Genomic DNA, 57,671 nt, shown 5'->3' on the forward strand with positions numbered 1-57,671 from the left:
TGCTCTGGGACCTCCTCTTTGATCGACACCCAAAGGGCCAGTATTACCGTGGCCAATTTGAGAGTATGACCCAGCCGTTCCCGCCTCGGACGTTGCTGGAAAAGATGTTCGAGGACCAGCCAACCTGTCTTATCTTGGACGAATTTCAGACCTGGTATACAGGGCTGCCGGACAAAGATCCCAAGACAGGGCTTCTTCTCAAGCAGTACGCTTTCAATTTCGTACAGATTCTTTCCGAGATCGCAAAGGATCGGCCAGAGATCCTCATCTTCGTCATCTCGGTGTTGAACAACCAAAACGACGCCTTTCAGCAGGTCCATCGGCAAGGGCCGGTTATCATCGATTTCCGAGGTCCATCGGCAAAGCAGGACCGCCAGAAACTTCTCCTGCATCGTCTCTTTGAAAATCGTCGAAATATTCCGGAATCGGACATCATCACCACAAGCGGTGCCTATGCGACCGAAAGATTTCGGTTGTTGCACACGAACAAATCGGAAGCGGAAAAAGAGCGGGTTCAACAAGAGGCATTCGCCTGCTGGCCTTTTAGCCCGGAACTTCTGGACCTCCTTGAAGACCACATCCTTTTGTCTTCCGCAGCGCAGGAGACTCGCGACCTTATCCGTATTCTTGCTCAGGTTTTCAGAAGTCGCGGCGATTTGGTTCCGGTCATCACGCCTGCAGATTTCTTTGTCGATGGGGATTCCGATGAGGTTCAGACCCTTGTTGACTCGATAGCTGTCCAAGCCGGGCAAGAAAAGCTGCGGCAAATCGCCCAGCGCAACCTTGAGGCTGTTCGTGACTCCGGCGTCAACGTACCTAATGCCCGAGAGTTGGTAAGCACCATCTGGATGCGCTCGATGTCCCCAGGGAAAAATGCCGGAGGCACACCGGCAATCCTGCATCTGGATATCACCAGGGGAGCGGCCATTGACGATAATTCTTTTCAAGCCGAACTGGCGCTGCTCATTGAAAACAGCGTCAATATCCATGGCGACGAAGTCCCGGGGGGGCCGCTTTGGTTCGGCGTGAATGAAAACCCTCGCTCCAAGGTTCGCGCCTGTGCGAAGAACAACAAACTCTGGGATATCGGGGCCGTGCCAACAGCGGGCCAGACCGTTTACCCGGGTAAAGATGTGCAACATGTCCGGAATACCCTGCGGCACATTTTGGTTCCTGAGACCACCTCGCCGCCTTCTCGGGTCATAATTCTTGGCCCTAATTGGAAAACCGATCCCTGGAGCGATGTGGATGAGGCCGATAGACCGGCAAAATGGGATAGACCTGTGCTGCTGGTTGTTCCCGACCAGATCGAAGGCGGCCCAATAGGTATCAACACCACCTTGGGAGCCTGGTTGGCCAAGCATGTTCAGAAAAGGCGCAACACCGTTCGCTTCCTGCTTCCAGCCGCTGACACACAGAGCCTCTTTTCTGATGACGAGCTTATCTATTCGGCCAGGTGCAGCTTCCTCTGCTCCCGGGAGGGATGGGGCTCGGACACAACCTATCGCGCCTTGCATCAGGATTTCGACCGCCCACTGCGAGCTTCGCTGAAATCCAGATTCAACCGGTTCGCCGTGCTGCGCAAATGGGATTTTCAGCAGCCGCAGAACTGCACTTTCGAGATCGAAAAGATAACCGAGCAAGGTGGAGATATCCCGACGGCGGTTGAGGCAAAGATTCTGTCCGATCTTTTCGACCAGACCGAATTCAAGCAGTTTGTCCTGAAACGGGCCAAGGATTCAGATTTTGTCGGCTCCATGATGGATGACCTCACCGAACCGCCGCCACCGAATGCCGGAGAAGCGATTCCCTTCCTCGGCGAAACGAAGATCTATGAATTCGTATTGGATATTGCCGCCTCTGGCGACCTTGTGCTCAATGTGAGCGGCACCTGGATCGGCCGACGTTCGGAAGACGCCACCGATGAAGATGCCCTGCGCTATATACGTGGCAAGGCGTTCAGAACCGGCCAGGAGATGAGGCAGATTCAGCTCGGCCTTCCCGGGGCAGTAGGCGGAGGCACTGTCACTGTTCCCAATCCTCCCCCAGGTGGCACCACGCAGCCAGGAACTGGTGGACCCATCCCCCCGGCGGGTGGTGGTACTGGCACGCCATATCCTCCGACTACTTCCGGTGGAGGCGGAACCATAGGTGAGACTGGTGAACCGGGGGACACGGCCGGTACCGGCGGGGTTATTCCTCCCGAACTAATCCCGGCCATCAAGACCAACAAAGCAGAAGAACCCGCCACCGGAATTAACCTCTCCGGCTGTTTCGAAACCTGGGGTGTACCCACAAGTCAGGCCATCGAAACGGCGAGGATTGAGTTCTCTGGACTGACGGCCCAGCAGATCAAACAGATTCTGCAGCGGATTCCGTCCACCTTCAAAGCGACCCTTGAGATTGCCTACAAAGATGGAGGGGAGCAATGAGCACGGATTGGAGCGGTATCATTCTCGACTCGGAATCTCCCCAAGACGCTTGGGCGGAGATCTTTTCTGCGCTGCAATTACTGTCGAGATCCAGCTCGTCTCCGGTCGCGCTGCATGATGCGACCGTTATACCGGATCGCCTACTGACCGAAGCGGCATGGGAGCTGTGGGAAGCATTCCCAATGCACGCCGAGAAAACGTCTGACAACCTTAAAGGCTGGGCAGTAGGTTCCGGAAAGGCTGTTCTGATTCTAGATGCCCTGTCGCTCCGCGAGCTGCCCATCCTCATGGGGGCAGCAGAAGCACGAGGTATTCAACCGGTACAAGTGAAGGTCACGGGCTCTGAATGCCCCTCCACCACCGATCACTTTGCCAAAAGCCTCGGGCTTCCTTCCCGAAGCGCATTGGCCAACGACGGAAAGCCTGGCACCTTCGCTCTCTTTGGCGGCAATTGTTACACCGATGTGGTGAGCCTTCCTTTTGAAGACTGTGCTGTCCCCCCATCGCCAAACATGGTGATTTGGCATTCATGGCTGGATGACCTGATCCACCTTCAAAACAAACTGCCGGACCAGATCGCCGGCATTGCTACCAGCACCTTGCAGAGCGATGGCTTCTGGAACTTTGTCAATCGCCTGCGCCAAGGCCGGGGTCTGATTGTCACCTCGGACCATGGCTATGCGGTCAGTAAACGCTTTTCCTCGGAGGTCGAGGACCCGGATGCCATTGAAATATTGCGGAAGACCTTCGGCGCATCTCGCAACAAGGCTGTTTCCGAGCCTTGGCAGAAGCGATTCATGCCGCCCATCGTTATGACGAATAATAACCAGCACGTGGTCATGGGCCAACGGAAGTGGAAGGTACAGGGGGGATTCCCCCATGTCTGCCACGGCGGAATGAGCCTTCTCGAGGTTACCGTGCCCTACATGGAGTTTCCCGCGCTATGAGCGATCAGAATCCAAAACAAGTCGATCTTTGGGGTAATGCGGTTGAGAAGAGCGCAGCAGCCCCCAAGAAAAATGGACGAAAGTCAAAAGCCGACAAACAAACAGGGCTGCTCCCCGACAAGCTCGGCAAGGCGGTCAAATTGCCGGTGCCGGATTTCTCCGATCCGAATCGCAAGCCCACCTGCCTGGAGGCAGACTTTCCCATCGCGCAGATCAATGCTCTCTCCAATCTGGAAGGCAACGCGGGCAAGCCCATCTATCAGATGTCCAAATGGTGGGCGCGGCGGCGTTCCAGTGTTTTTCGCTCCATGCTGATTGCGGCGGCGACCGAGGCTCCGGCCGACCCCAACGAGGCATCTAAACTTGTCTGGGACCATTACTACTGCAACCACCAGAAGGCAGGCTCCTTCAAGAATCTGAAGGTGCTGGATTGCTTCATGGGCGGCGGCACCACTCTGGTGGAGGGCTCACGCCTCGGCATGCAGATGACCGGTGTAGATATCAACCCGGTGGCCTGGTTCGTCGTCAAGAACGAACTGGCCTGCAGCGATCCGGAACAGGTCAAGGCCCTTTTTGAAGAGATCGAACGCCAGGTTAAACCCCAGATTCAGCCGTTCTATACAACCACCTGCCCGCGAGGCCACCAGGGGCGGTGGATTGACGTGGAAACCGGTGAAGCAGTCAGCCTCGATCCCATCGAGCTGCCTCCCGACCAGCGTTCCCGGTACCGCTGGGAAGGGCCGGAGGTCATCTATACCTTCTGGGCCAAACATGGACCCTGCCAAGCCAAGGGCTGCGGCCATCGCACTCCGATTTTTCGCACACCGGTCATTGCCGAGAAAAAGCTCTCAACGGGTTACGCCGAGCTAACCTGCCCCGGCTGCGGCACGCTGTTTCATGCCGAACTGGGCGAGACTCGCATGGCCCCTGGTGCGGAGCGGATCATCGTGGAAGGCGACACCCCGTTCACCGAACTTACCCAGGATTTCGCCCGCCTGCTGAACGACTACGACAAGGGCAACGCCAACGACACCTGGGAACGGGCGTTGGCCTTGAAGGCGGCGACAGCGCAGGAACCAGGACTCCATTGCCCCCATTGCAGCACCTTTGCCGGGAAACGTCTGGCCGATGTCTTTGACCGTCATGCCCAGCCAGATCTCCGCGCTACCCCGCGCAAAAAAAAAGACTTCGCCCTCAAAAGCAAACCGGTACAGATGTACCTGCTCATACATCCCGAATGGATGAAGGGGGCATCGGGGTTTGTCGGCGAAGAGGAACTGGGCGGCTGGGCCGGTGCGCCTGCTGAAGCAACCTCGGATTGGTATGAAAAGCGGATGGAACATCTGCGCGTGATCGAGGTGCGCGGCAAATCCCTTCCCGACATAGTCACCTTGGCCGATGGGGCGGTGATCGAAACCGGTCAGGGAACCGTGCCGCGCCGAGCACATTTCACCTGTGCCGCCTGTGGCCGTGAAGGCAACATTCTTGAAACGGTGCGTCCCACAGAACACACTGCCCCGGTGGCAGCCTACACACTGCAATGCCATTGTCCGCAATGTGAGGCCGAGGGCTATACCTACGGGGGGCGTTATTTCAAAGCACCTGATGGATATGACATAAGACGTATAATCGAAACGGAAAAAGAATGGAGTAGACGCTCAGATAGCGATTTAGCTGAATACTGGCCAAAATCAGAATTGTGGGTTTCATACATGACTCACAAACTGAATGGCGGTATCCCGAATTGGGGATACACACATTGGTGGAAGATGTTTAATCCTCGCCAGTTGTTGGTCCACACCCATCTTCTCAAGGCTATTACAGAAGCGCCAGAAGACGCTTGGCCGCTGGATGTTAGGGAACAAGCGCTTGGGGCTTTTCAGCAATATCTACGTAATCAGAACATGTTCTGTTTCTGGGATACCGGTTACGACAAATTGGTTCCCATGATGTCTAACGCAAATTTCCATCCAAAGGCATTGGTGGTTGAAAATTGTGTTTTTCATAAAAGAGGAAGGGGAAACGTTGAATCCAACCAAGACACGGTTATTTCAGGGCTTGAGTGGGCAAATAACCCTTGGGAATGTCTGTTGTTGCCCGAGACCGAAAAGGCGAAAGGTCAACGCCTTGAGTTAGGAGATCCGCTTATTCCCGGAAACGAGCCCTATTGCGGTTCATCCACGGACTTGTCGATGTTGGGCAACGAGCCGTTCGATCTGGTGATCACCGATCCACCGTTCGGAAACAACCTCTTCTACGCCGACCTTTCTGATTTCTTTTATGTCTGGCTTCGTCTGCCCCTTCGTAATTGGTATGCAGGATTGCCAGAAGCGGCCTACTTCGAACCGGAGCGCACCCCCCACAGCATGGAGGCGGTGGACAACTCGGTAGAGCATCCAGACGACCGGGAAGGCTACGAGAAAGAGCCTTTCATCGAATCGAAGCATCTGTCTCGCATTCAGGAACTCACTGGCGACGCTGCCCTGGCGGAGAAGGACCCGAATCCGCTCTATCGACCGCAACCCTCCAGTGATTTCTACAGCCAGACCCTGTCAGCCGTCTGGGCCGAGGCAGGCCGTCGCCTTAAAGATGGCGGCATCATGGCCTTTACCTTCCACCATAACGAGGATCAGGCCTGGATCGATATCCTTAAGGCCCTCTTCGACGCGGGCTATGTGCTGGTGGCGACCTATCCCATCCGCAGCGACGAGACCAAGGGCGATTCCGGAGCCTTTGGCAGCCGTAAGATCGAATACGACATCATCCACGTTTGTCGTAAACGCCTTGCTGCGCCCGAGGCGGTCAGCTGGGCGCGGATGCGCCGCTGGGTAAAAGAGGAGACGGTTCGGCTGAAGGATCTCCTTGAGCACACCCACGGCAAGACCTTGCCCGAATCCGACCTGCGGGTGATCCTGCGCGGCAAATCCCTTGAATTCTACTCCCGTCATTACGGCCAGGTGTTCACCGGTGACGGCCAGGTGCTGGACGTGCGCGACGCCCTACTCGGCATCAACCAACTCCTCGACGACCTTCTGGAAGACACGACCCAGACCGGCGGACTGCGACCGCCAGATAGCGCCGAACCGGCCAGCCGTCTCTACCTCCGCTTATTCAAAAAATGCACAGAAATGGCGCGTGACGAGCTCCACAAAACCTTGCGCGGCACCGGCATCGCCCAGGGGGATTTGGAAGCCAGGGGGTGGATCAGAGTCGTCGGCCGAGAAATTCATGTCGTCCCTGTGAATGAAAGGATGGCCTATTTTACCGAACGGGGACGCAATCGCAAGGTCATCAAAACCGACCTTGATCAAGCCCATTTTCTTATCGGGGCGGCCTATCCCAACTCGGGGCTGAGGATCGATGCGGAACTGAATAATCCAAACTTCCGCATCAAGAAATCGGTGGATGAAATCCTGAAATGGTATGCGGAGGTGGATAAGAACTCTGCCAACCGTATGGCGGCGCGGACAGCGGCCCAACTGGTCGAGCATTGGCGGAACCGCAAGGATCGGCCCCAAGCTGTTCAGCGGACGCTCTTTGATCTGCTGGAGGAGAACGATTGATGGACACCATTACCAATACCGTCTGGCAACGCAAAGGGTCCTGCGTCATCTTCGACCAGAAGAGCCTCGGCCCGTTCATCTCCGAAGGCGCGGTGATCTCCCTGCGACAGGCTCTCTCCTGGTCCAAGGGGCTACCCGCCGAGCCGCCTGTCCCGGGCCGAACCATCCTTATCTCCGGGCTGGAGACGATCATCGAAACCATGGATCCGCAGGGAACCGAAGACTTTCTGTGCCGCCGGATACGTCCGTTGCTGATCCATCTTCAGAACCGCTGGACCGATTGCGGTGTGGTGTTCGGGTTCACATCCCACCACAAGACCTTTGAAGAAACTTCGCTGGAAGAGGAGGTTTTGTTTCGTCGTCGCGACCGCAAGCAGGTGCGACTGTCCGAAGGGCTCTGGGATGGCAGCGCCACAGTCAATATGAAACGGGTTATTCGAGAAGGCGATAATTCAGGAGAAGAGGTCATAGTTGGCTACTATGTCGCACGCATATCATGAGATACGCCCCGGCCTGAAGATCAACCACCCGGAGCTGGGGGATGGCGTCGTCGTCGGTCGAGAGCCGACGGGGTACATCACGGTCTTCTTTCGCGCTCATGGGGAGCGGCAGGTACCTGCCGACTCGTTACGGACAGCGACCGACCGGTTCGATCAGATCGTCCAAAGCATGATTCCGGCAACACCGGAACGGCTTGAACAGCTCTGGTTGGCAGTGGAAGCCGAAGAACTACCGCTGATGGAAAGCGCCGCGACCTTGACTTCTGCAAAGGTAGACTTGTTGCCGCACCAGGTGGTGCTGGTCCACCGTGTGGCCAATGCCCGCCCCAAACGCTTCCTGGTAGCCGACGAGGTTGGCCTGGGTAAAACTATCGAGGCCGCGCTCATCCTTCGTGAGCTGGCTTCCCGGGGTGAGCTGAGCCGGGCCATCATGATCGTCCCCGCCGGGCTGGTGGACAACTGGCGCAGGGAACTGAATGAAGTTTTCAATCTCGACTTTGAGGTGTTCGGCAGCGAGGGGGATGTTACCGACCGCAAAACCAACGCCTTTGCCAAACACAATCGCCTGATCGTCTCGGTCGACACGCTCAAGCGCCCCGCGCGAGTGAAGAAGCTTCTCGCTGCACCGCCCTGGGATCTGGTGGTCTTCGACGAAGCCCATCATCTGAGCGTTTATCGCTACGGCAACAAGGTCAAGAAGACCGAAAATTTCAAACTTGCCGAAGCGATTCGTGACCACTGCCGGGACCTCATTCTCCTGTCGGCAACGCCGCACCAGGGCGACCATTTCCGATTCTGGATGCTGATCAGGCTGTTAAGCCCCGAGCTATTTGAGAGCGATCGGGACATGGTCACAAACAGGCACCGTCTCAATGCGGTCGTCATTCGCCGCACCAAGGCGGATGCCTGTGCCCAGGATGGTAGCCCGCTGTTTGTCCGCCGCATGGTTCATACTGAGGGGTTTGAGTTGTCGGAGCGGGAAAAGGAGTTCTACAACGCGCTCCTGGATTATCTACGGGATGGCTACAACCTGGCAGCTCAGCAAGGCAACAAAGGCCGGGCGCTGGGTTTTGTGATGACGGTGTTTCAGAAAATCGCCGCCAGTAGCTTTGCTGCTATCCGCTCGACCCTTCAGCGACGGTTGCTGATGTTGACCATTCAGGAAGGAATTGAGCGTGACGAATTGCTGGATGTAGATGGCCGGAACAGGGTCTTCGAGGATGCCCGACAGATCATTCACGACATCTACTCCATCCCGTATGACGCCGTGGGCAACGCCCAGACCGATCAGATCTTCGCGGACGCAAAATATCAGCTGTTGAAAAAGCGAAACGAAGCGCTCTCCTTTGCCTCGACAGCTGAAAGCTATTCTGATTCTGAATGTGAAGCCGGTGCCGGAGAGGAATCGGCCGCCATGCTGGTCGTGGTTGCGCTGCCGGAAGAACGGCAACGGATACTCGATCTTCTTACCGAGTTCCCGGACGGCATCGAGTCAAAGACCGCAATGCTCGTTCATGCCCTGCGCCAGATCTGGCAGCAGAACCCCGATGAAAAAGTCGTTATCTTCGCCACCTACTTGGGCACGGTCGAGGCCATCAAGAAGCAACTGGATGAAGTTTTTCCCAGTGCGGGTGTCGATGTCCTCAAAGGCGGAGATCACGGAGCGAAAACAGCCGTCCAAAAGAGATTCCGTAGGAAGGATGGACCCAAGGTTCTCGTCTGCACCGCTGCCGGTCGTGAAGGCATCAATCTCCAGTTTGCCCGTATCCTCTTCAACTACGACCTGCCCTGGAATCCCATGGATCTCGAGCAGCGCATAGGCCGCATCCACCGCTATGGGCAGGAATCAACCGCGCAGGTTTACAACCTCGTGGCAGCAGACACCATTGAAGGCCAGATCTATCTGCTGCTTGAGGAAAAGCTGAACGACATCGCCAGAACCCTGGGTAAAGTGGATGAACAGGGGCAGGTCGCCGAGGATTTACGGATTCAGGTGTTGGGCCAGCTCAGCAGTACCTTGAGTTATGACCGGCTCTATCAAGATGCCATTGGCGATCCAACCCTGAAGCGAACCCGTCAGGAGCTGGAAGTTGCCATGAGCAATGCCAATTTGGCACGTCAGGTTGTCTTTGAGCTCTTCCAGGAGCTCGACCAGTTCAATCTTGGCGACTACCAGAAGTTCGACGACGAAGGGCGAGGAATGCAGCGCCTTGTCAATTTCATTGCACGGTCGGCCCGACTCGCCGGGTGGAATTTCAAAAAAGAGGTCGATGGCAGGTGGGCTCTGATCAGAGATGGTGAGCCGAACATGGTGTTCACGACAGAGCGTAACGATGCTCTTCAGGAAGAAACTCTTCAGCTTGTCGGTTTGGAGCATCCGGTCGTCAATCAGTTCATGCGCAAATATTCAGCCGCCGATGCAGGACCTCGGGCCTTGGCCGGGAAGGTAATCGGGATAGCAGGTGAGGGCCTGCTTACCCTCTGGAAAATCAGCACCCACGGCAAAGACGGCCAAGCCAGCCACCATGTCGTCAGAATTGGAATGAATGCGGAGGGCGACCGAGCACCATGGCTTGAGCGTTTGGACGACAAAATTTTGGGAATGCAATCACCATCAATACCTGCCGAGCAATGGCAGACTCTCGCGGCCAACAAAAAGGTCCGCCTGCAGGAACTGCTGCATCGCGAGCTGAGTTATTCGGGAATTATTGATGAAGGGATGTCGTATTCTGCCACGCTACTGGCCATCATGGGGATAGAGAATTAGGAAAGATAGTAATGGATAATGCCCCTCCACAACCACTAGATAACAGGTGTAATGCCGCTGCAACTATTTAAATTTTTTGGTTATCGCAAGGTGCGCTAAGCGATAGATTTAATCAATATCCGTAGCTTTTGTTGAAAGCAACGTGGAGTTGCCCCTGCTAAACCGGACACCCTGCGGTTGCTGATGTGCGGATAAATTCTCTGGGGGTTTTCATCCGCAAGCCCTTGTGAGGGTGACCTGCCCGGCAGATCAGTCCCTCTCGAACCAGCCGGGAAGCTGGGCCAGAACCGTTGCCGTATCAGGGCGGGCGTGAACATGCACGTAATCCCGCTTGAAGGTGTTCACAAAGGCCTCGGCCATGCTGACCTTTCCCCCTCCAGGTATCCCAGCTATTAGTTCGTGACGCAGGCCAAGGAGGCCATCGTCATGAGAAAGAGCAGGTTCACCGAGGAGAAGATCATTGGGATTCTCAAGCAGGCCGAAGCCGGGATGGCGGTAGCGTCTTTGTGCCGACAGCATGGGATGTCCGACGCGACGTTTTACAAGTGGCGCAGCAAGTACGGCGGACTGGACGTGTCCGAGGCGCGTCGCTTGAGGGGGCTTGAAGAGGAGAACCAGCGGCTGAAGCGGCTCGTGGCCGAGCAGGCCCTGGACATCCAGGTGCTCAAGGAAGTCCTTGGAAAAAACGGGTAGAGCCCGCCGAGCGCCGCTTGGCCGTGCGTTATGCCATTGATGTGCATGGTTATTCAGAGCGGCGGGCCTGCCAGCTAATGGAGATGAACCGACGGACCTTCAGACGGCCGCCAGGCCCGGATCGCGACGCTGAATTGCGCATCCGTCTGCGTGGTCTGGCCGAGGAGCGCCGCCGCTTCGGCAGCCCTCGGTTGCAGATCCTCTTGCGCCGTGAAGGGTGAAAAGACTGAAGCCGCGATTACGAACTTATCCCTGGTATACTTGGCGGGGTAAGGTCAATTTTGCCCCACCCTTTGGGGTTCTGGTGCCTCCGCACGTCCATGCTCCCTTCGGGCGGGTGTCCTTGCTGTAGGCTTTGGCCAAATACGAAGCCTGCTGCTCACACTTGGCTCGTTGGGCAGCCTCGTCGGGTGAGCCCCGCCTGATCATGATACCATTTTCCTGCCTGTTCCCATGTCTGTCCTTATCGCAATGATGCACGAGTCCTGTGGGATCAACGCCCAATGCTCTGCCCCAAAGCCGACCTGCCTTTTCAAAAATCGAGTGCGGGTTGTTCAAAGAATTGCCGTTAACGAGCACCAGGGCATGGTAGTGTGGGTGCTCGCTTTCGTTCTGCTCTCTCACCCAAAGAAGTTTGGGGTCGGGATCGTGATTTCCGGCGAATTTCTGGCGTGCAATGCTGCGTTTGAGATTATAGCTAAAGTCGTGGATATGTTTGCTGTCGGGTGTGGCGTAACCGTTTTCAGGATAGCGTAAGTCAAGTCGGACCTGCATGACCTTGCCGTGATCAGCAAGGGATTGTTCAAACGTAGCGTGGTACTTGTCCATGATGCTTTCAATGACAGGCCCAGTTTTGGTGTCATGCGGCATGGCGGATTCCTTTTTGTGTTTTTGGTATATTTTCGCAGTGAGCAGGAATGTATGGATCTTGATTTGTTCCGGTGCATATGTATGGATTCTTGTTGTTATATGTAATACCATTTACCTAGGTATGAGCTTCTGCGCGAACGGTAAGATCTTTTTGGCGTATCGTTTCGCAGTGCTGTTTTTGAGGATACGAAATTTGGCGGAAAATTTTCATATTATAATATGCAGAGTGAAGTGTTCGACAGGAAGAGAATGTTTCAAAAAAAGCACACCCCTGAAAACGTGAAAACGCAGGGGTGTGCTTGGATAGTATTAGAGTAGTGTGCAAAAATTGAAGCGCGGCACCCATATTTCGCATGACTCTATTGAGCCTGTTGGGAGTTGTCGCTGAGCTTGTTGGGGGTATATCCATCCTTGTGCCATCATCCAGAACAATATGCGTTCACATTTTTTCTTGCTCAACCCATGAGGTCTGCATAGCTCTGTAGTGGTGTAGCCGTGGTGGATATGGGTGAATTGCTGGCTGTTGGCGATGGTCATTATGAGTGGCTGTGCCTGCTTTCGCATTTCATCTTGATTGGTTGTGTTAATGATAGTCGCAGACTGCATTCCAAAGAACATTGCCAGGTTGCATGCTCTGTGCATGGTATTCATGTCTATTCCCATGTTGCCATGGCTTGTGGTTTCCATGGCGTGTAGTGTCATGGCGAGGCGCACGGCATGAACGAGTAGTTTTCCTGCTATCCCATGATGGTTGTCGAAGGGCATGTTCTGTCTTTGTTGCCAGGTTAATGTTGTCTGGAAATTCTTAAGCATGATATTGGCTTCATGGGATAGATGGAGCTTGGGATGGCAGCCCGTAAGAGTTCGGCACTCCTTGAGTTGAATGATGGTTCGCTCAAGTTGGTCAGCGTACCATCGCTCTGCTGTGGCGGAGACTTGTCCGTAGCCTGTTTTTGGTTCACTTGCGGGCATGATAAATGGTAAAAAACGCGCGGTTAATCCGTTTTCGCTATATTCAGGAGTGCGGAGTAACTTTAGTAGTGGGCGAGTTTGCCACATGCAAAGCAAAACAACTGATGGATTTTTTGCGTGGAATTGCTCATGCTTTGTGATATCCTCAATGGTTGTGTTGGACCACGCATCAAGGAATGGTGTGATATCATCCGGGTTGATTTTGTGAAAAGATGAAAGAGGTGCGCCTTCGTCATCGATCAGTATGCCGAGTCCATTCCGCAAACTGAGCTCCTTTATGAAGGATTGAGGAGACATCTTGCCCATGAGGGGGGCTTGCGGAATGGATATCGCGTCAAGTTCTTTTTGAAGATCAGCAAGTTCGTTGATGTCTTCGGTGAGGATTGTCGCGTTGTGTTTTTTCTTAAAGGCTGTTTTTATGCCTTTAATCCTGCTGCTGAGAAGGTCCCTGCGGGCTCGTCGGGTGGCAGCTTCGTCAGGGGGAAGGGCAATGTGCTTGCTGATCAGATTGTCGAGGGTGGGCTTCATGCGTTTCATGATAGGGGTTTTCCCCGAGCTGGGCTCGGCGCCGATGGCCATATAGAGCGACAATCCTATGCGGTGGGATTTCGATACCTCACATTCAGAGCCGATTTGCCCTGCTGCAAACATTGCCAGCAGTGTGCAGGCCACCATCTCTTCCGAAGTCCCGAGCTCTTGCGCCAGTTCTCGCGCGAAAACTTGTGCGGGCTCACTCAGGGAGTGATAGGGGGACAGGCCGGGAAACTCTGTGTGGAGTACGTTATGCATTGTCAGTCTCCTTGAGATATTCAGCAAACCAGTCCAGGAATGCAGTCTTTTCGTAGCCAACCTTCCTCATGAATTTCACCTTTCCGTTAGGGCCCTTGCCAAGGCAGTCGAGGTTGGCCAAGGTTCGTGGGGCGATCAGGCCGCCGGTAAGCTTGCCCACTTCGGTTCGGGCAAAGATGTCCGGCAGGGACTTGGCCAGGTTGTTCAGTATTTTTTGAGCGTGCATTTTTCCTCCGGTTCTGAGCGTTGCTCGCATCAGCGTAATGACAGGGGGAGGTCCCATGCATCCATGTTTTTATTTTTCCGAAGCCAGCGAGTCGGCGTTTTGTGTGGTCTCGCTGGGTAAAGGCCGGAGGTTGTCGTGGAGGAAAAGGAAGTCAAGGCCGACATTTTGCCCGACGGGCGAACGATTGAGTTTATTCGGAGAGAGTATGCTGCCAGGCGTATCTATCTAGATAATAAAGATAATTACGACAGCGTTGAGGCGGCTATTACGGCGCTCAGGGCGGGGGGGGCATATCTAGCATCGCTAGGGGGGGCGCTGGCTGGAGATCCGGTGGCGTGTGAGCTAGAGCTTCTCAATATGATTGAAGATGGCAGGTTTGCTGCCATGTCAGCCGACCAACTGGCTGCATTCGTCGAGGGGTGCGGGGAGGGGGGCGGGATTGTGGCGAATGTGATGGCTGCACATGGCTATTCGTCGAAATATGGATATGTTTTGTCAGATGTTGGGATGAGGGATGCTGGTGTTCCTAGGCGTTCTTTGCTGCTCAGGGCTATTTATATGAAAGATGAAAAATGGAAGTCGATCTTGGAAGAGATTCACGCAGGTATTGATATTCCGTATAAAGCTAAAATTTTATTTGGTTTTAAGATGAGAGAAGTGAGGTTCTATGGTGGTAATGGTTTGCCATGGGACCGTGTCAAAAGGGCTTGTTGCTTTAATGACACGTATTATGAAGATTTGCTGGATAAATTCCCCGATTACACGTGCTCTGTTTCCGGAATAGGCAGTATTGACTTTAGCTTTGAGGCTGCAATTGCAAGAATTACAATAGATATTTGTGTTGAGAGAATGAAATATCTAATATGCAGGAAGTTGAAAATTTCAGACGATCTTTACCGCGTTATTGTTGAAGAGCTTGGCGCGCGTCGTGATGATTTTTTTAGGTATAGTTTTGAAAAAATTTCAGAACATATAGAGAGTATTAATGAAAATTCATATGCGGATATTTTGGAAATAGAAAAGAATGACGATGCGCTCGTTGCATTGCTTGCTAAGGAAAATCCCAGTGCATATGAAAGAATTAAAGAGTGCAATGCAAAACTTACATCTGAGATGGAAAAGCTGAAAAAACGTGTAAGTGATTCAGAGAAAAAGCTGCTCTCTGGTCGATATAGGCGGTCTATAAATGAAGCGCCACGATTTGCGGGTCTTTATTTGTGGGATTTAGTTGAAGTAGAGGGTATGCGATTTAATGCTGCTGAAGAGAGGTTCTGCAATGAGTACAGAGCTGTACTTGGCCGAAATTATACCGAAAACAAATCAAATCCGCATCATAGGTTGTACAGCGTGACGGACGCCTGTATTCGTGAGCAGGTGCTTTTGCCCATGAATTCGTCAAGTTGTTTCTATGATAGACGTGATATGGGGGTAGTGAAACGGGAGGCGTCGGGGCGCCGTAGCTAACTGACACCAAAACTGACACCAAATTAGCTGTCAGGCCGCGTACAAAAAAGGCAGCTACGACAACGTCGTCGTAACCGCCTTGAAACAATGGTGCCCGGAGCGGGGATTGAACCCGCACAGCCGTGAGGCCGAGGGATTTTAAGTCCCTTGCGTCTGCCAGTTCCGCCATCCGGGCACGGTGGGAATGGGTCGAAACCCTAGTATGCGGGCGGGTTGCCGTCAATGTCGGGGTTGCCGGGGGTGCGGTGGTCCGTGTGGGGGGCGCAGGCGTTGGGGGGTGCGGCGCGCCGGACTGCCCCGCCTGGGGGCGGGTGCGTCGGGTGACGACAAGGGGGGAAGGGGCCGGGGCAGCAATCGATACTGTCAGGCCGGAGTGCCGACAGGCTGCGACCTGTTTGCCCGACCTGCCCCGGCTTGGCCTGACGCGCCCCGTTTCGCCCTGACTCGTCCAGACAGGCCGGAGATGCCAGGCGAGCCCCGACAAGCCCCGGCAGGCCCCGACAGGCCCGGATGGGTCCGACAGGCCCCGACAGGATCGGCTGGGACCGAATGGGGTCGGCTGGGACCGGACAGGCTCGACTGACCCGGAGGTGAGCATCAAGCCCGAGCAGGCCCGAGCAGGCCCAGGCAGGCCCGAGCGGGCTCCGCGCCCCTTCGCCTATTCCTCCGCTTTCGCGGCAGCCTTGCCGCCGCCTCCGCCCTTTCCGCGTTTGGCGCGGGCCGTTCCCGGCTTGGGCTTTGCCGTGGGCACCACGGTCAGGGCCGGGTCCTTGTGGGCATGGGCGGCCATGCCCGCGCGGGCGTCGGGCAGGCGCAGGGTGGCTTCCTGCCAGGCGCCGTCGGCCAGCAGGTACAGGTGCAGCAGGTCCAGCCCCTTGTCCACGAACAGCATGCGGCCTTCCACGTCGCCGCGCAGCAGGGGGGCCACGGCGGCGCAGGCCGCGTGGAACGCCGTTTCCTCGTGGTTGACGAACACGCACTGCACGCGCAGGGCGTCGCCCGTGGGGGTGAAGTCGATGTGTTCGCCGCCGCTGGCTTCCAGCGCGCCGTGGATGGCGTCCACCAGTTCCGCTTCGCGGGCCAGCAGGTCGTTGTAGCTCAGTTCCGGCCCGTAGACGAAGTGGCCGAAGAGTTCGCAGTCGAATTTGGCCATGGTCGGTCCTTGAGGTTAGGTCGGGGCAGTCAGGCCGGGCCCGTCTGGTTGGACCCGTCCGGTTGGGCCCGTCTGGTCGGGACGGTTTCGCCGGGACGGTGTGGGCTCGGCAAGGTGGCCGGACCAGTGTGGTCCGTACGGCGACCCCGAATCGGTATGGTCAGATCGGTGCCGCCAGATCGGTGTCGCCAGATCGGTGTGGTCTGGCCGGTGCCGTCAAGCCGGTGTGGCCTGTCCGGTGCCGCCCGGTATCGCCCGGCGGTCGCCTGCCGTCACGGCTCCCCCCGCCGCGCAGGGCAGGTTGCGGCGGGGGCATTACCAGCCGTATCACGAAACCCATGTTTTCCCCATGATAGAGCGCGGATGCGCCGGACGTCAAAATGGCAGGGGCGCGGCGGGGCTGGACGCGCCCCGGTCAGCGGTGGATACTGGCGCACTCACCCCCGCACAAGGAGTTTTCCATGCCTTACGTCAACATCCGCATCACCCGCGAAGGCGCCACCAGCGAGCAGAAGGCGGCGCTCATCCAGGGCGTCACGCAGTTGCTGGTGGATATCCTCGGCAAGAATCCCGCCACCACCGTGGTGACCATCGACGAGGTGGACACCGACAACTGGGGCGTGGGCGGCGAAACCATCACCGCGCGGCGCAAGCGCGGGGTGTAGCGCAAGCCCGCGAGGGGCGGCGCGGTCACGGCCTTCCGGTGTCGCCGCACTGCGCGGCTGGACGGCGTGCAAGGCCAACGGCCCACCTCCGCGACGTCTTGGCGGTGTGGCGGATGGGCATGGGCGGGCTGGCTCTCGTCGTTTCCCGTCGCGCCCGCCGGGCCTCGCGCGCGCTGGCGCATCCGCCGTTGCCTGAACGCGGCGACGGCTCGCTGGTCAAGGCCGGGCCTTGCGTGCGCTGGCGCATCGCCCCCCCATCTGCTACAGGCTGGGTATGCACACGGACACGCGCCCCCATCTGGTGGTGCTGGGGCTGGACGGCCTGCCGTTCTCGCTGGCCCGCCACCTTTGCGCCCAGGGCCGCACCCCCAACCTTGCCCGCATCGCCGCATCCCCCAACGCGTCGGCCCTTGCCGCCGAGCTTCCCGACCTTTCGCCGGTGAACTGGACCTCGTTCTACACGGCGTCCGGCCCGGAAACGCACGGGGTGTACGGCTTTACGCGGTTCAACGTGACCACCCGGCAGCTGTCGCTGGCCGACTTCTCGCAGGTGGCCGCGCCCACCATCTTCGACCGCCTGGGCGAGCGCGGGCTGACCAGCCGGGTCGTCAACCTGCCCAATACCTACCCGGCGCGGCCCATTCCGGGCATGCTGGTTTCCGGGTTCGTGGCGCACGACCTGGCGCGGGCGGTGCATCCGCCGTTCCTGCTGGGGCCGCTGACCGGGGCGGGCTACCGGCTGGAGGCCGACACCGCGCGCGGCGGCTCGGACCCAGCCCACCTGCTGGCGGAACTGCGCGCCACGCTGGCCTCGCGCCGCGCCGCGCTGCGCCTGCTGTGGCCCGACCTTGCGTGGAACCTGTTCGTGCTGGTGCTGACGGAAACCGACAGGCTGTTCCACTTTCTGTGGGATGCGGTGACCGACGAAGGACACCCGCAACACCCCGCGTGCATGGAATTTCTGGCGGAATGGGATGCGCTGCTGGGCGAGGTGCTGGACCTCGTCAAGGCCCTTTCCGCGCGCGACGGCCGCCCGGTGCGTCTGCTGGCGCTGGCCGACCACGGCTTCGGCCCGGTGCGGGCAGAGGTGGACCTGAACGCCTGGCTGCGCGGGCAGGGCCTGCTGCGCCAGGTCACGCCCGGCGGCGTGGAGCAGTGCCACGAGCTGGACGCCACCACCCTGCACCCGGCCAGCGCGGCCTTTGCGCTGGACCCGGGCCGCATCTACCTGCGTACCCGCCGCCGCTTCCCCGACGGCACGCTGGACGACGCGGCGGGGCGGCGGCTGGCCGAGCGGCTGCGGCGCGAGCTGATGGAACTGACCTTCGAGGGCGCGCCGGTGTTCCGCGCCGTGCTCACGGCGGACGAGGCCTACGGGCCGGAGGTGCCGGGGCAGGGGGCGCTGGGCCAGGCCGGATTCAGCCAGCCCGGTTCGTGTCTGACTGGAACGGAGTCGGACGTTGCCGGGGCAGGCAAACGGCTGTTGCCCGGCACGGGCCAATCCGGCCCGGCTTCCGGCCCTGTCGCAGCCTCTGGTCCGGAAGACGGCCCGCCCCTGCGCTGGGCCGCGCCGGATCTGGTCTGCGTGCCCGCCTACGGCTTCGACCTGAAGGCCAAGTGGAACCGCAGCCAGATATTCGGCCTGCCGGAACAGTACGGGCGCACCGGTACCCATACCCCGGACGACGCCTTCTGGTACGATTCGCAGGCCGGACAGCCCGGCATTGCCGCGCCGGTTTCGGTGCGTGACGTGGGCGCGCTTGTGCTGCGCCACTTCGGGCTGGATGCGCCGGAGCGCACCGCGGGATATCCGGCGGTGCTCACCGGGCAGGCGGACTGGCGCGGCGCGAAGGTGTCCGCGCTGGGGCATGGCAGCCCCGCGTCCGGTGCTGCGCCCGGCGCGCCTGCTACGCCCGTCGCGTCCGGTGCTGCGTCCAGCGCGTCCAGTGCTTCCGCCGCGCCCGGCCCGACGCACACCGACGTTTCGTCTGCGGCGCTTTCCGATAGCACAGCCATCCGCACGCGCTGAGCCCTGCCACGACACACTTTTCACCGTAAACGCACCGACAAGCATCCGGCAACCATATGATAGATTATCGAAGCGAACTGAACCCCGCCCAGTATCAGGCCGCCACAACCCTGGAAGGCCCTGTGCTGGTCATTGCCGGTGCGGGCAGCGGCAAGACGCGCACCATCGTCTACCGGCTGGCCAATCTGGTGGAGCAGGGCGTGCCCGCTTCCGCCATCCTGCTGCTGACCTTCACCCGCAAGTCCGCGCGCGAAATGCTGCACCGGGCCGGGCGGCTGCTGGAACACAGCGCCACCGCCGCCGTGCACGGCGGCGTGCACGGGGTTACCGGGGTGCAGGGCGGCACCTTTCACGCCTTCGCCTATTCGGTGCTGCGCCAGTTTCGCCCCTCGGGCTACGAGGCGGGCGACCTTACCGTCATGGACGGCGCGGACATCGTGGACGCGGTGCGCCACTGCAAGGACAATCTGGGCATCGGCAAGGGCGACCGCTCCTTCCCGCGCACCCAGAACATCGTGGGGCTCATCAGCAAGTCCCGCAACAAGGAACTGGACATCGACGAGGTAATCCGGCGCGAGGCGTTCCACCTGCTGGTGCACGCCGAGGGCATTGGCCGCATCGCCGCCGCCTACCACGCCTATCGTCGCGAGCACGGCCTGCTGGACTACGACGACCTGCTGTTCGAACTGGAGCGGCTGCTGCGCGAACGGGCCGACGTGCTGGACTGGTGCCGCGCCAGGTTCCGCTACATCATGGTGGACGAATACCAGGACACCAACCTGGTGCAGGCCCGGCTGGTACACCTGCTGGCGGGCGAGGGCGGCAACGTCATGGCCGTGGGCGACGACGCCCAGTCCATCTACGCCTTTCGCGGGGCGGACGTGCGCAACATCCTGGATTTCCCCAAGCTGTTCCCCGCCGCGCAGATCATCAAGCTGGAAGAGAACTACCGCTCGGTGCAGCCGGTGCTGGACCTGACCAACGCCATCCTGGCGGAGGCTCCGCAGGCCTACCGCAAGAAGCTGTTCGCCGCGCGCGAAGGGGGCGACAGGCCGCAGGTGGTGCGCCCGCTCAGCGACCTGACCCAGGCCTCGCTGGTGGTGTCGCGCATCGTGGAATTTCTGCGCAGCTACCCGCCGCACGACATCGCCGTGCTGTTCCGGGCGGGGTACCAGTCGTACCATGTGGAAGTGCAGCTGAACAAACTGGGCGTGAAGTTCCGCAAGTACGGCGGGCTGCGCTATTCGGAGGCGGCCCACGTCAAGGATGTGCTGTCCTACGCGCGCCTGGTGCTGAACCCGCTGGACCTGCCCGCGTTCCAGCGCATTGCCGCCATGTCCAAGGGTGTGGGGCCCAAGACCACCCTCAAGCTGTACGACGTGGCCCGGCAGGGCAACCCGGAGGCCACCAGCCGCGCCTGCCTGCGCTACCCCGAACTGCGCGCCGACCTGGACCTGCTGGACGGCCTGCGCAAGCGCCCGCACACGCCCACCTCGCTGCTCGAAGAGGTGATGGAGCACTACAAGCCGCGAATGGAGGCCGCCTTCCCCGACGACTGGCCACGCAGGCAGCAGGGGCTGGAACAACTGCTCCAGATTGCCGCATCCTACCGCGACCTGGACCTGTTCATCTCCGACCTGTCGCTGGAAGACCCCGGCGAGGAAGAGGAAAACCGCGACAGCGTGGTGCTTTCCACCATCCACTCGGCCAAGGGGCTGGAGTGGGGCGCGGTGCTGCTCATCGACCTTGTGGAAGAACGCTTTCCTTCGCGGCACGCCATTGCCCGCGCCGAAGACTTCGAGGAAGAGCGGCGGCTGATGTACGTGGCCTGCACCCGCGCCCGCGACCACCTGTGCCTGTTCGTGCCCGCCAGCCTGTACAGCCGGGGCGACGGCGGCAACCAGCCCGCCGTGCCCAGCCCCTTTGTGCGCGAATTGCCCGCCCATCTGTTCGACGAGATGCACGAAAGCTATTCCGGCGGGCTGATGCGCCGGGATGTGCAGAATGGACAGCGCGGGGCGGGTTTTGGCGGCGGCAGGGGCGGAGTGGGTGGCGGCGGCTTTGCGCAGGGAAACCGCTTTGACGGCGCGCCCGGCATTCCCCGTCCGCCCATGTTCGCGGAAGGGACCACGCCGGGCCGGGCAGGGGGGGGCGCGGGCCGTCCGCTGCCGCCGACGGCGTACTCCGGCGGTGCGCGGCCCGGCGCGCAAGGTGGCGGGCAATCCGGCGGCCAGCCTGCCGCCGCTGCCGCCGCGCCTTCGCTGCTGTCCGGCGGCACGGCCCCGGCGGGCCAGTGCGGCTACTGCACCCACCGCATCTTCGGGCGCGGCAAGATCGTGCAGCACCTGCCGCCCGACAAGTACCGCGTGAACTTTCCCGGTTTCGGCCTCAAGGTTATCATGGCCGAATACCTGACGCTGGAATCCGACTGACGCGGGCAGCGTCGCCAGGCCGATGCGGCATGGCGGCATGCTCTGGCGGCGCGAAAGGCGTCGCCCGCCCCTGAAGGCACTGGCGACACGGCATGTTGTCGCAGCGCCGCAGGGGTGTTCAACAGCACATTCGCAGGAGCCTTCGCATGACCCGGCTTGCCTCCGAGGACGATTTCCTCGCCGCCATCGACCGCCATTTCACCAATGCCCATCCCCATCTGTGCGTGGGGCGCGGCGACGACTGCGCCGTCATCGCCTGCCCGCCGCGCATGGCCGTGAGCACCGACCTGTTCAACGAGCACAGCCACTTCCGCACCAGCTACTTCACCCCCGGCGACATAGGCCACAAGGCCCTGGCCGTGAACATCAGCGACCTGGCCGCCAGCGGCGCGCGTCCGCTGGGCTTCAGCCTGGCCCTCACCGCGCCTGCCGACCTTTCGCGCGAGTTCTGCGACGAAATGCTGGGCGCCATGGCCGCGCTGGCCCGCGAATACGACATGGCCCTGTCCGGCGGCGACCTGACCCGTGGCGATGCCCTGTCCCTGTGCATCACCGTGTGGGGTGGGGCTGCGCCGCGCCCTGTCCGTGCCGCTGCCCTGAAAGAGGGAGGGGAAGGCAACGTGGCTGGTGACGCATCCGAAGTCGCCCCCGTCGGCACCCGCCCGCAACCCGCCGCCGGGGGGGCATCGCCCTTTCTGCGCCGGGGCGGCTGCCAGCCGGGCGACCAACTGTTTCTTGTGGGTCGCGTGGGTCTGGCCCGCGTGGGCTTGCTGGCGCTGGAAAGCATGGGGGCAGAGGCTGCGCGCCTGTACCCCGAGGCGTGCCGCGCCCACTTGCGCCCGCGTCCCCAGGTGGCGGCGGGGCAGGCGCTGGCGGCCATCTGCGGTACCGGCGATGCGCGCATCGCGCTCATGGACGTGTCCGACGGCCTTGCGCGCGACCTGCCCCGGCTCATCGGCGCGGACCGGGGCAGCGGCCTGGGCGCGGAACTGGTCATGGACGCCGAAGCCCTGCCCGGCGAGGTGCGCGCCTACGCCCTGGCCAACGACCTGGACCCCGTGGACACGGCCTTCACCGGCGGCGAGGACTACGCACTGCTGGGTTGCTGCCGACCGGCCATGTTCGAGGCGGTGCGTGCCGCCGTGCCCGGCCTGATCCCGCTGGGCCGGGTCACCGCCGATGGCATGGTGCTGGTCAATGGTGACTTGCCCGCGTCCGCCGGGTTCGACCATTTTTCGGGGTAAGAGCCACAGGGCACGGGATTGGGAAGCGCGTTGATTCGACGGACCAATTAAAAAGTTTGGGGGGATGGGGGTACGGGGGAAGGAGCCCCTTTTCAAAGGGGCCCTTCCCCCGCACTCTCCCCGCATAGACCAGAGAGGTGACCATGGACACCACCCTGCGGCCCATCGGCGTCATCGTGTCGCCGCTCACGGATCTTTCGCAGTGCCCCAAGCAGGGCGACGAGGGTGCGCCCGAGGCATGGGTGGAGATTGCCGCCCCCTACGTGCCCGGTCTGGACACCCTGACGCCGGGCCTGTCCCTGACCCTGCTCACCTGGCTGCACCGTGCCGATCGCCATGTGCTGTCCGTGCACCCGCGCGGCGACACGCGTCGCCCCAGACGCGGCGTGTTCAACACCCGCTCGCCCGCCCGGCCCAACCCGGTGGGCCTGCACGAGGTGCGCCTGCTGGAACTGGCCCCCGGCACGGACGGCGGCGTGCGCCTGCGCGTGGCCCCGCTGGAGGCGCTGGACGGCACGCCGGTCATCGACATCAAGACCTCGTACCGCCAGCGGCAGCCGGTCCCGTCATCCGGGGGCGACTCGGGCGGGGGCAGTGCAGACCACGCTGGTAATACGTTTCGTGTGACGAAAACGAGTGCGAATGGTAATGCGAATGGCAGTGCATCCGTACACGTTGTCTCCGGCTCGGCCCCCTCGCCATGGGGAGAGGGCATCCCCGACGGCCATGCCGACGAGTTGCGGCGCATCTGCCTGCGCGGCTGGCAGCGCGGCCTGTATTCCGGGTTCAACGGCAACGCCAGTCTGCGTATCGGCTCGGCCTGCCTGCTGACCTGCTCCGGCGCAGCAAAAGGCGACCTTGGCCCCGGCGACCTCGCGCTGGTGGACATCGCTTCCGGCGCGGTGCTGGCCGGGGGCAAGCCTTCGTCCGAAGGGGCCATGCATCTGGCCATCTATCGTGCCCGGCCCGACGCCATGGCCGTGGTGCACACCCATCCGCCGCGCCTGCTGGCCCTTGGCGCACTGGTCGGGCCGGACGACATGTTGCGCCTGCCCATCTACGAATCGGAGCTGTTGGGTGGGCAACTGGGCTTTGCGCCCGCCCACGCCCCCGGCACGCAGGAACTGGCCGACGCCGTGGCCGCTGCCGCCGTCACCCGCGACGCGGTGTGGATGGAACGCCACGGCCTGTGCTGCGCCGGGCCTTCCGCCGCCCGAGCCCTGGCCCTGGCCGAGGAACTGGAGCATCTGGCCGGGGTGCAGCTGGCCGTGCTGTCCGCCCATGCCAAGCTGCGGGATTGATCGGCGCGGCGCACCCTTGGCGGGGTCTTCATCCGCCTCGCCGCCTTGCGTCCGTCACACGGAACGGCTAGATTCGCCACCTTGCGGCCATGCACCGGGCAAACGCGGCACACGCCAGCGCTTGTCCGCGTCCGTCAGGCCGCGTTCCGGCAGTCTTTTCGGGGTCCTGCCCCGGCAACCTTTTTGGGGCCTTGCCCCGCAACCCCTTGGGGGAATTCCCCGCGCGAGGACATCGCACATGGCTCAGGCTTCCGACGCCGCACAAGGCTTCCGTCCCGATTTTGCGAAAATGAACGGTCTCGTGCCTGCCATCGCCCAGTGCGCCGCCACCGGCGAAGTGCTGATGATGGCCTGGATGAACGAAGAAGCATGGGACGCCACCCTCGCAACCGGCGAGGCGCATTACTTCAGCCGCAGCCGTGGCCGGTTGTGGCACAAGGGCGGCACGTCGGGCCATACCCAGCATATCAAGGCCGTGCGCCTGGACTGCGACAGCGACACCGTGCTGCTGCTCGTGGATCAGAAGGGCGGCGCGGCCTGCCATGAAGGGTACCGCAGCTGTTTCTACCGAGAGCTTACGGACGGCGAACCCGTCATCTGCTCGCCCCGCGTGTTCGACCCCAAGGAGGTCTACAAATAATGTCCGGCAACAACATGCTGAAGATCGGCATTCCCAAGGGCTCGCTCGAAGAAGCCACCGTGAACCTGTTCGCCCGCTCCGGGTGGAAGATCCGCAAGCATCATCGCAACTACTTTCCGGAAATCAACGACCCGGAACTGACCGCGCGCCTCTGCCGGGTGCAGGAAATTCCCCGCTACCTCGAAGACGGCGTGCTCGACGTGGGGCTGACCGGCAAGGACTGGCTGCTGGAAACCGGGGCCGACGTGGTCACCGTGTCCGACCTGATCTACTCCAAGGTCAGCAACCGCCCGGCCCGCTGGGTGCTGGCCGTGGCCGGCGATTCGCCCTACGTGCGACCGGAAGACCTTGCCGGGTGCACCATCGCCACCGAACTGCTGGGCGTTACCCGCCGCTACTTCGAAGACGCGGGCATCCCCGTCAAGGTGCAGTATTCCTGGGGCGCCACAGAGGCCAAGGTGGTGGAAGGCCTGGCCGACGCCATCGTCGAGGTCACCGAAACCGGCACCACCATCAAGGCCCACGGCCTGCGCATCATCGCCGAGGTGCTGCTGACCAACACCGTGCTCATCGCGGGCAAGGCCGCCTGGGCCGACCCGTGGAAGCGCGCCAAGATCGAGCAGATCGACCTGCTGCTGCAAGGCGCGCTGCGCGCCGATTCGCTGGTGGGCCTGAAGATGAACGTGCCCGCCCACAATCTGGACGCCGTGCTCGACCAGCTGCCCAGCCTCAATTCGCCCACCGTGGCCGGGCTGCGCGACAGCACCTGGTACGCCGTGGAAATCGTGGTGGAAAACGACCTCGTGCGCGACCTCATTCCCCGTCTGCGCTCCGCCGGTGCCGAAGGCATCATCGAGTACTCGCTGAACAAGGTCATTTAGAACCGGGTACATTGGGTTAAGAATGAACCGGGGAGGGGACCTTTTGCGGCAACCGTTAGACGAGCGCATCGCGCGAGTCTTACGGATGGCGACCGCAGAGCGAAAAAGGTCTCCCTCCCCGGACCCCGCTTTGCTGTCCTCATCCGTAATGCTCGAAGACTCGCATAACGGCTGAGGCTCCCCCCTAAAAATTGCCACTGCGGCGGTCAGTCTGGATATAAAAGGCAGGGGCCTCGCAGTGGTTCTGGACATTTGCCCCTGTGTGAAAGGGGCCGTCCGCCGGAGGCCGTCCCATGCCCGCACATCCGTTCCTGCCCCGCGAACTCTACGGCATCATCGGCCATCCCCTCGGCCATACCATGAGCCCCCTGCTGCACAACTGGGGCTTCGGCCTGCTGGACATCCCCGCCGTGTACATGGCCTGGCCGCTGGAGCCGGGCCACGTGGGAGATTTCATCACCGCCGTGCGCACCCTGCCCATACGCGGTGCCAGCGTCACCATTCCCCACAAGCAAGCCGTGCTGCCCCTGCTGGACGGCGTCAGCGAGCGCGCCCGCGCCGTGGGTGCGGTGAACACCCTGTACTGGCGCGACGGCCAGCTGCTGGGCGAAAATACCGACGTTACCGGCTTTCTGGCCCCGTTGCGCCAGCGGGCGGCAGCAGGGTGGCGGTGCGAAAGGGCGCTGGTGCTGGGCAACGGCGGCGCGGCCCGCGCCGTGCTGGCCGGCCTGCGCGAGCTTGGCCCCGCCGGTGACGGCGTGGTGGGCGCGGTGGGCGTCACCGGGCGCAACGCGGAAAAGGCCGCCCCGCTGGCCGCCGAGTTCGGCGCGGAAGGGGTGGACTGGGATGCGCGCGTCCACTGGGGCGCGGACCTTGTGGTCAACACCACGCCCATGGGCATGTCCGGCGAGCGACAGGGCGACACCGCATTTCCGGCACAGGGGTTTGCGGCGCAGGGAGTTGCGGCGGCAGGGGGAGATGGACGGCGCGGTCTGGCCTACGACCTTGTCTACAACCCGCTGCGCACCCGCTTCCTGTCCGAGGCCACCGACGCGGGCTGGGATACGCAGGATGGTCTGGGCATGTTCGTGGAGCAGGGCCGCGAACAGTTCCGCCTGTGGACCGGGCTGGAACTGCCCGCCGAAGGCGCGCGCACCCTGGTTGCCGTGGCCCTTGGGCTGGGCGACGTGGCCGTGGGCCGCGTCTGCGGCCAGTGCGAACTGCCCGGTCTGGGCAAGGGCTAAGGCATGGCCGCCGCAGGCATGCCGGGCCGCATGGTGACGCAAGCCGTGCCTGGACATGCCTCCGTCGCCATCCCGTGTCCGGGGGGCCAGTCCGCATGCCGTCTCGCGTGGCGTCTGTCTGTTCTGCTGTTTGCGCTGCTGTTTCTGTCATGCGCTCCCACCGTCCGGGCAGCGCGATTGGGGACAGCGGCGGAACCATCCCTTGCTGATCTGCCCCTGCCGGAACTGACGGCCCGCCTCGCGGCCCGCTACGGCGGGCAGCAGCCAGCCCAGTGGGGGGCGGCCCTGCCCGGCACGCTTACCCGGCTGCCCAAGTCCGGCGCACCCAAGACCGGCGCACCCAAGACCGGCCCGGTCACCATGGCCCTGACCTTTGACGCCTGCGGCGGCGGGTATGATGATTCCATCATTGCCCTGCTGCGCGAACTGCGCGTGCCCGCCACCCTGTTTCTGGCCGGGCCGTGGCTTGCCGCCCATCCCGCCGAAGCCGCCGATCTGGCCGCCGACCCGCTGTTCGAGATCGCCAACCACGGCGCGCGCCACCGCCCCGCCTCGGTGACCGGGCGGGCCGCCTACGGTATCCGGGGCACCCGCTCCGTGGCCGAATTCGTGGACGAGGTGGAATCCAACGCCCGGCGGCTGGCCGCCCTCACCGGTGCGCGCCCGCGCTTCTACCGGGCCGCCACCCTGTTCTGCGACGAGGTGGCCGTGCGCATCGCGGCGGACCTTGGCCAGACCGTCACCGGCTGCACCGTGGCGGCGGACGCCGGGGCCACGCTGCCCGCGCCTGCCGTGGCCCGCAACCTGCTGGCCGCCCGCAACGGCGGCATCCTGCTGCTGCACATGAACAAGCCCAATGCGGGCAGCGGCGCGGGGCTGCGCGCGGCCCTGCCGGAACTGCTGCGGCGCGGGGTGCGCTTCGTGCGCCTGTCGGATGCGCTCGGGGAGCCGGGCGCGGCGGGGGCTCGGTGACAGGGCACCTGGGGCACCGATTCAGCAATCGCAAATTCTCATGTGGGCGGGTGCGCGCGGGAACGGTTTCCTGAGCCATGTCCCATGTGGCGTTCATGCCGAAAAAATGCCAGGATTATTAGGAAAAACAGGTAAAAATTTTGGCGGGAGGGGGTGCGGAGGAGGATGCTCCTTTGCCCCGGCCGGCAGGTGAGCGCAACGCGCGAACCGTATGGATGAGGACCGCAGAGTGCCAAAAGGAGCCCTGCCCCGCAGAAATGCCGGACCTCCCCCATCCCCCTTGCCGGTTCTCTGCCACACTCCCGCCGCGCGGGGGTGTTTTTTTGCTTGTCACCCCGCTCCCCGCATGGCACACAAGGCCCGAACGACCACCTTCCAGCCCGCGCCCGCCTAGGGCGCGCGGCCCGTTCCCGACCCGGCGCATGACGTCACTCCCCGACGCCATTTCATGACGCCACTTCATGCCCACCATGAGGGAAGACGACGCATGATACGCTGCTCGCAGGTCATCCTTTCATCCCGGCCGGTGCACCGGGTGCGCAATCTGGGGCTTCGCCGCTCCGGTAACGCCCGAACGCCCGTGGCCGGCGATGCCGGCCCTGCGGCCCCGGCGCTCCGGTAACCGGCGCGCCCTGCATCCCGTAGCGTAGCGATTTCGTCCCCACCCACTCCCCGAAGCCTTGCCGTGCCGGTTTCCGGTGCGATGCGCCCCGGCGCACCGGCATCGCCCGCGCCGTTTCCCCGTGCAGCCCCCGTGGCGGCATGCAGCGGAGGCGGCGGATGCATACGGCATCCGGCCCCCGGCGCCGGAAGGCATCGGGATGCACGTTTCGGCATCACGCATTCACAGGCAGCGCGGCATGTTCCGCGATAGGGCCCGCATCCGGACGAGCTCCGGGCGGTCGAAAGGCCCGACATCCGGCCCGACATCCGGACAGGCATGCGGCCCGGCATCCGGCCCGAGACGCGGCCCGGCATGCAGGCGATACCAACGCTGCCGCCATGCAGCGCACCCGAACTCCGGACCTCGGCCTCCCGGTCTCACGGTCCGCAGGGGTCCGGGGGCAGCTCCCGACCACGCAAGCAAGAGGCGACGATGGCAGAACAGGATCACATCATCGAGTTGCGCGGCGTCACCAAGACGTTCGAAGACACCGTGGCGCTCGATTCCATAGACCTCACCATCCGCAACGGCGAGTTCCTGACCCTGCTGGGGCCGTCGGGCTGCGGCAAGACCACCATCCTGCGTCTGGTTTCGGGCTTCGAGCAGCCCACGTCGGGCGAGGTGCGCATCAACGGCCAGGTGGTCAACCGGGTGCCCCCGGAACAGCGCCAGGTGAACACCGTGTTCCAGAATTACGCGCTGTTCCCGCACATGACCGTGCGCGACAACGTGGCCTTCGGGCTGAAGATGCAGGGCGTGGCGGCGGACGAGACGGCCCGGCGCGTGCTGGACGCCCTGCGCATGGTGCACCTGGAAAACTTCGCCGACCGCAAGCCGCGCCAGCTTTCCGGCGGGCAGCAGCAGCGCGTGGCCATTGCCCGCGCGGTCATCAACAACCCGCTGGTGCTCCTGCTGGACGAGCCGTTCAGCGCGCTGGACTTCAAGCTGCGCAAGCAGATGCAGCTGGAAATCAAGCACCTGCAACGACAGCTGGGCATCACCTTCGTGTTCGTCACCCACGATCAGGAAGAAGCCTTCGCCATGTCCGACCGGGTGGTGGTGATGAACGAGGGCCGCATAGAGCAGATCGGCGCGCCCAAGGAAATCTACGAGGAACCCGCCAACATGTACGTGGCGCGCTTCGTGGGCGACATCAACGCGCTGCCGGGCCGCATCGACGCCGTGCGCCTGGACTGGTCCGCCGCGCCGGGCACGCCGCTGGCCCCGCCCGCGCCGGGCACGCCGGAACACGCCGCCCTGCCGCCGGACCTGAAGCCCGGCGAACACCTGTACGACGCCACCGTGGGCGGCACGGTGTTTCCGGTGCGGTCGCGCCGCAGGCTGGCCCCCGGCGACGGGGTGCAGGTGCTGCTGCGGCCGGAGGATCTGCGCATCGACCGCATTGCGGTTGCCGAGACCCCGGACTGGCCGCACCTGTGGGGCCGCATCGAGGAATCGGTGTACAAGGGCGCCACGGTGGACCTGGTCATCACCCTGGACGACGGCCAGCGCCTGATGGCGGCGGAGTTCTTCAACGAGGACGACGAGGACATCAACTACAACCCCGGCGAGCGCGTGGCCGTAAGCTGGGTGGACGGATGGGAGGTACTGCTGCCCGATGACGCAGCGTAGACCCTTCCGCACCGCCAGCATCGCCGTGGTCTGGTTGTGGCTGGGGCTGTTCGCCCTGTTGCCCAACCTCGGCCTGCTGCTGGTCACCTTTCTGGAGCGGGGCGAGTCGGACTTCGTGCGCCTGGTGTTCACGTGGGACAACTACGCCCGCCTCGCCGACCCGGTGTTCATCAGGATACTGGGCGAATCGCTGTGGCTGGCCGCCGCCAGCACCCTGGTGTGCCTGCTGATCGGCTACCCGTTCGCCTATGCCGTGGCCACGGCCCGGCGCGGGCTGCGCCCGTGGCTTCTGCTGCTGGTGGTCATTCCGTTCTGGACCAACTCGCTCATCCGCACCTACGCGCTGATCATCATCCTGAAATCGCAGGGCCTTGCCTCCAACGTGCTGATGGCCCTGGGGCTGGTCAGCGAGCCGGTGTCGTTCATGTACGGCGAATTCGCCGTGTTCACCGGGCTTACCTACACGCTGCTGCCGTTCATGATCCTGCCGCTGTACGCGTCCATAGAAAAGCTGGACAAGCGGTTGCTGGACGCGGCCAAGGACCTGGGGGCCAGCAGCCTGCGGGCCTTCTGGCACGTCACCCTGCCGCTGACCCTGCCGGGCATCGTGGCCGGGTGCATGCTGGTGTTCCTGCCTTCGCTGGGGTGTTTCTACATTCCGGAAATCCTGGGCGGGGCCAAGAGCATGCTCATCGGCAACTTCATCAAGAACCAGTTCCTGGTGGCGCGCGACTGGCCGCTGGGCGCCGCCGCCAGCACCATCCTGACCGTGCTGCTGGTGCTGATGATCATCGGCTACTGGCTCAGCAGCCGCCGGGTGGCCCTGCGCGAACGCAAGGGCGCGGACACCGGGGCTGCCACCGCGGGCCGCACGCCCGATGCGGCGCAGGCAGACGGCGACGACGGCATGACGTCCGGCGCGCATGGCGCGCATGACGCGCGGGGGAGGGCGTAACATGAAGTCGCGCACCCTCCGAACGCCGTCGACGCTGCGCACCCTGCGCACGGGGCTGGTCTGGCTGGTCTATGCCTTCCTGTACGTGCCCATCCTGGTGGTCATCGTCTATTCCTTCAACGACGCGCGCTACACCACCGAATGGAAGGGCTTCACCCTGAAGTGGTATTCCGCCCTGGCCGCCAACGGCCCGCTGGTGGACGCCGCGCTGAATTCGCTGTCCGTGGCCACCCTGGCCGCCACCATCGCCACGGTGCTGGGCACGCTGGCGGCCATCTGCATCCGGCGCTACCGCTTTCCGGGGCGCAAGGTGCTGCACGGCTGCATTTACGTGCTCACCGTGTCGCCAGACATCGTCATGGGCATCTCGCTGCTCATCTTCTTCATCGCCATGGGGGTGCAGCTGGGTTTCTGGACCCTGCTGGCCGCCCACGTCACCCTGGCGCTGCCCTTCGTCACCGTGACGGTGCTGGCGCGCCTGGCCGAGTTCGACGAGCAGCTCATAGAGGCCGCGCGCGACCTTGGCGCGTCGGAATGGCGGGCCTTCCGCCACGTGCTGCTGCCCCTGGCCGCGCCCGCCGTGGCGGCGGGGTGGCTGCTGTCGTTCACCCTGTCCATGGACGACGTGCTGGTGAGCTTTTTCGTCACCGGCCCCACCTTCGAGGTGCTGCCCCTGCGCGTCTATTCCATGGTGCGCCTTGGCGTGAAGCCGGACATCAACGCCCTGTCGGCGGTGATGTTCACGGTAACCATAGTGCTGGTGCTGCTGGCACAAACCCTGACCAGGACGAGGAGGAAATGATGCGCACGAAGCTGCACGCGGCCCGCGCCGCGCTGGTGATGGTGGGCCTTGCCCTGGCGGTGCTGGCGGCGACGCTGTTCGCGGGCCCCGCCGTGGCGGCGGAGGAAAAGGTGCTGCACGTCTACAACTGGTCGGAATACGTGCCCCAGTCGGTGCTCGACCGGTTCACCAAGGAGACGGGCATCAAGGTGGTGTACACCACCTACGAATCCAACGAGGCCATGTACGCCAAGATCAAGCTGCTGAAGGGCGTGGGCTACGACGTGGTCGTGCCGTCCACCTACTTCATTTCCATGATGCGCGACGACGGGCTGCTGTCCAAGATCGACAAGTCCAAGCTGAAGAATTTCAAGAACCTTTCACCCAAGGTGCTGAACCAGCCGTTCGACCCGGGCAACGAATACTCGGTGCCCTACATGTGGGGTTCGGCGGGGCTGATGGTGAACAGGAAGGTAGTGGACCCGGCCTCCATCACCAGCTGGAACGACCTGAACCGCCCCGAATTCGCGGGCAAGGTCATCCTGTCCGACGACCAGCGCGACTCCATGGGCGTGGCCCTGAAGGCGCTGGGCTACTCGGTGAACTCCACCAGTGAAGCGGAAATCAAGGCCGCCTACGAATGGCTGAAGAAGCTGCTGCCCGCCGTGCGCGTGTTCGACGTGACCGCCAGCAAGCAGGCCTTCATCAGCGAGGAAGTGGCCGCGGGCCTGATCTGGAACGGCGATGCCTACATCGCCGCCAGCGAGAACGAGAACCTGGTGTACGTCTACCCCAGGGAAGGCGTGCCCCTGTGGGTGGACAGCCTGGCCATTCCCGTGGGGGCCAAGCACAAGGACAACGCCCACAAATTCATCGACTTCCTGCTGCGGCCCGACGTGGCTAAGGAATGCGTGGAGGAATACAACTATTCCACCCCCAACGTGGGCGCGCAGAAGATCCTTTCGCCCGAGCTGGCCAAGAGCCGCATCACCTCACCCACCGACGCGGACCTGAAGAACGCCGAGTTCACCAACAGCGTGGGCAATGCGCTGGAGATCTACGAGAAGTATTGGGAGATGCTGAAGACGGGCAGCTAGCCCGGTTTTCGCGCCCGGCCCTTCCCGGCCCCCGCCGTTTTTCGGCGGGGGCCGGTTTTTTTTCATCTGGCGCGCCGGGCCCGCCTGCGAGCCTTTGGCGCGCCCTGGCGGGGTGACGGCCCGGAAGAAGCCGGGGCATTGGGGTAGTTGGAGTGTTTCTTACCAGCACAGACACAGACAAACCGGAACAAACAGCAGCGCGGGCGTTTGCGGTGCCTGCGCTATCGCATGGGGTTGGGATGTGGCCGGGACCAACGTTTTTACCCGTGGAATGCGTCAGGGGTATCGTGGAGAACAGAGTAATGTGTCACCATTGACATAGTAAGGCATTTCGGAATGTGGCGAAAATGCATCCTATGTCATGCAAGGCATAAATTGACACCATGGCATGCCATAAATAGTGAGAGTAAAGGCAGGTGTTGCGTCACGCCTGTACGCAACGGGTCGCCGCGCGGGCGGCAGCCTTCCGTCCGCGCGCCCCGTTCTGGTGTTGCAGATGCGGTGGTGTCGGCCATGCATGCCGTATGCGGTTGCACGCGGCAGGGAGCATGGCGTGGTGGCGTTGCCGGTTGGCGGCGCGTGCCTGTCCTTACACAGCAACGGAGGCTGACATGGCGAAATTCATACGCATTGACATGGGTTCGAGGACTGCGGAGATCGGGGCGTGTCCCGAAAAGTATGCCGGGCTCGCAGGGCGCGGCCTGACGTCCATGTTCATCGCCGACGAGGTGAAGCCCACCTGCCATCCCCTTGGCAAGTACAACAAGCTGGTCTTCGCCCCCGGTTTTCTCACCGGCACCAGCGCGGTCAACTCCGGTCGCATTTCCTGCGGGGCCAAAAGCCCCCTCACCGGTGGCATCAAGGAAAGCAACAGCGGCGGCAGCTTTTCGCAGAAGATGGCCCGCCTGGACATCAAGGCGCTGGTGTTCGAAGGCCTGCCCGCCGACGGCAAGTACGCCGTGGTCAAGGTGGACAAGGACGGCGTGACCTTTGACGAGGCCCCCGCCGAAATCATGGGCGCGGGCAACTACGACGCCATCAAGGTGTTGCAGGACAAGTACGGCCCCAAGGTGGGCGTTGCGCTCATCGGTCCGGCGGGCGAGATGAAGCTGACCGCCGCCAACATTTCCTTTGCCGATCCGGAAGGCAACATCCGCAGCGCCGGGCGCGGCGGGCTGGGCGCCGTCATGGGTTCCAAGGGGATCAAGGCCGTGGTCATCGACGACGCGGGCGCGCCCGCCGTGCCCATCGCCAAGCCCGAGGAGTTCAAGAGCGCGGCCAAGCGCTTTGCCAACGCCCTGACCACCCACCCCGTCACCGGACAGGGCCTGCCCAAGTACGGCACCAACGTGCTGGTGAACATCCTGAACGAGGCGGGCGGCCTGCCAACGGAAAACTTCCGCCGGGGCCGCAACGAGTGGGCCAACAACATCGGCGGCGAAACCATGGCCGCCACCATCGAGGAACGCGGCGGCAAGACCACCCACGGCTGCCACGCGGGGTGCGTCATCCGCTGTTCGCAGCACTACGTGGACAAGCAGGGCAAGTACATCACCAGCGGCTTCGAGTATGAAACCATCTGGGCGCTGGGGGCGGACGCCGCCATCGACGACCTGGACGCCATCGCCTACGCCGACCGCGAGTTCGACGAGGTGGGCATCGACTCCATCGAGACCTCGGTGGCCGTGGCCGTGGCCATGGACGCGGGCGTCATCCCGTGGGGCGACGGCAAGGCCGCGCTGGACCTGATCAAGCAGATCCGCCAGGGCACCCCGCTTGGCCGCATCCTGGGCAGCGGCGCGGCAGCCGTCGGCCAGATGTACGGGCTTACCCGCGTGCCGGTGGTGAAGAACCAGGCCATCCCCGCCTACGACCCGCGCGCGGTGAAGGGCGTGGGCCTGACCTACGCCACCACCCCCATGGGCGCCGACCACACCGCCGGGTACGCCGTGGCCACCAACATCCTGCGCGTGGGCGGCTTTGTCGACCCGCTGGGCAAGGAAGGGCAGGTGGAGCTTTCGCGCAACCTGCAGATCGCCACCGCCGCCGTGGATTCCACCGGCATGTGCCTGTTCATCGCCTTCGCCATCCTGGACATTCCCGACGGGTTCAACGCGCTGGTCGACATGATCAATGCGCGGTATGATCTGTCACTGACCGGGGACGACGTGACCGCCCTCGGCAAGACCATCCTGAAGGCCGAACTGGACTTCAACCGCCGCGCCGGGTTCACCAGCGCGCACGACCGGCTGCCCGAGTTCTTCGAAGAGCCGTGCCCCCCGCACAACACCGTGTGGGACTTCACGGACGAGGAAATCGACAGCGTGCTGGCCTTCTAGACACATGTGGCTGCGTGGCCGCCCCGAAGACGGGGCGGCCCGTGGCATGACCGGCAGTACGGAGCAGGCGGACGACCCATGATCATCACCGTGAAATGCTACGCCACGTTGCAGCGCTTTCAGCCCGGGAGCGGGGAGGAATTTTCCCTGCCCGGCGGCGGAACCGTGCATGACGTGGTGCTGGCCCTGGGCATCGCGCCGGAAGAGGTGGCGGTGATCTTCGTCAACGGCCTGCATGCCCCCATGGACAAGGCGCTGGCCGAGGGCGACAGGCTGGGCCTGTTCCCGGCGGTGGGCGGCGGGTAGGCGCGGAGCGGAGGAAACATGGCCGACCATGCACGGCACGGCGAAGGGGCAGGGCGGGATGCCGTTCCCGCTACCGGACCGGACACCATCGAACTGCGGGCGTTCATGGGGCTTGCGGAGCTGTTCCGTATGCGGGGCTGGCCCGTGCCCCTGCAGGTGCGTGTCCATCCGGGCACCACGGGGCCGGAGCTGCTGCGCCAGCTCGACATCGCCCCGGAGCAGGTGGAGGTGGTCTTCGTCAACGGCAAGGCGGTCAGCCCGGATCTGGCCGTGATGTCCGGCGGGGACAGGGTGGCCCTGGCGCCGCCCGGCGTTCCGGGGCCGTACCGGGTGCTGCTGGGCTTTCGCAAGATGTAGGATGTTTCCGGTGGCGGGTCCGGGCGGCCAAGGTGTCTGCCAAAGCGGCCTGTGGATGCTGGTGGATGTCAGCGGATGCCGGGTAACCTCACCCGTTCGTCAGCCCCGCACCTTACGGTGGCGGGGCTTTTTCTGTACATGTCGCCTGAAGGCAAGGCGGGAATCCCGGCCTGTGCCTGAGCCTGTCGGGGCATGAGAGGGCGTGCGGGTGCGGGGCTTGCCGGTTGCTGCGCGCCCCGGTCCTGAGCCACCCCATACAGATGTCACCCCGTACCGAAAGAGGTCGCCGTGGATTTTTCCGACATGTTGCGCCAGGCGCTGGAACGGGCCGCGGTGTCCGGCACCCTGCCCGACGGCAGCCCCGTCCGGGTGGTGCCGCACGGGGCTGCGGATGGTGCGGCCCGAGAGGCAGGCGTGCCCCTGCGTCAGGCCGAAATCGTGGCGCTGGAACTGGGACTGGTGCCGGAACGCTACCTTCGCAACTTCGCCACGCTGGATTGCGCGGGCCAGGCCCGGCTGCTGCGCGCCCGGGTGGCCCTGGTGGGGCTGGGGGGCCTTGGCGGGCATATTCTGGAGGGGCTGGCCCGGATGGGCGTTGGCCAGATCCGGGTGGCGGACCACGACGTGTTCGAACCCACCAATCTGAACCGCCAGTTGCTGGCCACCCAGGCGGAGCTCGGTGCGCCCAAGGCGGATGCCGCCGTGCGCCGCGTGGCGCAGGTGAACCCGGCGGTGGAACTGGACGTGTGGCGGGGCAGGCTGGAAGGGCAGGACTTTGCGCGGTTCTATGCGGGCGTGGACGTGGCCATCGACGCGCTGGGGGGCGTGGCGTTTCGCCCGGCGGCAGAGTCCGGGGCCGCAGCTGCGGATGTGCCGCTGATCGCGGCCAGCGTGGCCGGGTGGACGGCCATGGTGGCCACGGCCCTGCCCGGCGAACGCGGGCTGGCCGGAATGTTCTTTCCCCACGGGCAGCCTGCGGCAACCCCGGCGGAAGACGTGCTGGGCTGCCAGCCCCCGGCCCTGCTGGTGGCGGCGGGGCTGGTGCTGTCCGAGGCGGTGCGGCTGGCGCTGGGCCAGCCGTCGCGGCTGGGCGGCCCCCATGGCCGGATGGCCGTGGTGGACCTGGCCACGATCAGTCTGGACCGGCTGTCGTTACGGGAGTAGCCGGGGGGAAAAACACTGCCCGGATGCCAAGGGCACACGGGCAGTGATGTTGTCTGGCGCGTTACGCCAACCGGGGGCGGGGAGCGGGGGGGGCGCTATGCATCCGGCGGCATCTGGGGCACCGCGTGGCGTGCGGTAAGCCTGCATAACGCGTCCAGGTGCTCGGCGAAGCGGTAGTAGAACTTCACGTCATTGCCCAGCACGTTGCCCATGCGGGCGGCATGCACGTTGCCGATGCCCACCCCGGACATCTGATGGTGTACGCAGGAGACAAGGCCGCAGTACGCCACCTCGAAGCCGTGCAGGCACAGATCCAGATCGTGGGCGATGTCGTCCATCTGCGAGGGCGAGAAGCGGATGTCGAAGTCGCGCACCGCATCCAGCGCGGCGCGGGTGAATACGTGGCAGCAGCCCATGACGGTGGCCGTGGGCCGGATGACGTCGTAGGTTCCGCCGTCGTAGTTGAAGCTGGGCGTGCCCAGGCTGACGCGCAGCAGCCCCGGCTGGGCCACGGAAACGTTGCGGTACAGGTACTGCAAGCGGCGTGGTGCGCCGGGAAAGACCGTCTTGGCCCCCACCACTCCGGCGCGCGGGTTGGCCCGCAGCACGGAGACCAGGGTGGACAGCCAGTCGGCGGGCACCTCCACGTCGTCGTCCAGAAAGGCCACGAAGGCCGCCTCGCGCCCTCGCGGGGTGTGCAGCAGCCAGTTGCGCGCCGCCGGGGCGCCCACGTTGACGGGCAGTTCGATGATCTCCATGCGCCCGCCGAACAGACTGGCGTTCAGCCCCGCCGCCATTTCGGCAGAGCCGTCGGTGCAGCCGTTCAGCAGCAGGGTGACGGAGGCGCCGCCCGTGTCCGACGCCGCCAGCGAGCGCAGGGTCTGCTCCAGCAGGTCGCGTTTGTTCCAGGAGTACAGAAAGACGGCCACGGGGCCGTGCGCAGGGGCAAGGGCGTCCGGCGGGGTGGCGAATGGGTGCTCCAGTTCGCGCAGGCGCAGGGCCACGGGTACCTGCATGGGGTCCAGACCCAGTGACGCCCGGTAGTAGTCCATGCCCGTCGCGCGGTCACCAGTGCGCACGGCCAGTTCCGCCGCGCAGTTCAGCCAGCCGGGGTCGTGTGTTCCGGCTGTGCGCGTGAGGTCGAGCAGTTCCATGGCCATGGCGTCGTTGCCGCACAGCATGCACGCCCGAAAACGCTCCCGGTCCAGCATGTCGCGCAGCAGGGGCGGGCAGCGCAGCCCCTCGTACCAGCCGCCGCCGGGCACGAGTCCCAGTTGCAGGTCCAGGAACAGCAGCCGTTCGGCCATGTCCACGCAAAACGGTATTTCGCGGAACAGCCGCAACAACACTTCGCGCGCGTCCGCGGGGGGCTGGTTGGCGGTCTGTTCCACCCGGTGGTGCAGGGCCTCCGGGGTGCGCACCTTGGCCATGGCCCGGATCAGGGGGGTGTCTTCCGGTGTGCCGTTCACGCGGGCGGCCAGGGTTACGGCCTGCTCGTCGAATGGCCGCAGCCGGGCAAGGGCGCGGATCAGCCAGCGCAGCCAGGTCACCTGTCGGGGTGTTTGCAGGCCGCCGGATTCTGCGGCCAGCCGGTTCAGGTAGCTGACGCACACCGATGCATCGAGCAGGAAGTTGCCAAGATGGTTGCGCAGGTGGTCGATGGCGTCATCGACGGTGAGGGCTTCCAGTTCCGTCTGAAGGCCGGGGGCGAGGTAGCGGTAGTACATGGCGGCTTGCGGCGTGGTGTTGGGGGGTGCGAAACCCTGCCGTGACAGGTGCCGCCATGCCCCCGGAGCGCGGATGAGCGTGAACGGGCACCGAGTGCGCGGACAAGGGGAACAGTCGGGACAATCCCGGTACGCATCGACGTGAACTCGGTACGCCTCGTCGTAATGGCGCCGGTCAGCGACCTCCCTTGTGCTTGCGTTGGCGTACCACGCCCCACACCTTGGCCCATTCCTGCTCGTAGGTGGAGCGGGCGGCCTCTTCCGCCTGTTCGCAGGCGGCGCGGGCGGCGTGTTTGGCGCCGTGGCCTTCCGGGGGGGCGCAGCCTGGTTCGTCGCGGCAGGTGTCGGCCAGGCGCGCCATGGCCTCGTCCATCTGCCGTTCCAGCATCGCCAGGTATCCAGCCTCGTCTTCCATGGTACCTCCCGGGCTGCCCTATGGCAGCCCCCATGGCGGCGTTCCGGCGCGGGCCGTTGCGGACTGGTCAGGACCGGGCCGCAAGGCCGTGCCGGGACGCAGGTTGCGCCCGCCAGCGGCAACATCCCAGAAGCATCATTCCTCGGAAGCATGCTTACGGGACGCATCCTTCGGGACGCGTCCGCCGGAGTGCTGACCATGGGTACCCCAGCCGTACGCACGACAGAACTCCATGTCCCTGCATACGCACATGGGGCTGCTCCGTCCATGTGGCCGTGGGTGTGTTGCAAAGGGACTTGCCGCCATGTTGGCGGGCCATGCTTGCGGATTCAAGCGGGGGCGCGGGCTGCGGGCAGGGGATGCGGCGGGATGCGTGGGCGGGAAGGCAAGGAAATTTTTTTGCCCGGCGGGGGGCAGCGCAAGATTCGGATGGAAAAGCGCACGCGGCGAGCCTATGTTGCCGTCATGGACACGCCCACCCGCCATATGGCCGCCGATCTGGCGACCGCAGTGACAGGCTCGACTGCCGCCTCTGGATCGATGGCCGCGCCGGGCACGACTGCCGCAACTGGCTCGCCAGTTGGGCCGGGCGAGGCCCTGCGGCCCGACGACCCGCGTCTGGCGTTGGTCCGCGCCGCCTGTGACACCCTGCGCCAGCGTGCCGAACCGGTGCCTCTGGCGGAACTGGCCGAGGCGGCGGGCCTGAGCCCCAGCCATTTTCAACGTGTGTTCACCCGGCTGGTGGGCGTTTCGCCGCGCGCCTACCAGCAGGCCTGCCGCGAACAGCGCCTGCGCGGCGCGCTGGAGCGGGGCGTGCCCGTGGCCGAGGCCATCTACGAGGCCGGGTTCGGTTCGCCCAGCCGGGTCTACGAGGATGCGCACGGCATGCTGGGCATGACCCCGGCCCGCTACCGCAAGGGCGCGCCCGGCAGACAACTGGCAGTGGCCGCCGCGCAAACGTCGCTGGGCTGGCTGGTCATGGCCGCCACGGAGGACGGGGTGTGCGCCATCGACATCGGCGACGACAACGATGCCCTGCTTGCCAGCCTGCAACGCCGCTTTCCCGGCGCGGAACTGCATACCCCCAGCCATGCGGTGCGGCAGTGGCTGGGCACGGTGGTGGCCTTCGTCGAGCACGGCGGCGCGCACCCCGCGCTGCCGCTGGACGTGCGCGGCACCGCCTTCCAGCATGCGGTATGGAGCGCCCTGCGCGAACTGCCCCCCGGCACCACTCTGGGATACGCCCAGCTTGCCGCCCGCATCGGCAGGCCCAGCGCCGTACGCGCCGTGGCCGCCGCCTGCGCTCGCAACCCCGTGGCCGTGGTGGTGCCCTGCCACCGCGTGCTGGGCCGCGACGGCGCACTCACCGGCTACCGCTGGGGGGTGGATCGAAAGGCCGAACTGCTGCGCCGCGAAGCCGCCCGAATGCCCATGGGGTAACGGTGCTGCGCCGTCGCCCGGCCATCCCCATCCCGCAACCCGGCTCGATCCGCCTTCGCTGCCCGCCGTCCACCGGTTGACCGCAAGGCGGGTCCGGGGGGACAAGACGGTACGGTACGGGGGCCGCAACGCCCCCGGCCAGCCCGCCGCCCGTGGCAGGAAGTCCCGGCGGCGACGACCGGCAAGGCGCAGGCCAGCCCCCCTCAGCACCCGGTGCCCCATGCCGTCATTACCGGCAGCTTCCGCGCGCTCCGCGTGCCGAGGCGCCGTCCCCCGTCGCCTTCGAGCGGGGCGGGTTCACGTTTTTCACCAAGAGGAACCATGCGTCCCGTCGATCTGCTTCGCCTGTTGCTGCTGGCCGCCATCTGGGGCTCGTCGTTCCTGTTCATGCGGCTGGTGGCCCCTGCGCTGGGGCCGTTGCTGACCGCCGAACTGCGCGTGTTGCTGGCGGGCCTGGCCCTGTTTGCCTGGTTCCGCGCCACCGGAACGGACCTTGGCCTGCGCGCCAACTGGCGCTTCTTCGTCATCGTGGGCACGGTGAATTCCGGCGTGCCCTTTGCCCTGTTCGCCTATGCCGCGCTGCACATTCCGGCGGCCTATTCCGCCGTGCTCAATGCCACGGCGCCGCTGTTCGGGGTGATCTGCGCGGCGGTGTGGCTGCGCGAGCGTGTAACCCCGGCCCGCGTGGCCGGGCTGGCGCTGGGCATCGCCGGGGTGGCCGTCATGGTTGGGGTGGGGCCGGTGCAGCCAACCCCGCAGATGCTGCTGGCCGTGGGCGCCGGGCTGGCCGCGCCGCTGTGCTACGGCCTTGCCGCCACCTACATCAAGCTGCACGGCGCGGGCATCCGCCCCGGAGCCGTGGCTGCGGGCAGCCAGCTGGGCGCGGCGCTGACCCTGCTGCCCGCACTGCCCCTGTGGCCCGCGCCCGCCATGGGCAACCCGGCCCTGCTCACCCCGCTGGTGCTGGCCTGCACCGCTACCCTGGCCCTGATCTGCGGGGCCGTGGCCTACCTGCTGTACTTCCGGCTGGTGGAGGACACCGGCCCGGCCCGCGCGCTGACCGTCACCCTGCTCATACCCGTGTTCGGCATGGGCTGGGGCGCGCTGTTCCTTGGCGAGCGCATCACCCCGGCCATGGCCGCCGGGGCCGCGTGCATCGTTGTGGGCCTTGTGCTGCTGCTGGACCTGCGCCAGCTGTTACGGGGGCGGGTGACGCGATAGGAAAAACAGGGAGATTTCCCTCTGAAGGAAAAAATGACGGCGGGCAGGATTCGTGTTTCCTGCCCGCCGTATTGTTCTGCGGAGATGGATGAGGGGGCTTCTTCCTTATGCGCCGCGCCAGCCTTGTGGCGTGACCGCCCGGAATGCGGACCTCGGAGGCTTTCGTACCCTGCGGACTAGATATCCGCCCCGATCTTGTGCATGGCCACCATGCCGCCCTGCACGTTGACGGTGTTGGTGACGCCCAGCTTGGTGAGCATCAGCTGCGACTCGTAGGCGCGCAGGCCGGTGTTGCACACCAGCACCACGGTGCGGTCCGTGGGAATTTCCGCGATGCGGTCGTGGATTTCCTCTTCGGGGATGGCGTTCCACTGGCCGGGGTACTTTTCGGCCAGCGGCTGCGAGTTGCCGATGAGCCGGGTGTCGATGAAACACACGGTGTCGTTGCTGGCGCGCTCGTTCCACAGCCGCTCGAACTCTTCCGGGTCGATGACGGCGCAGCGGCCTTCCAGGATGTTCTCTGCCACGTTGCCCGCCACGTTCAGGATGTCCATAGCCGAGGCGAACGGCGGCGAGTACACGATTTCGGCGTTGCTGATGTCCTCTATGGTGGGCTTGTCGGCCAGCAGGGTGGCCACGGCGTTGATGCGCGCGGTCAGCGCGTCGCCCAGGGTGGATACGCCCTGAATGCCCAGCACCCGGCGGGTGGACTTTTCCACCACCAGTTCCAGGGACATGATGGTCTTTTCCGGGTAGAAGTGCGCTCGGTCGAACTGTTCCACGTGCACGTTGATGGCGTCAAAGCCTTCGCGCAGGGCGGTTTCGATGGTCAGGCCCGCGCCGCAGGCCGAGATTTCGAACAGCTTGACCACCCAGCTGCCCACCGCGCCGGGGAAGGTGGCGTTGCCCCCGGCAAGATTGGTGCCCACCACGCGGCCCTGGCGGTTGGCCATGGACCCCAGCGGGAAGAAACCGGGCTTGCCGGTGATCAGGTTGGGGATGGTCACGCAGTCGCCGCCGGAATAGATGTCCGGGTCGCTGGTCTGCATGCGGTCGTTGACGATGAGCGCGCCGCGCGGGTCGGTATCCAGCCCGGCGGCCTTGGCGATGGCCGTGTTGGGCGACACCCCGGCGGCCATGATGACCAGTTCCGCGTCGATGGTGCGCTTGTCGGTCACCACGCGGGCCACGGCGCCGTCCTCGCCTTCCAGCCGCACCACCTTCTCGCCGGTCAGCACGGTGACGCCGTTCTTTTCCAGGTCGTGGCGCACCATGCGGGTGAGGGTGGAGGACAGGAAGCCGGGCATGAGCCGGTCGGTCAGTTCCACCACGGTCACGCCGATGCCCCACATGTCGGCAAGGGCCACGGCCATTTCCAGACCGATGAACCCGCCGCCCACGATCACCGCGTGGCTCACCGTGCCCGCAGCCACGGAATTGCGGATGAATTCCGCCTCTTCCAGGTTGGTGGCGGCGGTCACGCCTGCAAGGTCCAGCCCTTCCACGGGGGGGCGGTTGGCCCGGCTGCCCAGCGCCAGCACCAGCTTGTCATAGGAAAGGGTCTGCTGCTCGCCCGTGCGCAGGTGTTCCACCAGCACGGTCCTGGCCGCGCGGTCGATGGACACGGCGCGGGTTTCGGTCAGCACGTCCACGTCCTTGTTGATGCGGAAGAATTCGGGGTCGCGCACCACGTTGTAGGGGGTGGCTTGCAGCGCGTCGATGTTGTTGACCTCGCCCGAGACGAAATAGGGAATGCCGCAACCGCCGTAGGAAATGCGCGGCGACTGGTCGATCATGGTGACCTTGGCGTCGGGTTCGAGGCGCTTGAACCGGCAGGCGGCCTTGGGGCCAAGGGCAACGGCCCCGATGACGACGACGTGCTTGGACATGCTGAATCCTCCGTGGGCTGCGCGCGGGTGACGGCGCGTGGTGCGGCGCGCGGCACGGGGTCGCGCGTCTGTTCGGGCTTGCGCGGGTGCGCCGGGGCTGACCGGAACTGCGGCAGCTGCGGCGACGCGGTACGGAATGGCCGGAAAAGTTCGGCTCCGCAAGGGGTTGCACTGCCCCAGGCGCGGGCGGTCGTCAAGGTGGCTGCGTGCAATGGCACGTTGTGGCGCTGCCATGCAGCCGGGGGTGACGCCGTAACGTCGGGGCGACGGCGTGAAATACCCCACGCGAGTGGGGTTATTGCCTACCGTATGAGTATGATTTAGGCGCTTTCGCGCCGCGTGGCAAGGTCTGCGTGTACTTACTGCACCGGGCGGGCAAAGAAAAGTGCGGAGCGGGCGGCAGGCGGCGGTGCGCATGCGGAAACCGCAAGGGACTGTCAGAAGGGAGGGTAGATGCGGGGCCGGATGTGAGGCCGGAAGGGGGTGGTGGCGGAGGGGAGGTTGTGTTGGCCGGGGGGCTGGCTTGACGGGGGCGATTGCCGGGACATGGACCGTGGGCGACGGGGAATCGCCGGGAATCTGGCGGGACGGGATACGGGGCGAGAGGAGTAGAGGGGCAGCGGCTGGAGTGCGTGACCGCCGGAAAACGGCAAAAGGAAAGGCGTGCCGCTCCGGATATCCGGGAGATTCCGCGCTCTGCGCCGGGATCTCTGCTGCACGCCTGTTAGGGATTATCTTCCGTGTCCCTATTCATTGGGGGCAACTCGCTTTGCCGTTATGGGGGTAAATCTCTGCCAGAACAGTCCTCCGATGGCGTTCCTTCGCATTTGGCCTCTGTCGCGTTCTGTGCATCGTGCCGTGGCTCGGCTGGGCTCCGCCTGCTTCCTGCGCAGGCTGCGAGCGCTCTGTGCACTGGTTGCGGACCTCGCAACGCCCTCGGCGTTGCTGCGTACTCCGGCGGGATGCCGACCCACTGGCTAGGTCGATCTCTTTCGCCGGTGATTAAACCCTAGCCCTGCATGTGTCCGCTGTAAAGGGGGTATGGCGGTGCGGAGGAACTATTGTGGCGTTGGTGCAGTGCGTTTTTTCGTTGTGCAACATGGCGCATCCATTGATGGAGTTGGATATGCGCATGTGGGCATGTTGCAGTGCCGCCATGTTGCAGTTGTAATATGCTGAAAGAAAAAGATATTTTTTTGCAAAAAATATCGACAATGAGCACGGTGTGTTGCGCTGGGCATGGTGGCAGTGCATCGTCACATGGAATTGTGCGCCCGCACGATGCAGGGTTGCGCCGCATGCGGCGCGAGCCTTGGTGCTGTGTCCGTTGGTGCGCCTGCGGGATGGGGAAGTGTCACCCGGCGGCGGCCACGCGGGGCGGCGGCCACCGCATCGTGCCTCAGTTCAGCCGGTCCGATTCCATTTCCGGCCAATCGTACCCGGCGTCCGCTTCGTCTGTTCCTGTTTCGTCCGGGTAGGCCCCATAGCCACCCTCGTCCCCATCGTCCGCCGGGCACTCGTTCCCGTCGCCTTCGCCGCCGCCCTTGCCCGCGCGCTTGCCGCAGGGGCGCAGGTCGCGTTCCCAGTCGATGCGCGCGGCAATGGACGCCACCAGTTCGTCCAGCCCCTGCCGCGTGGCGGCGGACAGGGTGATGGCGTCGGGGTGCACAGCGCGCAGGGCCTCGCGCGTTTCGTCGTCCAGGGTGTCCCACTTGTTCAGCACCAGCAGGCGCGGCACCTCGTGCAGTTCCATGTCGGTGAGGATGGTGTCCACCGCGCCCAGCTGACGGTCCAGTTCGGGGTGGCCCGCGTCGGCCACGTGAATCAGCAGGTCCGCCGCCTCCAGCTCTTCCAGCGTGGCGCGGAAGGCTTCCAGCAGCTCCTTGGGCAGGTTGCGGATGAAGCCCACGGTGTCGGCCAGGATCAGTTCGCGCTCGTGCGGAAAGCGCAGGCGGCGGGTGGTGGGGTCCAGCGTGGCGAACAGCTTGTTTTCGGCCAGCACCTGGCTGTTGGTCAGGGCGTTGAGCAGGGTGGACTTGCCCGCGTTGGTGTAGCCCACCAGCGAGGCCAGCGGCACCCGCTGCTTGGCTCGCCGGGCGCGGGCATAGGCGCGCTGGCGGCGCAGCGATTCCAGTTCGTCCTTGATGCGCCCGATGCGGTCGCGGATGCGGCGGCGGTCGGTTTCCAGCTTGGTTTCGCCGGGGCCGCGCCCGCCGATGCCGCCCATCAGGCGGTCCATGGCGCGGTTTTTTCCCACCAGGCGGGGCTGGGTGTACTTCAGCTGGGCCATTTCCACCTGCAACTTGCCCGCGCGGGTGGTGGCGTGCTGGGCAAAGATGTCCAGGATCAGCTGGGTGCGGTCCAGCACCTTGCGCTCGGTCAGGTCGGCCAGGTTGCGCAGCTGGGCCGGGGAAAGTTCGCCGTCGAAGATGATCATGGTGGCGTTGCCCTGAAGGGCCAGCACCTCCAGTTCCGCCAGCTTGCCCTTGCCCAGGATGAACTTGGGGTTCAGCGAGGGCACGCGCTGGATCAGGGTGCCCGCGCAGCGTACCCCGGCGGTGCGGGCCAGTTCGGTCAGCTCGGCCAGATTCAGTTCCTGCAAGGGCCGAGGGGCGGTGGACACGCTGACCAGCACGGCGGCGGGGCCTTCCGCTTCGGCGGCAAGGGCGGCGGTGTGGGCAATGTGCTCGGCATGGCTGCGACCCTGCGGCACGGCCCCGGCGGCGGTGGCGGCAGTGCCGCGCGCACGGGCGGGGGCCACGGCGCGCGCGTCGCTGGCGGCGCGGGCCATTTCCTCTTCCAGCGCCTCCACCTGGGCCACAACGTCGGTGTCCACGCGGTCCCACGGCTGGGCCGGGTGAACCCGGTAGGCCTTGCCGTCCTCTGGCTGCGGCAGCAGGTGGGCGTGCTGGAAGGTCAGCGGCTCGCCCCATTCGTTGACGGTCAGCACGCCGAAGCCGTCCAGCCGCAGGAACAGCAGGTCCATCAGGTCTTCCTGCGAAAGCAGGTCCGGCCCCAGGTGGGTGTGCAGCAGGCGCAGGCCGCGCAGGCGGCCCGTGCCGGTGCGGGCGCGGGGCAGTTCCGGAATGGTGATGGCCCCGGTGTCGCCCACCAGCACCATGGCCACGCGGCCCTGCCGGTCGATGAGCACGGCCACCTGCCGCCCCACGCTGCGGGACAGGGCGGCCAGTTCGCGGGCCTGCTCGTGCGAATAGCCCCCCACGGACGGGAAGCGGCGCTGGTACAGGCGGGTCAGGGCCTTGACGTGGCTGGGCTTGAGCCCCTGGGTGTTGCCGAGAACCTTGGCGATGGGAGTGCTCCTGCGCTGGCGGAATGAAACGTGGTGCGCCCGGTCATTTGCGGACATTTGCGGACATTTGCGGACATCTGTGGCCATCTGCGGTCGGCGGCCCGGCGCGGAAAGGCATCATACGCGGAAGGGGCGGCGCGGGGAAGCGGGACATGCAAAGGGGGGCAGCGGAAACGGGATGGGGGCGGACGCCCCACACGGCAAAACCGGGCGCCCTTGCGGACGCCCGGTCGGCAGTCGAAACTGTGGGATACTCTTCAGGGGCTGCTTCCGGACAGTCCCTAGCGGGCCGCTGCGGCCAGGTAGTCGGCGATCATCCGGTCGTAGGCCGCCGTGGCGGCAAAGGTGAGCACCGACATCTCGCGCCGGAATTCCAGCCCCACGCGCATGGAATTGGTGCGCATTTCCTCCATGGCCTGCCCGTAGTACGCGGGCGAAGGCAGCACGAGGATGGAGTGGTAGTTCTTGGCTGCGGCGCGCAGCATGCACGGGCCGCCGATGTCGATTTCCTCCACGGCCTGCTTGAGGTCCAGCCCCTTGGCCGCGGCAGTGGCGAAATCGTACAGGTTCACACAGATCAGGTCGAACGGGGCAATGCCCAGTTCACGCAGCGTGGCCACGTGTTCCGGGTTGTCCTTGTCGGCCAGCACGCCGCCGTGGATGTGCGGGTGCAGCGTCTTCACCCGGCCCCCGAGAATTTCGGGAAAGCCGGTCACGCGGCTGACGGGGGTGACCTTCAGCCCCGCGCCTTCGAGCATGCGGCGCGTGCCGCCGGTGGAGACGAGTTCCACGCCGTTGCCCGCCAGAAAGGCCGCGAAGTCGGCCAGGCCGCTCTTGTCCGTGGCGCTCATGAGCGCCCGTTTGATGGGCAGGAACTCCATGCGTTCTCCTTGTCGCGGAATCTCGTAAACGTTCACTTGCCAGTGCCAGAAGAAACCCGTCAGCGCAAGGGCGTGAGCGGTATGCCACGCCATGCGCGACAACAGCAACGGTGGGGGCACGGCGCGGAACAGAAACGGCAATGCGCATTGCGGTTGTCCGGCGCGGGAACGAAGCGCGGCGCACGGAAGAACTCCGTGCGCCGCGCCGTTTGATCGGATGCGGGATGGGCGGTTGCCCTGAATGCGGCGTTACGCCTTCTTCGCCAGCCCCAGTCTGGCCACCACCGCCTCGGCGGCGGCAAGGGTGTAGGCCTCGGGCGACAGGCGCGCCTTGTCTTCCGGGCTGACCACCAGCGCGGGCGCGTTGGCCAGGCTGGCGTCCGGGGTCACGCCGTATTCGGGCGGGAAGCTGTTGGTGAAGTACATGTCCTGAAAGCCCGCAAACTTCAGGCTGTGCGCCGTTGCGTCGAGCACGGCGTGCTCGCCCTGCGACACCAGGCCCAGTTCCCGGGCCTTGATCAGCCCGGCCAGGCATTCGCCGCCCTGGGTGCAGGCGATGTGCCCGTGGCGGTTGCCCCGGATCATGGCGTCCATGATCTCCTGCTCGGTCACCTGCACCACGGAGAAGGCGCGTTCGCCCCCTTCCGCGATAAACCTGTCCGCCAGCGCCTTCACGCGGGGGAAGGACACCGGGTTGCCGATCATGGCCGCCTGGGCCACGCTGGGCTGCACGGTGACCGGGGCGTAGGTGCGGGTGGCCGGGTCCGGCTGGCTGTAGTAGCGCCACACCGGGTCCGCATGGTGCGACTGCACGCCGATGACCCGCGGCAGGGCGTCGATGACGCCAAGGCGCAGCAGCTTCAGGAAGCCTGCCATGATGGCCGTGACGTTGCCCGCGTTGCCGATGGGCACGAACACGCACTGCCCCTTCATGTCCCAGCCGTACCACTGGGCCACCTCGAAGGCGTACGATTCCTGGCCCAGGATGCGCCAGCTGTTCTTGGAATTCAGCAGGGCCACCCGGTAGTTTTCGGCCAGGTGTTCCACCACCTTCATGCAGTCGTCGAACACGCCGGGAATTTCCAGCACCGTGGCCCCACTGCCGAGGGGCTGCGAAAGCTGCTGCGGGGTGACCTTGCCGTGCGGCAGCAGCACCACCGACTTCACCGGCCCGCCCACGTACGAGGCGTACAGCGCGGCGGCGGCGGATGTGTCGCCCGTGGAGGCGCACACGGTCAGCACCTCGTCCCAGCCGTGCTTGCGCACCAGCGCCTTCAGGTAGCTGAACGCGCAGGCCATGCCCCGGTCCTTGAACGAGGCGCTGGGGTTCTGGCCGTCGTTCTTGAAGGCGAAGGGAATGCCCACGGCATCGCGCAGCACGGGGGCCGCCTCGATGATGGGGGTGTTGCCCTCGCCAAGGTACACGATGTCCTCTTCTTCCAGCACCGGGGCCATCAGCTCGTAGAAGCGGAAGATGCCGCGCAGGGCGGTGGTGCGGGTGGCGGCGCGGGCGTCGAACAGGGCGCGCCATTCGGGACCGGTGCGCTGTTCCGCCAGCGTGTCGAAATCAAGGTCTTCAAGCAGGTACACCCCGCCGCAGCTGGGGCAGGTGTACAGCAGTTCGTCGATGCCGCGACGCTCTCCGCAGCCGAGGCAGACGTACTCCATCCGCGTGCGCGCGGCCGGAAAGTCGTGACCGGGTGCGGGACAGGATGTGGGACAAGGCATGGGGCCGGTCTCCTTGAGATCGTGCAATGCAGCAGTTGTGGCGCCTGCCGTGGCACCGGCGACAAGGCCGGGGCGGCGCCGTGAAAGCTACTTTTCCGGCGTGGCGCCGGGTTCTCCGTGCGCGGCGCAGCCGCACCCGCAGGGGGCCTGCCCGTCAGCCCGGTCGGCAAGGTCAGCCTGATCGGTGGAGGCGTTGCCCGCCGCGCAGCCGGTGTCCGCCGCGTCGTGGTGCTTCTTCTGCCAGGGCTTTTCCTCGCCGCGCGCCAGCCGCCCGATGTTCTCGCGGTGGCTCCAGTACACAAGGGCCATGACCACCAGCGCCAGCGGCAGCAGCTTCCACTTGCCGTACACCAGCAGGAACACGGGCAGGGCCGTGACCAGGGTCAGCGAGCCCAGCGAGACGAAGCCGGAACGCCAGATCACCAGCAGGCAGGCAATGCCCGCCAGCACCAGTTGCCCGAAGGCCAGCGGAATGAACACGCCCACCGTGGTGGCCACGGCCTTCCCCCCCCTGAAGCCCAGGAAGCAGGAATAGAGGTGCCCCAGCAGGGCGGCCAGCGCCGTCAGGCTGTGGAAGAACGTGGAATCGCTGAACGACATGGCGATGGCCACGGGCAGCGCGCCCTTCAGCGCGTCGCACAGCAGGGTGGCCACGCCCCATTTGGTGCCGCACAGCCGGGCCACGTTGGTGGCGCCCACGTTGCGGCTGCCGCCGGTGCGCGGGTCCACCCCGCAGAAGGTGCGGGCGAACACCAGCCCGAAGGGGATGGAGCCCATGACGTAGGCGATGGCGATCCAAAGCAGCTTACCCATCATGATCGTGCCTCCTGCGGGGGCTGGGCGGGTGAAATGTCGTTGTCGCGGTTGGCGTGCCAGGGCGCGCCGTCCCTCTCGGAATACGCGCCGCCTGGCTGGGAATGCGCCCCGCGCCGGGTCACAATGCCGTCACTCTTCTTCCGCGTCCAGTATCTGGATTTCGTTGTTCAGCGGATGGATCTTGCCCACCCGCACCCGGAAGTGCTGGCCGGGGTTCACCTTGTCGCCGAATGTGGCGCGCCGCCCGCGCAGGAACAGCTGTTCGCGCGGCAGGCTGACCGTGACGAAGGCGTCGTTTTCTTCCGTGACCACGGCGTGCCACCAGGTCTTGTCGCCCTTCTGGCGAAAATGCAGCAGCTTCCAGTAGCGCGGGCGAAAGCGCTGCACCTGTCCCGCCGCGTCCAGCCGGGCGTTCAGCAGGGGCAGCATGGCGTCCAGTTCCTCGCGGGTCCAGCGGCCCTGCCCGGCGGCCAGCGCGTGCAGCACCTGGGTTTCGTTGATCAGGTCGGGGTAGCGGCGCAGCGGCGAGGTGACCGGGCTGTACGCGGGCACCCCGATGCCCGCATGGGGTCGGGGCGAGGTTTCCAGCAGCGACGAGGCCAGGGCCTTGACCACCCGCGCCACCTCGTGCGGGGCGCGCCACACCCCGGCGTATTCGCGGGGAATGCCCACGTCCTGGGTGCGGTGCAGCAGGGCCACGCGGTTTTCACCGGCCCAGCGGGCCACCCCGGCGTTGGCGAGGATCATCATCTCCGCCACGATGGACTGGCTGCGCGGCGTGGTCGGCTGCTCCGCGATGTCCACCACGGTGGCGGAGCCTTCGCCGGATAACGTCACCTTCGGATCGTCGCGTTCGATGATCACCGCCCCGCGCCCGATGCGGTGGGATTGCAGGGCGCGCGCCAGCCTGTCGGCCACGGCCAGCCGGTCCGCGTGCGGGGCCGCCGCGTTGTCCGGCAGGGGGATGGGCGCGGCGGTGGGGGCGGATGCGGCGTCCTCCGCGTCCGGGTCGCCCGCCAGCATGGCCGCCAGCAGGTCGTCGTCCGGGTTCGGGGCGGCCTGCGGCGGGGCCACGGCGGCCAGGCAGGCCTCGCAGGCCTCGTAGGTGAGGTTGGCGGCCAGGTTCACCCACGCCCCGCCGGGCACGCAGGATTGCAGTTCGCCGTCCGGGGCCACTTCCATGGCCAGCACCAGCGCGGGCCGGTCCTGCCCGGCCAGCAGGCTGAAGAAGCCGGTGCCCAGTTCGTCGGGCAGCATGTGGTGGGTGGCTTCCGGCAGGTAGATGCTGGTGGCGCGGCGCAGCACGGCCTTGTCCAGTTCGCTGCCGTAGGGCCAGGCCAGGGCCGGGCAGGCCAGGGCCAGCCACAGGCGAAAGCCCCCGTCGCCGCGCGCCTCGATGTGGAAGGCGTCGTCGATGTCGCGGGTGGTGGCGGAATCTATGGAGATGAACGGCGTGGCCAGCGGTTCGCGCCGGGCGGATTCCACGGCGGCGCGCAGCGCGGCGATGTCGTCCGCGTGGCTGGCTGCCCAGGCGTTGCCGGGGTCGTAGCCCGCGCGGTCCATCCAGAAATTGTGGTGCTCCGGCACCAGGCCCCAGGTTTTGGCCAGGTGCAGGGCCAGGTGCGGGTCGTCGGGCAGGCCCTTGGTCACCTGTTTCCAGACCGCCTCGGAGTCGTGGTCGTCCGGGTCGGCCAGACGGGTCATGACCAGCGCGGCCAGCTGTTCGGCGATGTCCGGTTCGGGGCGTTCCGGCGAGGTTTCCGGCGGCAGGGTGCGGCGGCGCGAGTGCACGTCCCACAGGATGCGCACGAATTCGTTGCCTGCGGCCACCAGGGCTTCGCGCTGGCGGGTGGCTTCCTGTTCGGCCAGACGGGCGTCCACCTTTTCGGCGGTGTACACCTCGAAGTCGGGCGGCTGGAACTTGAAGTGCGTCTTGCAGGCCAGCATGGCGCGGCCAAGGGCGGCAAGGTCGTCCACTTCGGGCGCTTCCCAGAGCAATTCCGCGAACCATTCCAGCGAGGCGCGGTCCACCTCGCCCTGGGCCAGGGTCCAGAGTTCCAGCGCGTCGAGCGTGGTTTCGCGGTCGTCGCGGCGCTGGCGGTGCAACTCCAGCAGGTCGATGATCTGCTGGCGGCCGTATTCGCCGGAGTAGACCGGGCCGGACCAGGGCAGCAGGCGGTTGGTGGTGAGCTTGGTTTCGCGGCGGTTGGCGAGCAGCAGGCGCAGCTTGCCTGCCTGTTCTTCGAGCACCCAGGCCGTTATGGGGCGGTTGCCCTGCATGAATTCAACGATGCACCCCGGGCCGGGGTAGCGCACGATGCCGGATGGTGCCGCCATGTTTCCCGCTTGGTTTGTATCAGTGAGGCCGGGGCGTTGTGAGCGTTGGCGCGTCCTGTCAGCGCAGGTGCGCTGCCTGCGGAATCCGTCTTTTGCCGCCGGACTGCGTTGAATCAAGATTTTTGATGCTCACGTACAAGAGTACGCTGCGCTCAAAAACCTTGATTCGCCTTGTCCGGCGGGCAAAACTCGTAATTCCTTGCATCGCCCCCGCACCAGCCACCCGCAGCGGAAGACCGCTGCGGGGTATAAGGAAGAAAGGCAAGTTCAGGACGAGAGCAGAAAAAAGCATCAGCTTCGACAGGGAAGGAAGCTGAGGGGCGTGGTGTTGCCCGACTACATATAAAAAGTTTGGGGGGGAGGGGTACGGGGAGGGAGACCCTTTTCAAAGGGTCCCCTCCCCGTATTCTCTTCCAACATTCTTTAATGTTTAAAAGATCTCTGCCCCGTAAACACCATGGCGACCTGCGGGCTGGCCTCGTTCACGGCCATGATCACTTCGTGGTCGCGCATGGAGCCGCCGGGCTGGGCGATGGCGGCAACGCCCTGTGCCAGGGCCACGTCCACGCCGTCGCGGAAGGGGAAGAACCCGTCGGAGACCAGCACGGTGCCGGGCAGGCCACCGCGTTCGTCCCTGGTGCGGCGTTCGATGGCGGCCAGCGAGTCGGCCAGGGCCGGGTCGGCGGCGGCCTTCTGCTTCAGATCGTACAGCGAGCAGTTGTGCGCGGCGAAGGCCAGCGAGTCTGCGTACTTGGTATAGGCCTTGTGAATGGCCAGTTCCACGCAGCCCACGCGGTCCTGTTCGCCGGTGCCGATGGCCACGGTGGCGCCGTTGCGGGCAAAGATCACCGAGTTGGACGTGACGCCCGACTCCACGGCCCAGGCGAACAGCAGGTCGTCGGCTTCCTGCTTGGAAGGCGCGCGGGCGGTGACGGTGACGCCGTCCTTGCTGGTGGCTTCGGCGGGCAGAAAGTCGGCCACGGTGCGGATGCGGTTGCGGAACGAGTGCTGGATGACCATGCCGCCGTCGGTCAGGCTCTTGATGTCCAGGAACGGCGCATCGGCGAACTGATCGAGCCGGGCCAGGCCGGGCATGCGCAATATGCGCAGATTCTTGCGGGTTTGCAGCAGTTCCAGCACACCGGGCTCGAAGTCGGGCGCGGCCACCACCTCGAAGTAGTTGGCGGCGATGAGTTCACCGGCGGCGCGGCAAAGCGGGCGGTTGACCACCACGGCCCCGCCGAACGCGGCGATCCGGTCGCAGTTGTAGGCCTTGTCCAGCGCGTCGGCCACGCCATCATTGGACCATGCGGCCCCGCACGGGTTGTTGTGCTTCAGGATGACGGCGGCGGGGCGCGCGGTGAGGTACTGAAGGATGTTCACCCCGTTGTCCACGTCGGTCAGGTTGGTCTTGCCGGGGTGCTTGCCCGCCTGGACCATGTGTTCTTCGGCGATGGCCGAGACAAGGCCCTGTCCGGCGGCGCGAAAGGCCACGCCGCCAAGGGTCAGCCCGCCTTCGGCCAGTTCGTACAGGGCGGCGGGCTGGTCGGGGTTTTCGCCGTAGCGCAGGCCCTTGCGTTCACCGTCGATGGTCCAGGTGCGCTTGCGGTAGGTCAGGGTGGTGTCGCCCAGCGTCAGGGTAAGGGAATCCGGAAACGGATCGTCCTGGAGGGTGCGGTACATGTCCTTGAGGCTGGCGGGCTTCGGCGAAGTCATGACGGGCTCCGGCAGGGGGCGGCGCGGCCCGGCAACGCCGCGTGCATCCGGCGCGCGCGGGGTGCGCGGGGGGCCGGGTGCGGCGTGCCGGATACGGCGGGCCTGCGCCCGGCGGCGAGGCCGGGCGGAATGGGCGTTATCGGGGGCGGAAACGGCGCGGCATGCGCAACGCCCCGCCACGGGGCGGGGCGCGGTCGCCTTCCGGGCTGCGACAGCGGGAATGCTAGCACAGCCCGCAAGGGCGGGCAATTTCCATTTGAACCGGCATCCGGATTGGCGTAGCCTGCGGGGCACGGCGCGGCCACTGCACGCGCGCGGACGCATCGGCGTCCCGAGACGTCCCGGCCGCCCCCACACCACCCCGCATGAAGGAGCGATGACCCCATGGAGCGCATGCTGCAAAAGCTGGCACAGCAACTGAACGCCTACGACGAGGCGTCGCTGATGTCGCTGTGGGACCGCTACGCCGCCGTGGTGGACCGCTTCGAACCCACCAAGCGGTGGGAAGAGGCGGCGCTGGTGCTCAGCCTGATCCAGGCGGTGCGCTGGAAGAACCAGCTCTTCAACCACCACTGGGCCTCGGCGGCCCGGCCCGAGGGCGAACCCATGGGGGTGCCCCCGCGCATGGCCTTCAACCTCGAACCGGTAGCCGAATCCCCTGCCGGGAATGGCGACCCCGCCCTAAACGGTGGGCCAGCGGACGGGGACGGCGTCCAGAAGCGGCGCAAGGTGCTCAGCTTCCGGCCGCGAGAGGGCGACTAGCCCGTTGAGTATGTAATAGTAGTAGCGCACGCTTTCCACGAATGCCACGGCCTCGTAGCCACGACAGTACCCGTACCGGGTGCGGGCGTGGTAGCGGGGCCGCGCCAGTTTGGGAAAGGTGTCCTTCAGTTCGCGCCAGGTGCGGCCGGAGCCGCCAAGGTCCTGGTTCAGCCGGATGGCGTCGCGCAGGTGGCCCGGCCCCTGGTTGAAGGCCGCCAGGGTGAAGAACCAGCGGTCCCACGGTTGTAGGTCCAGGTCGTCCAGGCTGTCCCACAGCATGCGCAGGTAGCGCGCCCCGCCCCGGATGGACTGGCTGGGGTTCATGCGGTTGACCTTCAGCAGCAGGGCCGTGTTCTGGGTAAGCTGCATGATGCCGCGCACCCCGGTCTTGCTGCGGGCAGAGGCATCGAAGCGCGATTCCTGGAAGATCACGGCGGACAGCAGTAGCGGGTCGATGTTGCTCTGGGCCGCGGCGCGGCTGATGGCGGGGGCGTGGGCGGGCAGCTTTTCGGCCACCACGGTCATCAGGTCCATCAGGTCGAAGATGTCCGCATAGCCGGAGGCCCCGGTATAGTCGCCGTCTTCGGCCACGCCCAGCGATTCCGGCAGAAAGCCGAAGTAGCGCTCGGTCAGGTCGTCCAGCAGGGTGTCTGCCGGGGCGGTGCGCTCACGCCAGAATTCGTCCAGCCTGGGGGCCAGGGTGGCGTCGTCGCCGCGCCAGTACCAGTGGTAGGACAGGGGCTTGCCCGTGACCCGGCCTGCCGCGGGTTCGGCCATGAAAGGCTGCCACAGTCGCCACGAGTCGCCGTCTACCATGGCGTGGCGGGGGGCGTCGCCGGATGCGGCGTCCGCGGTGGATTCGCCGGGCAGAAGGGACGGACCGCCGGAAGGCGGCAGCAGCCCCTGCACGGGGGGTACAGCCGGTCCCGCCGAGGTCTCCCAGGTGGTCAGCAGCAGGGCAGAGCGCAGCCCGGTGGAGGTCTGGCCGTCCCGTGCGGCTTCGGCGGTGCCGGTATCGCGCAGTGCGGCGTGCACGGGCGCGGGCAGGTCCGGTTCCGACCAGCGCACCAGTACCGGGCGGGCATGGTCGTAGGCCGGTCCCGCCACCAGGTCGGTGAGGGGGATGGGGTCGGTGCCGGTGGCCAGGCGGGTCAGCAGCGCGGCCAGCGAAATGCCGGGCGCGGCGTCCGTGGCGCCCGTGGCGTGGGTTGCCGCAGCGGCAATGCCGGGTGTCCCAGACGTGCCGGATGCGCCAGACGCGCTGATGCCGGCCCCGCCATCGTGGCCGTCCCTTTCATTGCCGCCTGTTCCGCCTGTTCCGCCCGTTCCGCCTGTTCCGTGGGCTTCGGGCGCGGTGCCGAAGCCCACGGCCACGTCGGCGTAGCCGTCGGCCACCAGGCGCAGGGCCTCGTCGCGGTTGTCGGCCTTCACCCAGCGCAGCTCGTAGCCGTAGCGGGCGCAGAAGGCGGTCAGCAGTTCCTGTTCGAAGCCGGGGCCGTAGGGCGAAAGGCGCGTCAGCACCCGTTCGCGGGCAGGGGCGGCCACGCGCAGCACGTCGGAATCGCGCGGGGCGGGCAGCAGGATGAGCAGCAGCAGGAACGCCTGGGCGATGGCAAGGCCGAACAGCGCAAAGCGTTCCCTGGTGGTGAAGATAGGATTGTGCATGCGGTACGGTGGGCCGACGGGTGGAGAGCAGCGAGGCGGAGAAGAGCGGGTGGCCGGATGCGCGGGTGGCCTGTGTCGAGGGGGAGCGGAAGGGGCGTTCGCCTGTGGCGGGCCGCGCTTCCGTGCGCGGGGGTGGCCGTCGGGCCGTGGGTTGTGCGGCGTTGCGCGGAGCGGCGCTGGTGCGCCGTTTTTCCGGTGGGCCTTGGCCCGCCGGCGGTTCCGGCATGTCCGCGTGCGGACGATTTTCTGCTGTCGGGGTCGTATCGGCAGCAGTTCCGTTGACTTCCAAGAAGTCACGGGATAAGACATGATGCCTTTTCTGCGCGCCTTCGGCAAGAGCCGGAGCCGCAGGGTGGCACTCAATGTCACAAGGAGTGGGAAATGTCAAACGTGGTCGTGATGGGTGCCCAGTGGGGCGATGAGGGCAAGGGCAAGATCGTCGATCTGCTGACCCGCAAGTGCGATGTGATCGTGCGCTTCCAGGGCGGCAACAACGCCGGGCACACCGTGCTGGTGGGCGACAAGCAATACATCCTGCACCTCATCCCTTCGGGCATCCTGCATCCGGGCAAGAAATGTCTCATCGGCAACGGCGTCGTGCTCGACCCCGCCGTGTTCTGCCGCGAGGTGGAAACCCTGCGCGACAAGGACGTGGACGTTTCTCCGGCGCGGCTGATGATCAGCC

General features: G+C 64.8%; 41 protein-coding genes, 1 tRNA gene and 2 pseudogenes (2 of these 44 cut by a window edge). 28 read left to right on the forward strand and 16 right to left on the reverse strand.

Going from position 1 to position 57,671, the window contains the following annotated elements; genetic code table 11:
- The 5 genes in view from K6142_RS15435 to K6142_RS15455 are tightly spaced (each overlapping or abutting the next) and all read left to right on the forward strand, a layout consistent with a single transcriptional unit that may run on beyond the window.
- A protein-coding gene (locus tag K6142_RS15435) for a DUF499 domain-containing protein (RefSeq protein WP_190244645.1) crosses the window boundary here: on the forward strand, positions 1–2,432 show its 3' portion. Its footprint begins 388 nt before the window's first position; 2,432 of the gene's 2,820 nt are visible here — the last part of the coding sequence; the start codon falls outside the window, past its left edge; it ends in the stop codon at positions 2,430–2,432.
- A complete protein-coding gene (locus K6142_RS15440; protein WP_190244646.1) occupies positions 2,429–3,379 on the forward strand; it encodes a hypothetical protein in 951 nt (316 codons plus the stop codon). Before K6142_RS15435 ends, K6142_RS15440 begins: the two co-directional genes overlap by 4 nt.
- Positions 3,376–6,942 (forward strand): DUF1156 domain-containing protein, encoded by a 3,567-nt coding sequence (locus tag K6142_RS15445; protein ID WP_190244647.1) that lies wholly within the window; start codon positions 3,376–3,378, stop codon positions 6,940–6,942. Before K6142_RS15440 ends, K6142_RS15445 begins: the two co-directional genes overlap by 4 nt.
- Entirely contained in the window at positions 6,942–7,442 is a 501-nt protein-coding gene (locus K6142_RS15450; protein WP_190244648.1) for a hypothetical protein, read from the forward strand. Before K6142_RS15445 ends, K6142_RS15450 begins: the two co-directional genes overlap by 1 nt.
- Positions 7,423–10,209 (forward strand): DEAD/DEAH box helicase, encoded by a 2,787-nt coding sequence (locus K6142_RS15455; protein ID WP_190244649.1) that lies wholly within the window; start codon positions 7,423–7,425, stop codon positions 10,207–10,209. Before K6142_RS15450 ends, K6142_RS15455 begins: the two co-directional genes overlap by 20 nt.
- A gap of 157 nt (positions 10,210–10,366) precedes the next feature.
- Here K6142_RS15455 and K6142_RS15460 read toward each other — a convergent pair.
- Positions 10,367–10,569, reverse strand: a pseudogene (locus K6142_RS15460) (IS3 family transposase); the annotation flags it as partial.
- 66 nt (positions 10,570–10,635) lie between these two features.
- Here K6142_RS15460 and K6142_RS15465 point away from each other — a divergent pair.
- Positions 10,636–11,120, forward strand: a pseudogene (locus K6142_RS15465) (transposase); the annotation flags it as partial.
- 28 nt (positions 11,121–11,148) lie between these two features.
- On the opposite strand, the gene K6142_RS15470 reads toward K6142_RS15465, so the two are convergent.
- The 3 genes from K6142_RS15470 to K6142_RS15480 form a co-directional block, all read right to left on the reverse strand.
- Entirely contained in the window at positions 11,149–11,772 is a 624-nt protein-coding gene (locus K6142_RS15470) for an inovirus-type Gp2 protein (protein ID WP_190244651.1), read from the reverse strand.
- A 309-nt stretch (positions 11,773–12,081) separates the two neighbouring features.
- Positions 12,082–13,533 carry a DUF3987 domain-containing protein gene (locus K6142_RS15475; protein ID WP_190244652.1) on the reverse strand — a complete coding sequence of 484 codons (1,452 nt, stop codon included), beginning with the start codon at positions 13,531–13,533 and terminating at the stop codon, positions 12,082–12,084.
- Entirely contained in the window at positions 13,526–13,759 is a 234-nt protein-coding gene (locus tag K6142_RS15480) for a hypothetical protein (protein WP_190244653.1), read from the reverse strand. Before K6142_RS15480 ends, K6142_RS15475 begins: the two co-directional genes overlap by 8 nt.
- Positions 13,760–13,894: 135 nt before the next feature.
- Here K6142_RS15480 and K6142_RS15485 point away from each other — a divergent pair, with 135 nt between their 5' ends.
- The gene (locus K6142_RS15485; RefSeq protein ID WP_190244654.1) at positions 13,895–15,223 is read left to right on the forward strand and encodes a hypothetical protein; all 1,329 of its coding nucleotides are present in this window, start codon (positions 13,895–13,897) and stop codon (positions 15,221–15,223) included.
- A gap of 88 nt (positions 15,224–15,311) precedes the next feature.
- On the opposite strand, the gene K6142_RS15490 is transcribed toward K6142_RS15485, so the two are convergent.
- Both K6142_RS15490 and K6142_RS15495 read right to left on the reverse strand, forming a co-directional pair.
- A tRNA-Leu gene (locus K6142_RS15490) sits at positions 15,312–15,398 on the reverse strand.
- A gap of 483 nt (positions 15,399–15,881) precedes the next feature.
- Complete coding sequence (locus K6142_RS15495) at positions 15,882–16,376, reverse strand: hypothetical protein (RefSeq protein ID WP_190244655.1); 495 nt, start codon at positions 16,374–16,376, stop codon at positions 15,882–15,884.
- 461 nt (positions 16,377–16,837) lie between these two features.
- Here K6142_RS15495 and K6142_RS15500 point away from each other — a divergent pair, with 461 nt between their 5' ends.
- The 17 genes from K6142_RS15500 (at position 16,838) to K6142_RS15580 (ending at position 37,079) form a co-directional block, all read left to right on the forward strand.
- Complete coding sequence (locus K6142_RS15500; protein WP_012613087.1) at positions 16,838–17,041, forward strand: 2-hydroxymuconate tautomerase family protein; 204 nt, start codon at positions 16,838–16,840, stop codon at positions 17,039–17,041.
- A gap of 274 nt (positions 17,042–17,315) precedes the next feature.
- Positions 17,316–19,070 carry an alkaline phosphatase family protein gene (locus K6142_RS15505; RefSeq protein ID WP_223380931.1) on the forward strand — a complete coding sequence of 585 codons (1,755 nt, stop codon included), beginning with the start codon at positions 17,316–17,318 and terminating at the stop codon, positions 19,068–19,070.
- Positions 19,071–19,126: 56 nt separating this feature from the next.
- Positions 19,127–21,502, forward strand: coding sequence for an ATP-dependent helicase (locus K6142_RS15510; protein ID WP_223380932.1), 2,376 nt, complete (start codon positions 19,127–19,129; stop codon positions 21,500–21,502).
- A gap of 146 nt (positions 21,503–21,648) precedes the next feature.
- The gene (locus K6142_RS15515; protein WP_190246024.1) at positions 21,649–22,746 is read left to right on the forward strand and encodes a thiamine-phosphate kinase; all 1,098 of its coding nucleotides are present in this window, start codon (positions 21,649–21,651) and stop codon (positions 22,744–22,746) included.
- A 143-nt stretch (positions 22,747–22,889) separates the two neighbouring features.
- The gene (gene tsaA / locus K6142_RS15520) at positions 22,890–24,047 is read left to right on the forward strand and encodes a tRNA (N6-threonylcarbamoyladenosine(37)-N6)-methyltransferase TrmO (protein WP_190246023.1); all 1,158 of its coding nucleotides are present in this window, start codon (positions 22,890–22,892) and stop codon (positions 24,045–24,047) included.
- Between the two features lie 238 nt (positions 24,048–24,285).
- Positions 24,286–24,687, forward strand: coding sequence for a phosphoribosyl-AMP cyclohydrolase (hisI, locus tag K6142_RS15525; RefSeq protein ID WP_190246022.1), 402 nt, complete (start codon positions 24,286–24,288; stop codon positions 24,685–24,687).
- Complete coding sequence (gene hisG, locus K6142_RS15530) at positions 24,687–25,568, forward strand: ATP phosphoribosyltransferase (protein WP_190246021.1); 882 nt, start codon at positions 24,687–24,689, stop codon at positions 25,566–25,568. Before hisI ends, hisG begins: the two co-directional genes overlap by 1 nt.
- Before the next feature lie 293 nt (positions 25,569–25,861).
- Positions 25,862–26,812 carry a shikimate dehydrogenase family protein gene (locus K6142_RS15535; protein WP_223380933.1) on the forward strand — a complete coding sequence of 317 codons (951 nt, stop codon included), beginning with the start codon at positions 25,862–25,864 and terminating at the stop codon, positions 26,810–26,812.
- A 177-nt stretch (positions 26,813–26,989) separates the two neighbouring features.
- Positions 26,990–27,784, forward strand: coding sequence for a polysaccharide deacetylase family protein (locus tag K6142_RS15540; RefSeq protein ID WP_223380934.1), 795 nt, complete (start codon positions 26,990–26,992; stop codon positions 27,782–27,784).
- Between the two features lie 1,096 nt (positions 27,785–28,880).
- Complete coding sequence (gene potA / locus K6142_RS15545; RefSeq protein WP_012613078.1) at positions 28,881–30,080, forward strand: spermidine/putrescine ABC transporter ATP-binding protein PotA; 1,200 nt, start codon at positions 28,881–28,883, stop codon at positions 30,078–30,080.
- Positions 30,067–31,035: a spermidine/putrescine ABC transporter permease PotB gene (gene potB, locus K6142_RS15550; protein WP_190245633.1), complete on the forward strand. Its 969-nt coding sequence runs from the start codon at positions 30,067–30,069 to the stop codon at positions 31,033–31,035. The genes potA and potB overlap by 14 nt, the downstream gene beginning before the upstream one ends.
- A 1-nt stretch (position 31,036) precedes the next feature.
- On the forward strand, positions 31,037–31,837 hold the full coding sequence (potC, locus tag K6142_RS15555; RefSeq protein WP_012613076.1) for a spermidine/putrescine ABC transporter permease PotC: 801 nt from the start codon (positions 31,037–31,039) through the stop codon (positions 31,835–31,837).
- Positions 31,838–31,875: 38 nt separating this feature from the next.
- The gene (locus tag K6142_RS15560) at positions 31,876–32,913 is read left to right on the forward strand and encodes an extracellular solute-binding protein (protein ID WP_190245635.1); all 1,038 of its coding nucleotides are present in this window, start codon (positions 31,876–31,878) and stop codon (positions 32,911–32,913) included.
- Positions 32,914–33,524: 611 nt separating this feature from the next.
- Positions 33,525–35,252, forward strand: a complete 1,728-nt coding sequence (locus K6142_RS15565) for an aldehyde ferredoxin oxidoreductase C-terminal domain-containing protein (protein ID WP_190245632.1) — start codon at positions 33,525–33,527, stop codon at positions 35,250–35,252.
- 78 nt (positions 35,253–35,330) lie between these two features.
- On the forward strand, positions 35,331–35,558 hold the full coding sequence (locus K6142_RS15570) for a MoaD/ThiS family protein (protein WP_012613073.1): 228 nt from the start codon (positions 35,331–35,333) through the stop codon (positions 35,556–35,558).
- A gap of 18 nt (positions 35,559–35,576) precedes the next feature.
- Positions 35,577–35,915, forward strand: coding sequence for a MoaD/ThiS family protein (locus K6142_RS15575; RefSeq protein ID WP_223290433.1), 339 nt, complete (start codon positions 35,577–35,579; stop codon positions 35,913–35,915).
- Positions 35,916–36,203: 288 nt separating this feature from the next.
- Positions 36,204–37,079: a ThiF family adenylyltransferase gene (locus tag K6142_RS15580; protein ID WP_190245631.1), complete on the forward strand. Its 876-nt coding sequence runs from the start codon at positions 36,204–36,206 to the stop codon at positions 37,077–37,079.
- A gap of 95 nt (positions 37,080–37,174) precedes the next feature.
- On the opposite strand, the gene K6142_RS15585 is transcribed toward K6142_RS15580, so the two are convergent.
- The gene (locus K6142_RS15585) at positions 37,175–38,806 is read right to left on the reverse strand and encodes a glycosyltransferase (RefSeq protein ID WP_190245630.1); all 1,632 of its coding nucleotides are present in this window, start codon (positions 38,804–38,806) and stop codon (positions 37,175–37,177) included.
- A gap of 175 nt (positions 38,807–38,981) precedes the next feature.
- Positions 38,982–39,221, reverse strand: a complete 240-nt coding sequence (locus tag K6142_RS15590) for a hypothetical protein (RefSeq protein ID WP_190245629.1) — start codon at positions 39,219–39,221, stop codon at positions 38,982–38,984.
- 465 nt (positions 39,222–39,686) lie between these two features.
- Here K6142_RS15590 and K6142_RS15595 point away from each other — a divergent pair, with 465 nt between their 5' ends.
- Both K6142_RS15595 and K6142_RS15600 read left to right on the forward strand, forming a co-directional pair.
- Positions 39,687–40,661, forward strand: a complete 975-nt coding sequence (locus K6142_RS15595) for a methylated-DNA--[protein]-cysteine S-methyltransferase (protein ID WP_223290432.1) — start codon at positions 39,687–39,689, stop codon at positions 40,659–40,661.
- A gap of 321 nt (positions 40,662–40,982) precedes the next feature.
- Complete coding sequence (locus tag K6142_RS15600; protein WP_190245627.1) at positions 40,983–41,882, forward strand: DMT family transporter; 900 nt, start codon at positions 40,983–40,985, stop codon at positions 41,880–41,882.
- Between the two features lie 176 nt (positions 41,883–42,058).
- On the opposite strand, the gene K6142_RS15605 is transcribed toward K6142_RS15600, so the two are convergent.
- From K6142_RS15605 to K6142_RS15635, 7 genes are all read right to left on the reverse strand, one after another.
- Positions 42,059–43,771, reverse strand: a complete 1,713-nt coding sequence (locus K6142_RS15605; protein ID WP_190245626.1) for an FAD-dependent oxidoreductase — start codon at positions 43,769–43,771, stop codon at positions 42,059–42,061.
- A gap of 1,399 nt (positions 43,772–45,170) precedes the next feature.
- A complete protein-coding gene (gene hflX, locus K6142_RS15610) occupies positions 45,171–47,138 on the reverse strand; it encodes a GTPase HflX (RefSeq protein WP_223380935.1) in 1,968 nt (655 codons plus the stop codon).
- 224 nt (positions 47,139–47,362) lie between these two features.
- Positions 47,363–47,962 carry an IMP cyclohydrolase gene (locus tag K6142_RS15615; RefSeq protein ID WP_012613064.1) on the reverse strand — a complete coding sequence of 200 codons (600 nt, stop codon included), beginning with the start codon at positions 47,960–47,962 and terminating at the stop codon, positions 47,363–47,365.
- Positions 47,963–48,211: 249 nt separating this feature from the next.
- A complete protein-coding gene (gene thrC, locus K6142_RS15620) occupies positions 48,212–49,690 on the reverse strand; it encodes a threonine synthase (RefSeq protein WP_223290487.1) in 1,479 nt (492 codons plus the stop codon).
- 87 nt (positions 49,691–49,777) lie between these two features.
- Entirely contained in the window at positions 49,778–50,506 is a 729-nt protein-coding gene (gene plsY, locus K6142_RS15625) for a glycerol-3-phosphate 1-O-acyltransferase PlsY (RefSeq protein ID WP_223290486.1), read from the reverse strand.
- Positions 50,507–50,635: 129 nt separating this feature from the next.
- Positions 50,636–52,843: a ribonuclease catalytic domain-containing protein gene (locus K6142_RS15630; RefSeq protein ID WP_223380936.1), complete on the reverse strand. Its 2,208-nt coding sequence runs from the start codon at positions 52,841–52,843 to the stop codon at positions 50,636–50,638.
- 423 nt (positions 52,844–53,266) lie between these two features.
- Positions 53,267–54,559 carry an IMP cyclohydrolase gene (locus K6142_RS15635; protein ID WP_190246072.1) on the reverse strand — a complete coding sequence of 431 codons (1,293 nt, stop codon included), beginning with the start codon at positions 54,557–54,559 and terminating at the stop codon, positions 53,267–53,269.
- A gap of 384 nt (positions 54,560–54,943) precedes the next feature.
- On the opposite strand from K6142_RS15635, the gene K6142_RS15640 reads away from it, so the two are divergent.
- Positions 54,944–55,321 carry a hypothetical protein gene (locus K6142_RS15640; RefSeq protein WP_012613059.1) on the forward strand — a complete coding sequence of 126 codons (378 nt, stop codon included), beginning with the start codon at positions 54,944–54,946 and terminating at the stop codon, positions 55,319–55,321.
- On the opposite strand, the gene K6142_RS15645 is transcribed toward K6142_RS15640, so the two are convergent.
- Positions 55,241–56,986, reverse strand: coding sequence for a transglycosylase SLT domain-containing protein (locus K6142_RS15645; RefSeq protein ID WP_190245888.1), 1,746 nt, complete (start codon positions 56,984–56,986; stop codon positions 55,241–55,243). The two genes, K6142_RS15640 and K6142_RS15645, sit on opposite strands and share 81 nt — an antisense overlap.
- Positions 56,987–57,367: 381 nt before the next feature.
- On the opposite strand from K6142_RS15645, the gene K6142_RS15650 reads away from it, so the two are divergent.
- Positions 57,368–57,671 carry the 5' end (the start) of an adenylosuccinate synthase gene (locus K6142_RS15650; RefSeq protein WP_190245889.1) on the forward strand. 983 nt of this gene lie beyond the right edge of the window, so the window shows 304 of its 1,287 coding nt (coding positions 1–304); its start codon is at positions 57,368–57,370; its stop codon lies beyond the right edge, outside the window.

Source organism: Nitratidesulfovibrio sp. SRB-5 (assembly GCF_019931275.1).
Classification (GTDB): domain Bacteria; phylum Desulfobacterota; class Desulfovibrionia; order Desulfovibrionales; family Desulfovibrionaceae; genus Cupidesulfovibrio.

What these genes read in the sequence shown, in the direction of transcription:
- K6142_RS15515 (WP_190246024.1), top strand. Translation starts at nt 21,649, where the DNA reads ATGACCCGGCTTGCCTCCGAGGACGATTTCCTCGCCGCCATCGACCGC.
- plsY (WP_223290486.1), bottom strand. Translation starts at nt 50,506, where the DNA reads ATGATGGGTAAGCTGCTTTGGATCGCCATCGCCTACGTCATGGGCTCC.
- K6142_RS15615 (WP_012613064.1), bottom strand. Translation starts at nt 47,962, where the DNA reads ATGGAGTTCCTGCCCATCAAACGGGCGCTCATGAGCGCCACGGACAAG.
- K6142_RS15570 (WP_012613073.1), top strand. Translation starts at nt 35,331, where the DNA reads ATGATCATCACCGTGAAATGCTACGCCACGTTGCAGCGCTTTCAGCCC.
- K6142_RS15470 (WP_190244651.1), bottom strand. Translation starts at nt 11,772, where the DNA reads ATGCCGCATGACACCAAAACTGGGCCTGTCATTGAAAGCATCATGGAC.
- K6142_RS15590 (WP_190245629.1), bottom strand. Translation starts at nt 39,221, where the DNA reads ATGGAAGACGAGGCTGGATACCTGGCGATGCTGGAACGGCAGATGGAC.
- hisI (WP_190246022.1), top strand. Translation starts at nt 24,286, where the DNA reads ATGGCTCAGGCTTCCGACGCCGCACAAGGCTTCCGTCCCGATTTTGCG.
- hflX (WP_223380935.1), bottom strand. Translation starts at nt 47,138, where the DNA reads ATGTCCGCAAATGACCGGGCGCACCACGTTTCATTCCGCCAGCGCAGG.
- K6142_RS15605 (WP_190245626.1), bottom strand. Translation starts at nt 43,771, where the DNA reads ATGTCCAAGCACGTCGTCGTCATCGGGGCCGTTGCCCTTGGCCCCAAG.
- K6142_RS15495 (WP_190244655.1), bottom strand. Translation starts at nt 16,376, where the DNA reads ATGGCCAAATTCGACTGCGAACTCTTCGGCCACTTCGTCTACGGGCCG.
- K6142_RS15560 (WP_190245635.1), top strand. Translation starts at nt 31,876, where the DNA reads ATGGTGGGCCTTGCCCTGGCGGTGCTGGCGGCGACGCTGTTCGCGGGC.
- K6142_RS15445 (WP_190244647.1), top strand. Translation starts at nt 3,376, where the DNA reads ATGAGCGATCAGAATCCAAAACAAGTCGATCTTTGGGGTAATGCGGTT.
- K6142_RS15505 (WP_223380931.1), top strand. Translation starts at nt 17,316, where the DNA reads ATGCACACGGACACGCGCCCCCATCTGGTGGTGCTGGGGCTGGACGGC.
- K6142_RS15440 (WP_190244646.1), top strand. Translation starts at nt 2,429, where the DNA reads ATGAGCACGGATTGGAGCGGTATCATTCTCGACTCGGAATCTCCCCAA.
- K6142_RS15585 (WP_190245630.1), bottom strand. Translation starts at nt 38,806, where the DNA reads ATGTACTACCGCTACCTCGCCCCCGGCCTTCAGACGGAACTGGAAGCC.
- K6142_RS15575 (WP_223290433.1), top strand. Translation starts at nt 35,577, where the DNA reads ATGGCCGACCATGCACGGCACGGCGAAGGGGCAGGGCGGGATGCCGTT.
- potB (WP_190245633.1), top strand. Translation starts at nt 30,067, where the DNA reads ATGACGCAGCGTAGACCCTTCCGCACCGCCAGCATCGCCGTGGTCTGG.
- K6142_RS15565 (WP_190245632.1), top strand. Translation starts at nt 33,525, where the DNA reads ATGGCGAAATTCATACGCATTGACATGGGTTCGAGGACTGCGGAGATC.
- hisG (WP_190246021.1), top strand. Translation starts at nt 24,687, where the DNA reads ATGTCCGGCAACAACATGCTGAAGATCGGCATTCCCAAGGGCTCGCTC.
- K6142_RS15500 (WP_012613087.1), top strand. Translation starts at nt 16,838, where the DNA reads ATGCCTTACGTCAACATCCGCATCACCCGCGAAGGCGCCACCAGCGAG.
- K6142_RS15535 (WP_223380933.1), top strand. Translation starts at nt 25,862, where the DNA reads ATGCCCGCACATCCGTTCCTGCCCCGCGAACTCTACGGCATCATCGGC.
- potA (WP_012613078.1), top strand. Translation starts at nt 28,881, where the DNA reads ATGGCAGAACAGGATCACATCATCGAGTTGCGCGGCGTCACCAAGACG.
- K6142_RS15640 (WP_012613059.1), top strand. Translation starts at nt 54,944, where the DNA reads ATGGAGCGCATGCTGCAAAAGCTGGCACAGCAACTGAACGCCTACGAC.
- tsaA (WP_190246023.1), top strand. Translation starts at nt 22,890, where the DNA reads ATGGACACCACCCTGCGGCCCATCGGCGTCATCGTGTCGCCGCTCACG.
- thrC (WP_223290487.1), bottom strand. Translation starts at nt 49,690, where the DNA reads ATGCCTTGTCCCACATCCTGTCCCGCACCCGGTCACGACTTTCCGGCC.
- K6142_RS15635 (WP_190246072.1), bottom strand. Translation starts at nt 54,559, where the DNA reads ATGACTTCGCCGAAGCCCGCCAGCCTCAAGGACATGTACCGCACCCTC.
- K6142_RS15645 (WP_190245888.1), bottom strand. Translation starts at nt 56,986, where the DNA reads ATGCACAATCCTATCTTCACCACCAGGGAACGCTTTGCGCTGTTCGGC.
- K6142_RS15630 (WP_223380936.1), bottom strand. Translation starts at nt 52,843, where the DNA reads ATGGCGGCACCATCCGGCATCGTGCGCTACCCCGGCCCGGGGTGCATC.
- K6142_RS15450 (WP_190244648.1), top strand. Translation starts at nt 6,942, where the DNA reads ATGGACACCATTACCAATACCGTCTGGCAACGCAAAGGGTCCTGCGTC.
- K6142_RS15480 (WP_190244653.1), bottom strand. Translation starts at nt 13,759, where the DNA reads ATGCACGCTCAAAAAATACTGAACAACCTGGCCAAGTCCCTGCCGGAC.
- K6142_RS15595 (WP_223290432.1), top strand. Translation starts at nt 39,687, where the DNA reads ATGGACACGCCCACCCGCCATATGGCCGCCGATCTGGCGACCGCAGTG.
- potC (WP_012613076.1), top strand. Translation starts at nt 31,037, where the DNA reads ATGAAGTCGCGCACCCTCCGAACGCCGTCGACGCTGCGCACCCTGCGC.
- K6142_RS15455 (WP_190244649.1), top strand. Translation starts at nt 7,423, where the DNA reads ATGTCGCACGCATATCATGAGATACGCCCCGGCCTGAAGATCAACCAC.
- K6142_RS15475 (WP_190244652.1), bottom strand. Translation starts at nt 13,533, where the DNA reads ATGCATAACGTACTCCACACAGAGTTTCCCGGCCTGTCCCCCTATCAC.
- K6142_RS15510 (WP_223380932.1), top strand. Translation starts at nt 19,127, where the DNA reads ATGATAGATTATCGAAGCGAACTGAACCCCGCCCAGTATCAGGCCGCC.
- K6142_RS15600 (WP_190245627.1), top strand. Translation starts at nt 40,983, where the DNA reads ATGCGTCCCGTCGATCTGCTTCGCCTGTTGCTGCTGGCCGCCATCTGG.